Raw genomic sequence first — 57,671 nt, forward strand, 5'->3', positions numbered from 1 at the left:
AGCCGATAACGCCAGTCCCCAGATTTTTACCGGATACATCATTTTCACTCACCATACCCGCCTGCCAGGCAGCGCAGGAACATTAACCGGAGAAGCGTGTCGTCACGCCCCGGGCTGAGAGAATAACAGAAAAATTCACTCCCGGCCCGCCCGGATAACACATGGCTGAAAAGACAAAATTCAGGAGGTCACGCGCCTCTCAGCTCACTTCGTAGCCTGCACCACGAATAGCATTCTGCAAAGAAGACGTACCAGCGCGCTGCGGGTCATACTCAATAGTTACTTCACCATTTTCCTGCTTCACATCAACGCTCTGTACACCATCAATAGCTGTCAGTGCACGGCGGATAGACGACACGCATCCGTCACAGGTAATACCATCAACAATAAAACTGACTGTCGTCATAAAACTCTCTCCCTTAAGACGTAACATCATAGTACTATGAAAACATGCCTGTTTTTACAACATAAACAAAAGCAACCATGCAAGACTCCTTTTATCTGCCAGCTTCACAGCACGACATGACACCCTTGCCTGACCTGCTATGGCGCGACACAGGCCTGCACCGGCTTATGCTTTCAGCTCTCCTGTCCCGACTGAAAAATCAGCTGCTGCTTGAAAACAGTGCAACACAGACACTTGACGCCTGGTGCCGGCAACAAAAGCTGGCTTCTGCCCCGGCTATCAGGGCAGTGCGCGTAAACTCTGACACGCCTGCGCCCCCCTGCCCGCCAGAGCTGGCAGAACATCTGCAGCTCACATCCCAAAATGCATCTGAAACACTGCGCTATCGTCATGTGCGCCTGATATGCGGCGCTCTTACACTCTCTCATGCAGAAAACTGGTACAGACCAGACAGGCTGACAAAGGAGATGAATACAGCCTTAGAAACAACCGAAACTCCATTTGGCCTTGTCACAACGCCTCTTGGTTTTTCGCGCCGGACACTGGCAGAGCAGGATTTATGGGACCCTCTGCCCGACATAACGGCTGGCATGACTATTCCTGACGGAAACAACTGCCAGTTACATCTGCCCCGTTTTTTGTTTCGTCATCAGGCTATCCTGAAACGACATGACGCAGCCCCCTTTAGTGCAGTGATTGAAACCTACACCTCGGACCTGCTTCGCTTTACACCGCCGCACATAGCCTGAACAAAAAAAGGAGGCTGCAGCCCCCTTTTGTACAAACAACCTCTCTCAGGCATCTTCTCCCATTCGGGTCTGATCAACAAATTCCTCCGTTTTCTCATCCAGCGAACGGGACTTTCTGCCCCCTGGTCCGTGCACGTAAAGATCTTTACGATCAACTTTATCAACCACCTCTGGCTGAACAGGCATCAGGTAGCGCGGCTTACGCATATGATCAGCAAGCTGAAGCTTCGGATTAAAGACGGAATTGAACTTCCACAGCATTTTAACAAAATTGGTCTGCCCTTTCATCAGCAGACGGCCGGCAATACCTGCTGTGTCTTTGAGCGCCTGCCAGCCCATATGCTTGGTGTTAAGCACCTGCTGTGTTTTGACCAGCTCCTCATAAAACTCGGGCAAAGGCAGTTTAGTTGGCAATACAGCATGCTGAATATCAAACAGGCGATAGTCGCGGGTAATAAGGCGCCGGGATTCTTTGTGCCAGATTTCTGTTCCCGGATAAGGCGTTGTGACAGAAATATTCACAATTTCAGGAATTTCGAGACACCACTGACGCACAGCCTCAAAACGACTTCTGCCCCATGACGGGTCAGCAATAATATTAATAGCCACGATCAGCCCCAGAGAACGGGCATAGTCCAGAGCCTCGAAATTTTTGTCCAGTGAGACACGCTTACGAAACTGTTTCAGGCCTTCTTCATCAACGGCTTCCATACCAATAAAGATGTAGGAAAGACCGATCTCGCTCCAGACCTTAAAAACTTCTTTATTACGCAGCAGAACATCAGCCCGCGTTTCAAGATAATATTCTTTTTTAATCCCGCGCTTCTTAATTTCATTAGCAATGGCCATGCCATGCTCTTCATGCACAAACGCAACGTCATCGACAATAAAGATACCCGGCTCTTTAATATCCTCAAGCTCGTCAGCAATCGTCTGCGGGCTGGCTGTGCGGTACGAACGCCCGTAAAATGTCCAGGCAGAACAAAAAGTACAATCCCACGGGCAGCCACGGGCAAATTCAATAGAGGCAGCAGGATCGAGCGTGCCGATAAAATATTTATTACGGTGCCTTAACAGGTCCCGGGCAGGGCGGATATCATCAAGGGATTCCACAAAAACCGGTGGTGGCCCTTCACCATCAGGCGTAATCACACCCGGAACAGTCAGCAGGTCCTGTCCTTTTTCTATCGCGCTGAGCAGCAGGCCGACAGTTGCATCGCCCTCACCTTTGAGAATGCAGTTTACCGTGCCTTCTGAGAGGGAGAGGATATCCTGAGCGATGAAAGAGACCGAATGTCCGCCTATAAACTGAAACACTCCGGGAAAGCGCAGTCGGGTCGCACGGCACAGATCTATGATCTCGGGCACATTCGCCAGGTAATTACCCGAAAAACAAATAACATCAGGTTTAAAATGACTGACCAGCTTCCAGTAATCGTCATGCGTTTCAACCTGAAGATCAATCAGCTGCACATCATGTCCGGCATTACGTGCAGCGGCAGCGACCAGTTCCAGACCCAGAGGCTCAAGCCTGAGAAACACTTTTGTATACATCAGTGCACTCGGGTGTACTGCCAGAACTTTCATACCATTTTTTCCCGTCATCAAAGATCATGCTGACCGCAGAGCTACTGGCGATCATTCAGTGAAATAATTACTATACACGGCATGACGAATACCGCCCGGTAATTTGCCGGTATTTATTATAATACCAGCATTACAGCACAAAAGACTATCTTTTCAGAGCAAAACATTTTGCTCCGGCAATGCTGTGGAACCGGGGTTAAGATATCGGGATAAATGATAAAAACAATCCACCACAGATCAGAACAGACCTGCGCAGTCGTTCATGCTCACCCTATATATTTTTTGTTATACGCGGAGGAGAATCTGACTTTTGCAATGCAAACCCATATAAAAACAGGTTAATCTGCCAGATATAAAAATAATCGCACCCGGTTAAAAACCATGGACACGTAACTGATCAGTAATCACATTATAGTGTTATAAAAATTTTATCATGTTACAGGCCAGAGTATTTTCTGCCCCGGCCTGTAACAGTCAGCAGAAATCAGGGAAGGATTTCTGTTTCAGCAAAGAAGAAACGAATTTCGTTTGCTGCGTTTTCTGCGCTGTCAGAACCATGTACTGAGTTTGCTTCAATGCTTTCAGCAAAACGTGCACGAATGGTGTGTGCTTCAGCTTTTTTCGGGTCTGTTGCGCCCATAACGTCGCGGTTTTTTGCAACTGCGTTCTCGCCTTCGAGCACCTGCAGAACAACCGGACCAGAGATCATGAAGTCAACGAGGTCTTTGTAGAAAGGACGCTCTTTGTGAACAGCGTAGAAAGCACCAGCCTGAGCAGGTGTCAGCTGTACGCGTTTCTGAGCAACGATTTTCAGACCTGCTTCTTCAAAAACAGCGTTGATGTTGCCAGTCAGGTTACGACGTGTTGCATCTGGTTTAATAATGGACAGAGTGCGTTCTGTTGCCATGATATAATGACTCCCTGTTATATACAGCCCCGTATAATACGAGGCCTGTCAGCGTGTTCCTCTAGAACATATTCCGGCAGGCTGGTAGGTCTTTCGCTTCATTGTTCTTATTTGCATCCTTAACGAGAGTATCCCGGTGAGCCTTCTTATCATTTCCGACCTGACCCTTCGCATTGCAGGGCGTACCCTGCTTGACCAGGCCGATCTCTCTGTCGAACCAGGACGCAAAGTAGGGCTCATAGGCCGCAACGGGGCCGGTAAATCAACACTTCTGGCCGCGATTGCCGGTGACATTGCGCCTGACGGGGGGGATATCCGCCTCTCCTCACGGGCACGTATGGCCCGCGTTTTGCAGGAAGCACCGGCCACCGGCGCCTCGCTGATTGATACAGTGCTGGAGGGGGATGTCGAACGGTCCTCTCTGCTCGCAGAGGCAGAAACAGCGACTGACCCTGCCCGAATCGCAGCTATTCATGAACGCCTTCTTACTATCGGCGCTGACAGTGCTCCCTCACGCGCAGCCTCAGTCCTGGCAGGCCTGGGCTTTAATGCCGAGGCGCAGCTGCGCCCCATTACCGATTTTTCGGGCGGCTGGCGTATGCGCGTCTCCCTTGCAACAGCACTCTTTCTCGAACCCGATCTGCTGATTCTCGATGAGCCAACCAACCATCTTGATCTTGAAGCGACCCTCTGGCTTGAAAGCTGGTTAGCCCGCTTCTCCGGGGCTGCAATTATTGTAAGCCATGATCAGGGACTGCTTGATTCCTGCGTTGACGCCATAGCCCACCTCGACAAGGGCAAATTATCCCTCACGCCAGGCGGCTACCAGAATTTTGTACGAATCCGCACCGAGCAGGCTCTGCAACAGGCCCGGCAGGCTGAAAAAATTGCGGCACAACGCGCACATATGCAGTCATTTGTTGATCGCTTTCGGGCAAAAGCAACAAAGGCCCGTCAGGCACAGGCGCGCCTTAAAGCTCTTGAAAAGCTGCCTGTTATAGAAAGCGTTGTGGAGGACGCCCCCGCTCAGTTCAACTTTCCCGAACCTGAGCAACTCCCCCCGCCTATGCTGCTCATGCAGCGTGTGTGTGCCGGTTATAACGGCAAAGCCATTCTGAAAGACCTTTCACTCAGACTGGACATGGATGACCGTATCGCGCTGCTGGGTTCTAACGGCAATGGTAAGTCAACCTTCGCCAAACTGATTGCAGGCCGCCTCGAACCTCTTTCAGGTACGCTTGAACGCAACCCACGTATGAAGATTGGCTATTTTGCGCAGCACCAGACCGAAGAACTGATTGCTGAGCAGACACCGGTCGACCATATGAGCCGTGCTATGCCAAAAGCACCTCTGCCTGCTGTCAGGGCACAGCTGGCCCGCTTTGGCCTTGATGCGGCACGCGCTGAAACACCGGTGAAAGACCTGTCAGGCGGTGAAAAAGCCCGCCTGCTCCTGGCACTGGCCACGCGCGATGCCCCGCAGCTCCTCATCCTTGACGAACCAACAAACCACCTTGACCTTGATGCCCGCGATGCACTGGTACGCGCTCTTTCAGCCTTTGAAGGCGCTGTCTTACTTATCAGCCATGACCCGCACCTGACTGAACTGATTGCTGACCGGCTCTGGCTCGTTGCCGATGGTAATGTCACGCAGTTCGATGGCGACATGGCAGAATACCGCTCATGGCTTGCTGAACAGAGCCGTGCAGGTAAAGAGCAGGATAATGCATCGAAACAGCCCAGCCGCAAGGATGACCGCCGCGAACGGGCCGAGCTGCGCCAGGCACAGGCGCCTATACGCAAAACAATTAAAGATATCGAAGCAAAACTCGCAAAACTCGCAAAAGAACACGCAACGATCGAAAGTAAACTGGCCAGCCCCGAGCTCTATACTGACGGACAGGCCGCAGAAGTAACCCGCCTTAACACGCGCCTGGCCGCGATTACAAAAGAGCAGGAAACCCTGGAGGAAAAGTGGCTGGAAGCTGAATCTGCTCTTGAAAATTTTCAGTTTTCATAAAAACAATTATTTCAAAATGCGAATAAATATGTTTATTTTTCATTCACAGTATCAAAACCATTTCTTTAACTGGATCGGGCAATGCGCTTCAAGAAAAAAATAAAATCTCCATCCCGTTGAAATTAATATTTAATTTTATGAAAAATACGTTACATTAAAAGTTTACTCATGTTTCGCAGATTACAAAAACCATCAAATGGGGTCATAAGTCACGTTATGAGCTACTGTATCTTTCTCATGACAAGCAAAGAGCTTCGCCTGATATGACCTCTCCGTCTGCCCCCACAGAAAAAAAATCAGCTGTTGCAGAGCAAAGCGCCGAGGCTGAGTGGCTGGGCAGTATCACGAGTATTCTGCGTTTTGTCGTTATACTGGTTATAATCGCGGCAGCTGTCTGGCTGCTGAGCGATGTACTGACTATTACCTTTTCTGCGACATTATTTGCCGTCGTTCTTTCAGGACTGTCGCGCATCCTGGTTAAAAAGCTGCATCTCTCTTATGGATGGGCGCTGTGCGCAGTTGTTATTCTGCTGATTGCTGCTGTTGCCCTCCTGGTATGGGGCAGCGGCCCTGCGATCGTTGAAAATGCCCTGCGCCTGAAACAGGCCCTGCAACAGCAGGAAGTACTGTTGCGCAGTAACCTTGAAAATAACCAGGCCGGACAGTCTTTACTCAACTACCTGCCCTCCTCTCTCAGCGGGCAGCAGGGCAGAAGCAGCCTCGATTTTCTTGGCTCGCGCATTGCCGGGTCGATGACAGGTATTGTCGGCTCAGCTTTTGGTGCTGTTGGCACGGCTGTTGTCGCCCTGATTGCCGGTTTATATTTTGCCATATCCCCCTCATTATACGCTAATGGCGTTCTGAGGCTTGTGCCCGTAACACAGCGCCCCCGTGCACGCACTCTGATGCTGCGCACCGGTCACACTCTCTGGGCATGGGTCGCCGGACAATCGCTTGATATGCTGGTTGTCGGCGTTCTCTCCGGTGTTGGACTGTGGTTTATTGGTGTTCCGCTTGCCCTGGCACTTGGCGTTCTGGCCGCACTTTGTAATTTTATCCCCTATATCGGGGCTATTATGGGGGCTGTTCCGGCTATTTTGCTTGCACTTTCACTTGGGGTGCGCGAAGCAATTATGGTTGCAGCCCTTTATAGTGTGATACAGTTTTTTGAAGGCAACGTTATGGCTCCTCTTATCCAGCGTCACGCTGTTAAAATGCCACCTGCCATCACAATTCTTTCGCAGACGCTGTTCGGTGCCATTCTTGGATTTCCCGGGCTTATTCTGGCCTCTCCTCTCACTGCGGCGTTGCTATCAGTTTTTGACGGCCTTGCCCCGCCTTTGAAGGATGATGAACACATATGACATAGTCTTCAATACCTGCCTTCAGCAGGTATTACCTCCTCACCCTTAGTTTACACCGCTCTGCAATTATTGGTTTTTTCAGAATGCGCATTCTCCTTGTAGAAGACGACCCAACCGTTAAAAGCTTTATCGTCAGAGGCCTTAAAGAAGCTGGCCACTCTGTCGAATATGCTGACAATGGTAAAGATGGCCTGGCACTTGCCACCAATGTTCAGTTTGACATCATTATTCTTGACCGCATGCTGCCAAGTGATGTCGATGGTCTGCACATCGTTGAAGCCCTGCGTAAGAAGAACGATGCCACACCTGTGCTGCTTCTTTCCGCTTTGTCTGATGTCGATGAAAAAGTCGCAGGCCTCCAGGCCGGTGCGGATGATTATGTCACCAAACCATTTTCTTTCAGCGAGTTACAGGCACGTATTGACGCCCTTGTCAGACGCAACCGTAACGACCCGCAACTGCCTCTGACGCGCCTGGCTATTGGCGATCTGGAAATTGATCTGTTATCGCGCACAGCCAAACGTGCCGGGCAGAAAATTGATCTTCAGCCACGTGAATTCAGACTGCTTGAATTTCTGATGCGTAACGCCGGGCAGGTTGTTACACGTACCATGCTGCTTGAGAACGTGTGGGACTATCACTTCGACCCTCAGACAAACGTCATCGACGTTCATATTTCTCGCCTGCGCCAGAAAATTGATAAACCTTTTGGCCGCCCGCTTGTACATACGATCCGTAACGCCGGGTATATGCTTCAGGAATGAAGGTTTTTTCATTCCGTCGATTAACAGCGCTGACACGCATCAAGCTACGCTCTGTCAGCCTGCGTTTCGGCCTGGCCTATGCTGTTTTATTTATTGGGTCTGCTATGCTGTTCCTCTCCTTTATCTGGTGGGGAACAGTCGGCCTTATTGAGCGTCAGACTGAACAATCTATTACCTCTGATGCTCATCTGATATTTAATGCACTACAGCTACATAAAGATACCTCTCTCAGTACACTGATTAACGAGCGCCTTGAGCAGGATATTGATGACAATGCGCTTTATCTGCTTGTTAACAAAAATGGCAAACGCATAACCGGAAACCTCATCGAGTGGCCTTCGGTTATTAAAACGACACACTCCTGGTATACAATTCTGGTAAAACGCGTCGACATTGATAATGTCGCCAAGGTCAGAGCCTATGATATGCCCGGAGGAGAGCGCCTGCTGATCGGGCGTGATATGCGCGGCCTGACCGAGCTCTCACATATGCTCACAAAAGTTCTGCTGTGGGTCTGTGTCATGATTGCTCTGCTGGCTTTCAGTGGCGGCCTGCTGACACGCCGCCTGTTAAGGCGCATCATTTCTTCTATCAGCCGCACGACTTCAGCGATTACACAGGGCGATATGACCCGGCGCCTGCCTGTGCACGGGCAGGATAAGGAACTGGATGCTGTATCGGCAACAGTTAACGAAATGCTTGATCGCATTGCCCGTCTGATGGATGGCGTAAAACAGGTCTCTAACAGTATTGCCCATGATCTGCGCACTCCGCTGACCCGCGCGCGCAACCAGCTTGAAGAAGCCGTTATTCATGCAACGAATGAAGACGAGTTACGTGCAGTCATTAACCAGACCATTCGCGGCCTTGATCACCTGACAAATATCTGCTCCGCCCTTCTGCGTATCGCGCAGATTGAAGCCGGTGCCAGACGCTCCGCTTTTACCCAGTTTGATTTTGTAGCCATCCTCCAGGATATCATTGAATTTTACGAACCTGTTGCTGAAGAAGAAAACCTGAAACTGGCGCACTCATTCCCTGAAACACTGATGTTCTTCGGTGATCGGACCATGTTTCAGCAGGCCGTTGTTAATCTGGTTGATAATGCCATTAAATTTTCACCAGCCGGCGGCGTCATAACCCTGAGCCTGAAAGTTATCTCTCCTCAGCCCGATCAAAAAAGTTCTCACCCTCAGATGGAACTTATCGTTGAGGATCAGGGTACAGGAATGACCGAGGCTGACATGGCACGTGCTACAGAACGTTTTTTCAGAGCTGACCAGGCCCGCAATACACCGGGCTCAGGCCTGGGTCTCTCTCTTGTTCAGGCCATTGTTCAGCTGCATGGCGGAACGATTAGTTTGTCTTCGGCAAATCCGGGTCTGAGAGTCGTTATCACCGCCCCTCTGTCCCTTGCCTAAAAAATAAAAATCTTATAGCGTTTTAAGCATATGTTGGAATTTTCTTATAATTTGATTTTTTGTTTCTCAGCACCAGCCCTCAAAAACAGGGAACACAGCCACGCTAACGTCCTTAATTCATAAAGGTAAGGCATGAGACATTCTCTGCCCATCGCTATTATACTCATCGCTGCTAACATCGCGTTATCAACCACGATGGAGCGGGAGCAATGTGCTCCCCCGCCCTCTGACCTGATAGACTCCGGCGACCGTCGTATATTCTGCGCCCCAAAACCAACAGTTAAGCCTGTTGTTGTTACATCTGACAGTAAAGCCTTCTGCGCATCGCTTGTTAAAGCAATTGATGAATATAAGGAGCAGGCTTTATCTCCTATGATTAAACAAATGCGCGATAGTGGTGAGGATTTATGTAAGAAAGGCATGGTAAGGTCTGGCATAGTAAGGCTGAGGCGTGCGTTAATAAGCCTTAAAAAAACAGACGATATACCTTAATATTTATATAAAATATCAGTTTTCCGGGTTTAAACCCTGTAAGATATTCAGGGCTTTCATGTGCCTGTCCGGGCCAATCTTCTCTTGTCGGTAACAGGTCTGGTTTCTGCTGGCATTCAGGCGGAACAATTTATGCCACAAAGCAGAAATATTACTAAATACCTCAGGTCATAGCTCACGCTGCTGACCAGAATAAAACGGAGACATTTTATGAAACGTCACGTGATGTTAGTAGCCCTTGCGGCCACAATGATCGTTCCTGCAACAATAACTCAGGCAGCTGAGACATCAGCAGAAAACCAGAACACCACCAGACTCATTCTCTCTGGCAGTGGCACAGCTCAGGCTCAGCCTGACCAGCTGAAGGCACATTTCCGCATTGAAAGCCGCAACAGTACCGCAGCGGCAGCACAAAAAACTGTTAACACTCTGGTACATGACGCCATCGAGCAGGCTAAAAAAAATAAAGGCATTACCTACACTGTACAAAACTACGATGTTTCAGAGTGGCGTGATGATAAAATAAAAAATAAATCAACCTGGTCTGCCAGCCAGACGCTGACACTTGTCTCAGCAGACTCCGAGGCACTTTTACCCTTAACCGGGCAGCTTCAGAGCAATGGCCTGTTATTAGAAGGTCTGGAATGGTCTCTCTCACCAGAAAAGCAAAATACACTTCTTCTGGAAGCAAAAAAGAATGCCGTGACTGACCTGCAAAAGCAGAGTGACACCCTGGCGCAGGCTCTGAAAATGCATGTTGTGCGCTTTGAAAGAATTTCTCTTTCTGACACGCCCTTCCCTCGTCCGCTGATAATGGCAGCAATGGCAAGAAGTAAGATGGCAGAAGATGCGCCTGCTCCTTCTGCAACAGCAGAAACACAAACAGTGCATGCCACAGCATCAGCTACGGTGCTCTTAGCACCCTGATGTCATAATTTTTTAAAAGAAAATATGAGGTTCTTCCTCTGCCGGTTTGAGCGGCAGAGGAGTTGCATCCTGCTTCAGCGAGGAGCCAGAACCATAACCATCTGACGATTCTCAAGACGTGGAAGCTGCTCAACTTTAGCTTCTTCTTCCATTTCTGTACGAATACGCTCAAGAATTTTAATACCCAGCTCCTGATGCGCCATTTCACGGCCACGGAAACGCAGAGTAATTTTTACTTTATCGCCGTCGCCAAGGAAGCTTTTCACAGAGCGCATCTTAACCTGGTAGTCATTTTCGTCGATATTCGGACGAACCTTAACTTCCTTGATTTCAATAACTTTCTGCTTTTTACGCGCTTCGTTGCGTTTTTTCTGCTGCTCGTATTTAAACTTGCCGTAGTCAAGAATTTTAGCAACAGGCGGCTCAGCGTTTGGGCTGATCTCAAGAAGATCAAGTCCGACACCATAAGCGCGGGCAAGCGCATCACGGGTTGTAAATACACCCGCCATCTCGCCATTTTCGTCAATAAGACGAACCTGGGCTACACGAATTTCCTCATTAACACGTGGTCCCTCACGCGTAGGCGGCGCGGGAATAGGGGGTCTGGCTATGGTCAGCTCCTGTTAAATATTAAAGCATACGGGTGGAAATTTTTAAATGAAACTCCACCCGGCTGGTTAGCAATGTGCGCAATTTTGCGCTTTTTTTCAAGCAGCACAGCCCAGAAAAGCGCGAATCCTGCTCTCATTTTCTCACTCTTCTGTTACTCCTGATGCTCTCTTTAACGTTTTTTCTCCAAGCTTATATAAAATTACCCTTTTATTTGAATTTTTTTAGCCCCCCTCGGTAGTGTTGCCTCAGCCTTATCTTTTTTATCCCCCTCAAACAGCGCTTGTCGTGCTGCCTCAAATATTGCATCAGCCGTATCTTTTGCAGCTTTCTTACGCAGGTCTGGTGGTGTTGCCTCAGCCTTCAGTTGCTGAACAATCTCCTCTAAACCTGCCATTGTCTGATCCTGGCTGCCAAGACGACGCATCGCAACGGTACGCTGCTCAGCCTCACGACGGCCAACAACAAGAATCACCGGCACACGTGCAACACTATGCTCACGAATCTTGGCGTTAATTTTGTCGTTGCGTGTATCTGCCTCGACTGAAAGACCAGCCTCACGCAGCGCAGCCGCTACTTCCTCTGCATACGGGGCAGCATCACTGACAATAGATGCCACAACCACCTGCACAGGTGCCAGCCACAGAGGGAAACGCCCTGCATGCTGCTCGATCAGAATACCAAGGAAACGTTCGAACGAGCCCAGAATCGCACGGTGCAGCATAACCGGGCGATGACGGGCAGAATCCTCACCGATAAACGAAGCATCAAGACGATCTGGCAAAACCAGGTCGACCTGAAGCGTGCCGCACTGCCAGTCACGCCCAATGGCATCGCGCAGAACAAACTCAAGTTTAGGACCATAGAATGCCCCCTCACCCGGGTTATGCTCATATTCAACACCGGCTGTCAGGCAGGCCTCTTTCAAAGCGCTCTCTGCTTTATCCCATGTTTCGTCACTACCAGCCCGCTCTTCAGGGCGATCAGCAAATTTAACCCGAACATGTTCAAAGCCGAGATCCTGATAAACCTCATAAAGCATTTTTACGAACTTAACGGTTTCATCAGCAATCTGATCTTCCGTGCAGAAAATATGGGCGTCATCCTGCACAAAGCCGCGCACACGCATCAGACCATGCAGCGCACCTGATGGTTCATAACGGTGACATGACCCGAACTCGGCCATACGCAGGGGCAGCTCACGGTAAGAACGCAGGCCATGACGGAAAATCTGCACATGGCAAGGGCAGTTCATGGGTTTGAGTGCGAGAGTTTTGTCTTCGTCCTCAACCGTGGCAACAAACATGTGGTGGCGGTATTTATCCCAGTGGCCTGAAGCCTCCCACAAGCCACGGTCCACCAGCTGCGGGGTTTTAACTTCCTGATAACCATGGCGGGTTTGCGCACGACGCATGTAATCCTGCAGCGCAGTGTATAAACGCCAGCCTTTATGGTGCCAGAAAACCTGACCCACGGCTTCTTCCTGAAAATGAAAGAGGCTCATTTCACGGCCGATACGACGGTGGTCGCGACGCTCGGCTTCCTCCAGCTGGTGAAGGTGCGCATCAAGCTCTTTCTGGTCACGCCAGGCAGTACCATACACACGGGTCAGCATGGGGTTGCGATGATCACCACGCCAGTATGCACCGGCAACCTTCATCAGCTTAAATGCCGTACCGACATCTTTCGTGGTGCGCAGATGTGGCCCACGACACAGATCAAGCCACTCACCCTGACGATAGACAGAGATATCCTCACCTGCCGGCAGGTCACGGATCAGCTCAGCCTTAAAGCGCTCTCCTTTTTCTTCAAAAAAGGCAATGGCCTGATCACGTGGCCAGACTTCGCGCACAAAAGGTTCAGCCTCAGCCACAATCTCTTTCATACGCTGCTCGATGGCGGCAAAGTCTTCAGGCGTAAATGGCTGATTTCTGTAAAAATCATAGTAAAAGCCATTTTCGATAGAAGGGCCGATGGTGACCTGCGTACCAGAAAAAAGAGACTGCACAGCCTCAGCCAGCACATGGGCCGCATCGTGGCGAATCAGCTCAAGGGCTTCGGGGTCTTTACGGGTAACAAAGCGTACACCAGCATCAGCCACAATTTCACGGCTGATGTCACACAGCTTCCCATCGACCTCCATGGCAAGCGCAGCCCGGGCCAGCCCTGCGCCAATTGACTCAGCGACGGTTGTGCCTGTCACCGGCCCGTCAAAACTACGTACGGATCCGTCTGGCAGGGTAATGGCGGGCATAGGAAAACTCCGAAATATCAAAAAGGTTCAAAACTGTTTAATGACGACTCATGAGAGCCTCTGCAACCCTGCCAACACTCAGACGTGCCAGGTCGGGCTCAGAAAGCACCTGCACCTGCCCGTTTCTGCGCCCTAAGGGCATTGTCAGAGCAGGACTGCTGTGGGCTGAGTACAACACTATACACTCACACCCCATCATTGCTGCAAGATGTATCGGCCCTGTATCATTACCCACTGCGAGGCAGGCATGCTCTGCCAGCACAGCAAGTTCTGCCAGTGTCGTCCTGCCGGTATAATCCTCTGCCTGGGAGCACAGCGCACAAATCTCTGCCGCCAGCGCTTTATCTGCCCCGGCTCCGACAACGACAGGTGTAATTCCCGTCCTCACCAGATGCCGGGCCAGCTCACCATAAGACGCGGCAGGCCAGCGTTTTTCGGGCCTGTGGGGCGAAGCACCCGGTACAATCAGCGCATAAGGCGCCTGTCGTGCCGGGTCTTTCATGCCCTGAAGCCAGCTGATATCCGGCAATGGCACATCAGCTATGCCTGCCATACGCAGCTGATCACGCTGGCGCGGCACGGTATGCATATCATTACGCCAGGGGTTAGCATGAAAAAATGTCCCGGCGGGTACATGCCCTGACCAGTGACGTTGCCCTGCCAGATAGAAGTAACGTGCTGTACGCCCCGATGTCTGCAAATCATAAATACGGCCATAACCGCGCAGCTGGCGGCGCAGCTGCATCATACCTTTCAGATTACTCCAGCGTGGACGTTCGTCGGTCAGAACAGCATCAAACCAGGGAGCAGGACTCGCAAAAGCAACAAAAGGCTTTGTCGTAAGAAGCGTAATATGCGCCTGGGGATGTGCTTCACGGATAGCCTGAAACGGCCCGAAACTCTGCACAAAATCACCCAGAGCACCAAGCCGGATAATAAGAATATTGTCTTCTGCGGGAGCAGGCAGCCGATGAGTAACGTATTGCATCAGGGCATATCAGGGTCAGCAGCCTGCACGGCGAGGTCCTGCCGGGCCAGATCCGCATCATGTGTATCGGGAGCAAGCTCAATAACCTGCTGCCAGTCGCTGCGGGCCCCTGAGAAATCACCGGTCTGGCCGCGGATAATACCGCGTTCAAGCAACACAGCCGAATCCTGCGGTGCTATTTCAGCAGCACGGGCGATATGCAGTTGGGCCTGGGGCAACAGTCCATCCCTGCGTTCAGCAGAAGCCAGAAGCATATAGATCTCAGCACTTACCTGAGGCGTACGGGCAACCAGCGCACCCAGATCACGCGCCACAACGTCAAAATGCCCCATCATCAGCTGGGCTCTGGCTCTGAGCAGCATAAGGGTCATGTCTGCGCCCTGCAGGGAAAGGCCATAATCAGCGATCGTCACCGCCTCTGACGGCTGAGAAGCCGCAAGCCAGGCCTGTGCCGCCTCTGAGGCAATAACCGCTCTCTGCCCGTCAGAACTGTCCGGGCCGGAGAATGGTCCATTACGTGCAAGGTCGTTTAAAATTTTTGCCGCCGCCACTTCTTCTCCCACAGACATCTGAGCCAGAGCAAAGCAATGCAGCGCAGGTCTGCCGCCATTATGTTTCAGCCAGTCCTGGGCGTAATCACGTGCACCATAGGGATCATCCCCCGTCATCACATCACACTTTGCAGGCGACCATACCGCCTCAGAGAGGGCTTTACTTTTCTCTGTCAGCTGATGCGAAGGTGCCACAGAGTTACCCCCTTCAGCTGCGGCAGCACGGGCGCTGTCAGTCACCTGAAAAGTTAACAAAAATACAGGAAAAGCCAGAAAAAAACCTGAGGCGAAAGAACGTTGCATCATGACCCTTTAAAATATTGCAAACAAAATTGCCTCACAGACAAAACATAAAAGGCAGGAAGTAACCGCTGTAACAGTAGGTTATTTGAGAAAAACCATGCTAACAGAATCGTATGAGCGATCAAAAGCCCCCGCCTGTTATCCTGCAGATCCTGCCAGCCCTGAACCAGGGTGGTATAGAGCGGGGAACTCTGGAAATAGCCTCTGCTATCCAGCAGGCCGGCGCGAAGGCTGTTGTTGTCAGCGAAGGTGGTCAGCTGGTGCCGGCACTCACCCACTCGGGGGCAACTCATATTGTCCTTCCTCACTGCGGCAAAAAATCACCCGTTTCGGTTTTGCATAACGCGCGTATTCTTGCCCGGATTATTAAAGAACACAAAGTCAGCCTGGTGCATGCCCGCTCGCGCATCCCTGCATGGACAGCCTGGCTTGCCTGCCGGCGTACCCAAACCCCGTTTGTCACAACATGGCACGGCGTGCATAACTCTGACTTTCCTGGCAAACATCGTTACAATGCTGTGCTTGCACGCGGTGACAGAGTTATAGCGATCAGTCGGCATATTGGTCAAAAATTAACCTCTGAATATAACCTTACACCCGATCAGCTTCGTATTATTCCCCGCGGTGCTGATATCAGACAGTTCACCCCTGAAGCCGTCTCCGGACTGCGGGTACACAGCCTGAGCGAGCAGTGGAATATACCGCCTGATAAACATATTATCCTCCTCCCCGGTCGTCTGACCGAATGGAAAGGTCAGGCTTTTCTGCTCCAGGCCTTGTGCCACCTCAGAAAACAGGCCCCTCACCTGCAATGGTGCTGCCTTTTTACAGGAACAGGTTCACCTGAGAATAAATTTGAAAAAAAACTACTGGGCCTGATAAAAAAATCCGGCCTGACTGACGATGTCTTTTTTACGGGGCACTGCAGCGATATGCCCGCTGCTTTTGCTATGGCCACTGTGGTGGTTGTGCCCTCTCTGCGCCCCGAACCCTTTGGCCGCGTTGTCGTTGAGGCACAGGCTATGTGCTGCCCTGTGATTGTTACAGCCCACGGAGCCGCCCTCGAAACCGTCAGAAACGGCCTGACAGGCCTTGCTATCCCCCCCGGCGATGATGTCGCACTTGCAGATGCGCTCCGGATTGTTCTCGAAGCTTCTCCCGAAGGGCGTGCCTCTATGGGGCAGACTGCACGAAATGACGTGCTGCTTAACTATACAACTCTGAACATGCAGCATGCCACACTTGGCGCGTATGATGAGCTCCTTGGGACCCATCTGGCAGAAACATTCTCACACACGATGGCAGACACAGCCCGGCAACAGGCCGAACAGGGAGAACTTTCTGTGAAAAATTACTTTTCACAGCTGGCGCACCCTGGGCAACACACAGCACATGTGTCAGAGAATACGTCTTTCCATCCCTCCGACGCAGAGTTCTGACATGACCTTCCTTACGCCTGCCATGCCGACACCGGCTCTGCGTCCTGTTCCTGAGCGCATTGCCTTTATGGCTGCCCCGACTGATAACGCCAGCCAGACCCGTGACCTCCTGGCGCAGCATTATGGTAACGTCTCTCTCGAACAGGCTGATATTATTGTCTGCCTGGGGGGAGACGGCTTCATGCTCGAAACGCTGCATAAAGTACTCGATGCTGATTTATCGACCCCCGTTTATGGTATGAACTGTGGCTCTGTCGGCTTTCTGATGAACCCTTTGCAGCAGGACAATCTGCCTGAACGGCTGGCCCGCACGCAGGCGGCTGAACTCAACCCCCTGTATATGACGGCAGTCTCCGACACCGGAGAAGTCACTCATGCACTCGCCCTGAATGATGTCTTTTTGTTTCGTCAGACACGACAGGCAGCAAAGCTCCGTATCGACGTTGATGAACATGTGCGCCTGCATGAGCTGATCTGTGACGGAGCGCTGATTTCTACCCCGGCCGGTTCAACAGCCTATAATCTGTCCGCCCACGGTCCTATTGTGCCTCTGTCAGGCAATCTTTTGCCTCTCACACCTATATGCCCTTTCCGTCCGCGACGCTGGCGCGGGGCACTTCTGCCATCAACTGCCCATGTGCGCTTTAGTGTGCTGGAGCATGAGAAACGTCCTGTTGCAGCCGTTGCTGATTCACTGGAAATCAGAAATGTTGTCGCTGTTGATGTTCATGAAGACAGAAGTCAAAAAGTCACCGTGCTGTTTGACCCCGGACAAACGCTCTCTGAGCGCATAGTTGCTGAACAGTTTTCGTCATGATGCCACATATTTGACATCTGATGTGATAGTATGGCGCTCTGATACCACCGTTATAGTTTTTCCGGGTCGATATATTCCTGATGCGTAATCCTTTTTCTTTCTCTGTCCTGCCTGCACTCTGCGCTGCTTTTGCGCTGCCGGCTGCCTCGGCCTATGCTCAGGTCACGACGAATACCGAGATTCTCGACACACTCCAGACACAGGCACAGCACAGCACGCCCCCTTCGCGGCATGCACCGCCTGCCAGGCGCACGCAAAAACCTGCGGCGGCGCCGGCGCAGGCAACCGGAGGTAATAGTTCTTCAGCGACAGGCTCAGCCGTACCGGCAACATCTAAGCCCGCAGTCAAAACAACAATACCCGATATTCCTCAGGCCCCCCCACCTGACCCGCAGCTGACAACACCCCCCAATATTGAGCTGCACCCCTTTCCTATTCCGCCACAGCCGGTTGTTCAGCTTAAAGCTGCAGGTAAAGTCACTGAGATTAAAAACGGGATACGGGTTACATTTGCTCCCAAATCAGCAGATCTGAACCCGATAACACACCAGGCCATTCTGACTTTCGGGCAGAAACTGGCAGAAAACCCCTATAAGCAGGCGCTGATCAACGCATATAGTTCAGGCGCGACTGATGACCCCTCACTGCCACGCCGCATGGCTTTCTCACGCGGTCTGGCAGCGCGCAGTGTGTTAATGAATGCTGGTATACCCTCAACGCGTATTTACCTGCGGGTTATTGGCATTCCCCACGACAGCGAAGGAAACCAGGCCGGCACCCAGGATTTTATTGAGATTTCACAATCCGGGAATGACCCTTCCTGACCCTTTATTAAACCAGACAGGATTTTTGCAGGATGTCCCGCCCGTCACGTTATTGCCTCAGAATGGCTTTGTTTCTTGCCTGTGTGGTTGCCGGGGCAGCCATACTGTGGGAACCGCTTTACAAAGCTTTTTTCTATAACCCTCTGTTAAATGGCCTGATTGCAGCTATTCTGCTGACTGGTGTTATATGGAACATCGTTCAGACCCTGCGCCTGTCAGCTGAGGTCAGATGGGTTGAAGCCCGTAAGCAAACCCGCACCAGCCTCGTAAACACCAAACCACCTCCGCTGCTGACACCGCTGGCAACAGCTTTCAGACTGAACGAATACCATAACGGACAGCACACAAAACTACCTGCCCTGACCGTACAGGCTTTACTTGATTCGGTTTCAGGGCGACTGGATGAAGGACGTGAAATATCACGCTACCTGACAAGCCTGCTTATTTTTCTGGGTCTGCTGGGCACTTTTTACGGTCTTTTGCTAACCGTTGCGTCAATTGCTGATGTTATTTCGGGCATGTCAGTCAATGGTAATGCCCTTGACGCCATGTTCGAGCAGCTCAAAACCAACCTGGCAAAACCACTGCATGGTATGAGCACGGCATTTTCAGGCTCACTTTTCGGGCTGGCCAGTGCACTGATTGTTGGGTTTCTCGACCTCACAGCCGGACAGGCCAATAACCGATTTTTTAACGAGCTGGAAGAATGGCTGACCGAGCAGACAATATATACAAACACAACACCGGCTGCTGCAGCCACCACTACTGTAGCTGCCGACCCTGCCCCCGCTTACACGCAGGCACTGCTCGAACAGACGGCTGAAAATCTCACAGCGCTGCAGCAAATCATACGTGCCAGCGAGGCAAAGCGTGAATATGAAATGACGCAGCTGGTCAGGCTGACGGAACAAATGTCACGGTCTGCCGGGCAGGCAGATATTCTGCGCAGCATAGAGCAGCGGCTTGAGCAGATCATACAAAACAATCATAACGGGCGCGTTCAGATGACAAATGAGCTCAAAGACAGCCTGCGTGTTCTGGCCCGGATAAAAAGCACTGACGGTATAACCTCAGACCAGGAAAAACACTGACCATGGCCCGCCGCCGCAGAAAACCCTATACCGGGCCAGACGCATGGCCAGGTTATGTTGATGCGCTTTCTACCCTGCTGATGGTCGTTATTTTTGTTCTGCTCATTTTTGTCGTGGGGCAGACACTGCTCTCAGCCGCACTCAGCAGAAGACAGCATGCACTTGAAGGGCTGGAGGGGCGCACAACGGCCCTCGCTCAGCAGGTGCAGTCTGAGCATATGCTTAACGATACCCTCAGCACCACGGTCTCTGCCCTGCAAAGCCAGCATGATGCAGATGCCGCAGCACTTGCTGCCCTCAGAATCGCAGATCAGAACCAGATCAGCAGCCTGGATGATGAAGTCAGTGAGCTCAACACGCATCTTGTAGCAGCCGGACAGGCTGCCTCAGAAAACGATACTCAGATTTCTGACCTTACGAAAAAACTCAACGACGCTCTGGGTACAAAAGCACAGGGGATCAGTCACTACCGCTCAGAGTTTTTCGACCGTCTTCAGAGTGTACTGCACAACCAGAAGGGCGTGCACATAACCGGCGATCGCTTTATTTTTCAAAGCGAACTTCTCTTTCCCCCTGGCAGTGCTGATATATCAGAGGCAGGCCGGAAAGAAATCATAACTCTTGCCCGGACCCTCAGGGAAGTAACGGCACATATTCCGGCCAGTGTGCCATGGATTTTGCGCGTGGACGGCCATGCCGACCGCCAGCCTGTGCACACAGCCTTCCCTGGCAACTGGGAACTTTCCAGTGCCCGCGCCATCACGGTGGTTAAGCTTCTGGTCGCGCAGGGTGTAAGCCCGGCACATCTGGCAGCTACTGGTTTTTCTGAATATCAGCCTGTCGACAACAACGACACGCCAGAAGCCTATGCCCGTAACCGGCGCATTGAGTTTCGTCTGACCGAGCGATAAAAAAAGACGTCTTCTTTATGAAGACGTCATCGCGTTTTCTATCTCAATACGTCCCTGTGTCGCCAGTTCATCAACACGCTCATTTTCAGGCACACCCGAGTGCCCCTTAACCCAGTGCCATGACACATCGTGAGGTTTGGCCGCAGCCAGCAGCTCACGCCACAAATCCATATTAGCAACAGGGTCGCCCGCTGCGTTACGCCAGTTACGACGCACCCAGCCGGTGTGCCAGCGTGTAATGCCATTGCGCACATACTCGCTGTCTGTGTGCAGTCTGACAATACAGGGGCGTTTAAGAGCCTCAAGCGCTCTGGTCGCTGCTGTCAGCTCCATGCGATTATTGGTGGTTTCTGCCTCACCACCTGAAAGCTCTTTTTCTTTGCCTTTAAAGCGCAGCAAAACACCCCATCCGCCAGGACCAGGGTTCGGGCGGCAGCCGCCATCCGTCCAGATTTCAACAACATCCTGCTCAGGAGCAGAACCCGTCTCAGAGTCCGTATCCATCAAGTGTCTCCCTTGCCAGATGAAAGCGCAGACGCTTCAGATAATCGAGCGGATCTTTCCGTGTGACCAGGGCGTCTGCCGGTGTATTGATCCAGTCATACAGCCTTGTAAGTAAAAAACGCATCGCCGCACCACGTGCAAGCACAGGCAAAGCTTTTTTCTCGGCCACGGCCAGAGGTCTGACTTCTTCATAGCCACGAAGAATACCCTGAGCAAAGCGGGCATTAAACCGGCCCTCAGCGTCAAAACACCAGGCGTTGAGACAAATTGCAATATCATAAGCCAGCAGGTCAGAGCAGGCGAAATAGAAGTCAATTACCCCTGACAGCTCACCCTCAAGGAAGAAAACATTGTCAGGAAACAGGTCCGCATGAATTTGCCCGCGCGGCAGATCAGGCTGCCCGTCAGCACCTGGCCAGAATGGCAGAATACGTGCCAGGGCGGCTTCAATCTCATCTGTCAGGCCAGGCAGCACATCGTCAGCCGCGGTGCCACAGCTTGCCAGTAAGGGCCGCCAGGCCTGCGGCCCAAGGCCGTTAACCCGAAGCGGTGCATAGCTCTGCCCGGCCAGATGCAGGCGGGCGAGCACCTGCCCGAGCGGACGACAGTGAGACTGATGGATAACTTTCGGCCAGGCACCCGATAAAAAAGTGGTAATTGCTGCCGGGCGCCCTGCAAGAACTTTCAGCATCTGCCCGGCCTTATCAGCAACCGGCTGCGGGCAGGCAACGCCCTGCGTGGCCAGATGCTGCATCAGCTCTAAAAACCAGGGAAGCTCCTGCTCATTAACGCGCTTTTCATACAACGTCAGAATGAACTGGCCCTGGGTGGTGCGCAAAAGGAAGTTGCTGTTTTCAACCCCTTCTGCGATGCCACGGCACTCGGTCAGGTCTCCGAGTGCATAGTCTGCGAGGAAAGCGGTCAGAGCTTCATCACTGACATCCGTATAAACAGCCATCTGCGCCTTAACCGAGTGGTGCCGGCAGACGGAAGATAACGCTTTCTTCTTTTACAATGCGCTCATCAATCTGAAGGGTATAGCGTTTAGCAAGCTCCGCCACCATTTCCTGAACCAGAGCCTCAGGCGCAGAAGCACCTGCGGTAATACCCAGGGTGTTCACCCCTTCAAGCACTGTCCAGTCAAGGTCGCACTGGCGCGGCACGAGCAGAGCACGACGTGCACCTGAACGCTCAGCCACTTCGCGCAGGCGCTGCGAGTTGGAAGAATTGGGCGAGCCAATAACAATCACCAGATCACATTCAGCCGCAATCGCTTTTACAGCTTCCTGACGGTTGGTTGTGGCATAGCAGATATCCTCACGCTTAGGCCCCTCGATCAGCGGGAAGCGCTCGCGCAGAATTTCGACAATCTCAGCCGTATCATCAACTGAGAGCGTGGTCTGCGTAATAAAGGCCAGACGTGCCGGGTCAGCAGGCTGAACCGTGCGGGCTTCCTCAGCATCGTTAATCAGCGTGACAGCACCAGCAGGCAGCTGCCCCATTGTGCCAACCACTTCAGGGTGGCCGGCATGGCCAATCATCAGAATGTGGCGGCTGTCAGGGCCACCACCGGCAAAGTGACGCTCGGCCTCGCGGTGAACCTTAGACACCAGCGGGCAGGTCGCATCGAGATACAAAAGATTACGGCGCTCAGCTTCGGCAGGCACGGTTTTAGGCACACCATGAGCTGAAAAGACAACATGGCCATCAGCCGGAACTTCATCAAGTTCCTCAACAAAAATGGCACCCTGTGCTTCGAGCTCTTCAACAACAGTGCGGTTATGTACGATTTCATGCCGGACATAAACAGGGGCACCATAGCGGCGGATGGCTTCCTCCACTACACGAATGGCACGATCTACGCCGGCACAGAAACCACGTGGCCCGGCAAGAAGGACCTTAAGGGTTCTGGTATGAGCGGCGTTATCTGCCTGTGCTAAGGTAATGGTCTGAGTTTCCTCGGGCATGGTATTCCCCAAACTGACAGCGGACGGTATAGAAGAAGCTGAGTATGATAAAGGCTGTTATAAAACGATGCTACACCCGAACTTTACAAAGCACGGCTATTGCAGGCATGGCCTACGCAAAGCACAGGGCATATGCAAGCCGTTTTCGACACTCTCATACCATATCAAAGTCTTTTAGCGTTCTTTTTAACACTCATTCACTACGTTTTCACTTCCAGACTGACAGATCCGGATTCACATATGCTGCACATGCTCACCCGCTCACGCCGTTTCTCTCCTCATCTGGTGCTGGCCGGTTTTATGGCGCTGACTTTGCTATCTGGCTGCGCAGAAGAAGAAGATAAATCACTGGCATTTGCTCCGGCCTGCCCTGTGACACAAATTCCGCCTGAAGCAGCCGATTACTATCTGTATGACGGAAAAACCCCCAGTTTCACTAACCTGGTGACACGCGCAAGCATTCTGACCCTGCGCGGTGACTGCATTGCAGCCGGCCCGAAAGAGCTGACAACCCGTATTGCACTGCGTTTTGGTATCACCAAAGGGGCAGCCCTGCGCGACAGCACGATAACCCTGCCATGGTTTATCGTTGTGCTACACGGTGACAAAATCGTGAATAAACATATTTTTAAACATACTTTTACCGTGCCGGCTAACCTTGCCAACTTCACGACAGATACGAAGGTCGTTACGGTCTCTTTGCCGATTGCGCCCAAAAATATCGCGTCTGATTACCAGTTTCAGGTGGGTTTCCAGCTGAATAAACAACAGCTGGAATATAACAAAAACCATAAAACCGGTTCTGATTTTCGCTCTTACTAAGCGAAAAGCCCTGTGCCTGCGGTTTAAACCGCAGGTGCTTCAGGAAAGCGTGCAGCCTCAATTGCCGCAGCCTGACGCGCCGCAAGCTGCTGCTCGTTATACTCGCCCACAACTTCGCGAAACAGCTCGCTCCAGTTCATCTTCACTTTAAGACGTAAAAAGACTGACCCAAGACCAACAGCTGAGCGGTCAACCAGCACAAACTCACGCGGCAGGCTGACACCGCCGGTACGCTGCAGCCCCTCATGCACACGGCTCAGAATCTCACGGCTCTGATCAGGATTATTCTCATCCTGAATATAACGTTCCTGATCGTCCATAAGCGGGCCAAAGAGGAAACCAGCCCACTCGTTGAGCACATCCACTTTCTCTGAGCTGAGGTCTTTAAAGCCCCAGGCTTCATAAGCTGCGGCAGCCCGGTCTTTATCCTTTGTGCGCAATGCCTCAAACAGCTCGATATTCCCGCTGATAAAAGATGGTTTGAAAATACGAATCGCACCAAAATCAAACAGGTTCAGGCCAAAATCGTCACGCAGTGTGAAGTTGCCCATATGCGGGTCACCATGCACCACACCATAGCGATAAAGCGGCAGATACCAGGCACGAAACAATGCACGGGCAATCTTCTTCTTCTCATCTTCTGACAACCCGGCATCAATCGCTTTACTCAGGCTGCGCCCCTGCACCCAGTCCATCGTCAGCAGGCGGCGGGTACTTAATTCATCAACCGGTTCTGGCACAGTCACTTCAGGGCAGTCCGCCAGAATGGTACGATAGAGGCGGATATTGGCTGCCTCACGCGTGTAGTCGAGCTCTTCGCGCAAACGCTCGCTCAGCTCTTCCACAACGTTATCCTGACGGATGGCGTTATCAAGTTTGTGATATACACCTATCGCCATACGAAACTGCCGCAGGTCAGACTCCACGGCGGCTTTCATATCAGGATACTGCAGTTTACAGGCCACACGACGCCCGTCATTTAATATGGCCTGATGCACCTGCCCCAGGCTGGCTGCAGCCGAGGCCTCGCGACCAAAGGCCTTAAAGTTTTTCTCCCAGGCCGGACCAAGCTCTGCTGCCATACGGCGGCGCACAAAGCTCCACCCCATAGGTGGCGCATTTGACTGAAGCTCTGCCAGTTCTTTCGCATACTCCTCAGGCAAAGCCCCCGGAATACTGGACAGAAGCTGAGCGGCCTTCATCAGTGGCCCTTTAAGGCCACCAAGAACACCCTTCAGGTCTTCTGCATAAGAACTACCAGAAGAACGCAGGCCCATTTTATGACCTGCATAGCGTGCCGCAATGCCCCCGACTGTGCCGGTGGTCTGCATCATACGACGCAGCTCACCAAACATGCCGGTATTATCAAGATCACGTTCTGCCATTGGCTCAGACCTGTTCCAGCTGGTCAATAAAACCAGAAATCACATCAAGACCCTTACGCCAGAAATGCGGGTCAGAGGCATCAAGACCAAAAGGAGCCAGCAGCTCTTTATGCCTCAGGGTGCCACCGGCTTCGAGCATGGTCACATATTTATCAGCAAAACCGGGTGCGCCTTCACTGAACACACCGTACAGCGCATTAACCAGACAGTCACCGAACGCATAGGCATATACATAGAACGGTGAATGGATGAAGTGCGGGATATAAGCCCAGAACACATCATACTCAGAGCTGAAATTAAAGGCCGGGCCCAGGCTCTCAGTCTGCACCTGACGCCAGATTTCACCAATCTGTTCAGGCAGCAGCTCACCCTGTTTACGGGCATCATGCAGGCGGGTCTCAAACTCGTAAAACGCGATCTGCCGCACGACCGTATTGAGCATATCCTCCACTTTTCCTGCCAGCAAAGTGCGTTTACGGGCGGGATCTTTTTCTGCATCAAGCAGCGACTGGAAGGTCAGCATCTCGCCAAACACGCTGGCCGTTTCAGCAAGTGTCAGCGGTGTGCTGGACTGATAATAGCCCTGACGCGCGGCCAGAACCTGATGCACACCATGACCCAGCTCATGCGCAAGTGTCATAACATCGCGGGTACGACCATGATAGTTGAGCAAAATATAGGGGTGCGCTGACGGCACCGTCGGGTGAGCAAAAGCACCGGGGCTTTTACCCTCAGCTGGAGGCACATCAATCCATGGATTTGTCAGGAAGGTTGTAATCACCTCACCCAGGCGCGGGTCGAAATCGCTATAGGCTTTCTGTACGATGTCTTTAGCTTCATCCCACGAAATTTTGCGGTCCTGCGTGCCAGGCAGAGGAGCATTACGGTCCCAGTGCTCAAGCTTATCAAGGCCCATCCACTTTGCTTTAAGCCCGTAATAACGATGAGCCAGCCGCGGGTAATCGGCCCGCACAGCGGAAACCAGTGCGTCAACCACTTCGTCTTCAACCATGTTGCTCAGGTTACGTGACGAGGTGGGACGGGCATAATGGCGCAGAGAATCGGTAATGGCTTTATCTTTTGCCAGCGTATTCGTAATCAGCGCAAACAGACGAATATTATCAGAGAAAACCTGACCAACGGCCTTACCTGCCTGCTCACGCACAGCACGGTTCTCATCTGACAGACGGTTAAGTGCATCGCCTACAGTAATGGTTTTACCATCGAGGGTGACGCGCAGCCCTGCAATTGTTTCATCAAACAGACGAGACCAGGCCTGTGCTCCTGCTACGGATTTTTCGAGCAGAACTTTCTCGACTTCATCACTCAGCTGGTGCGGGCGAAACAGGCGCGTGTCACGCAAAAACGGCTCCCAGCGCGCCAGCGCAGGCTCTTTAAGCTTTGCCTCAAGCGCAGCATCATCAAGCTTATTAATCTCAAGGGTGAAGAAGAGCAGGTCACCTGCAATATCTGTCAGGCGCTCGTTAACTGACTGACCAAAGCGGGCAATAGCCGCATCAGAAGAATTGGCGGCAAATAACAAAGAGGCATAAGAGCCGGCTTTGCCTAAAATCTCGTCAATTTCTTCACTGGCCGCAATTGCCTCAGCCAGCTCTGCGCCCGATAACCCGCCGAGCTTACCCTGATAGCGGGCAGCAAAAGCCCTGGCACGGGTATGAGCATCGGTCAGATCCTGCTCAAGCTGCGGGTCTTCCATACTGTTATAAAGAGCAGAAAGATCCCAGCGCGGCAGGGCAGATGTTTCTGCTCCCTGCGTGGTCTCTGCTTTGCGAGCTGTATCAGCTTCCGCAGCTGCGGCTGGAAACCGGGACAGATGAGAAAAATGCGCTATATGTTCCATTCCCTCACCCTACACTGCATTTGTGCAGGGTGCGAGAGGATGAAAAAACAACTCTGCCAAAACAAGAGCAGGATTATCCCCTGCCCCTGCTTTTATGACAGTTTCAGGCGCTTTTTTTTACGGCTTCACTCTCACAGGTAAAACCGATGATACGTGCGTAGTCACGCGGCACGATCTGCCAGAAAGAAGGCAGAACCTCATCCCATTTATGCAAAAGCATAGTGGCATAGGGTGAGCCGGTTTCTTCAACATGACGCGTTACGAGCGCATGCAGTTTCTCCTGCCATTCAGGCTGCGTGACACGGGTCCAGAGCAGTGAGTCAGCATTAATTTTGTCTTCAAAGTTATTTTTCTCATCAAAGACAAAGGCCATCCCGCCGGTAAAGCCTGCGCCGAAATTGTCACCCGTCTGCCCGAGAATAACAACCGTACCACCGGTCATATATTCGCATGCATTAGAGCCACAGCCTTCGACTACAGCCGTCGCACCGGAGTTACGCACCGCAAAACGCTCACCGGCCTGACCTGCAGCAAACAGCTCACCTGCTGTCGCACCATAAAGCACCGTGTTGCCAATAATCGCATTCTGGTTCCAGACCAGACGTGATGACGGAGACGGACGGACGGTAATGGTCGCACCCGACAGTCCTTTGCCGACATAATCGTTGGCATCACCCAGCACTTCAAGCTTCAGCCCCTGCACGGCAAAAGCCCCCAGTGACTGACCGGCAGAACCGCGCAGACGCACAGTCAGATGACCAGGCACCAGAGTTTTCATGCCAAACTGACGCACAATAAGTGAAGAGATACGGGTGCCAATAGCACGCTGTGTGTTCTGCACATTGTACTGAAGCTGCATTTTCTCACCATGTGAGAAGAGCGGCTTTGCGTCATTAATCATCTGAGCGTCAAGGGTATCCGGCACCTCGTTACGCCCTTCAAGCGTGCAGTAACGGGCATACGGGCCGGGGTCGGCCTGAACCAGCAGAGAGTTCAGATCGAGGTCATCCAGATAGTCTGCACCACGTGACACCTGATGCAGCAGATCTGTGCGGCCAATGATCTCATTCAGGCTGCGGAAACCAAGTTCAGCCAGAATATTTCTGACATCTTCCGCAATGAAAGAGAACAGGTTGATAACCTTCTCCGGTGTGCCTTCAAACTTTTTACGCAGCTCTTCATCCTGCGAGCACACACCAACCGGGCAGGTATTAGAATGGCACTGACGCACCATGATGCAGCCCATAGCCACGAGACTTGCTGTGCCAATACCAAACTCTTCAGCACCCAGCATCGCGGCAATCACGACATCACGACCGGTTTTGATACCACCATCTGCACGCAGTTTAACGCGGTGACGCAGGCGGTTAAGCATAAGCACCTGATGTGCTTCTGCTAGGCCCATCTCCCACGGCAGACCAGCATATTTAACCGATGTCAGCGGGCTTGCCCCTGTGCCACCTGAATGGCCGGAGATCAGGATGGCATCAGCCTTCGCTTTTGCAACACCGGCTGCAATCGTACCAATACCTGAACGGGCTACCAGTTTAACTGTTACAGTTGCATCAGGGTTGATCTGCTTCAGGTCATAAATCAGCTGAGCCAGATCTTCGATCGAGTAAATATCGTGATGCGGCGGCGGTGAAATAAGCGTAACACCCGGGGTCGCATGACGCAGCTTAGCGATCAGCTGTGTCACTTTAAAGCCGGGCAGCTGACCACCTTCACCTGGTTTTGCACCCTGAGCCATTTTAATTTCCAGCTCACGGCAGTCGTTCAGATACTGTGCCGTAACACCGAAACGACCAGAGGCAACCTGCTTAATAGCAGATGAGGCATTGTCACCATTGGGGCGTGGCTTTGCACGAGCAGGGTCTTCACCCCCCTCACCCGAGTCAGAGCGGGCACCAATACGGTTCATCGCGATGGAGAGAGTCTCATGCGCCTCAGGGCTGAGCGCTCCCAGAGAAATAGCCGGGGCAATCAGGCGGCGACGCAGCTGGGTAATGCTTTCAACCTCCTCAACCGGGATAGGTGTCCGGCCAGGGCGGAAGTCAAGCAGATCGCGCAGAGCCACAGGGGGCTGTGCCTTCACTGCCTCGGCATAGCGCATGTAAAGCGAGAAGCTGTCGGTCGAAACTGCGGTTTGCAGCAAATGGATCACGTTGCCATCAAACGCGTGCTGCTCCCCTTTACGACGCAGCTTATATAGCCCGCCAACCGGCAGAGGCAGGCTGCCTGAGTGCCAGGCCTCTTTATGGAAATCGAGCACATTGCGCTCAATACCAGACAGACCAATGCCTGAAATGCGTGAAGGCATGCCAGGGAAAAACTCAGCCGTCAGCGCACGTGAGAGGCCAACAGCCTCAAAGTTACAGCCACCACGGTAAGAGGCGATGATAGAAATGCCCATTTTGGACATAATCTTCAGCAGGCCTTTATCAACCGCCTTACGGTAACGCTCAACACACTCACGCAGCGTCAGCTTGCCGAACAGACCACGACGATGACGATCAGCAATACATTCCTGTGCCAGGTAAGGGTTTACCGTGGTTGCACCCACCCCGATGGTCACTGCAATAGCATGCACATCAAGGGCTGTCGCTGTGCGCACGTTAAGCGAAATAAACGTACGCAGGGAGTGACGCACCAGATGCGTGTGCACCGCAGCTGTTGCCAGAATCATCGGAATATAAGCGCGGGTGGCAGACTGCTTCTCATCACTGAGGAAGACATGCGTACACCCTTCGCGCACAGCTTCTTCTGCTTCACGACGAATACGCTCAATAGCCTCGCGCAACCCGCCCTCACCCGCTGATGCAGGGAATGTGCAGTCAATAACGGCCGTTGAGTTGCCACAAAATGCGATCAGCGCCTCATACTCACCCGAGGTCAGAACCGGGCTGGGCAGCTGGAGCATTTTGCACTGATCAGCTGACTGGTCGAGGATATTGCCAAGGTTACCCAGACGTGTGGTCAGGCTCATCACCCGGCTTTCACGCAGAGAATCGATTGGCGGATTTGTCACCTGGCTGAAAGCCTGACGGAAATAATGCGACAGACCACGATAGCGCGAAGACAGCACGGCCAGAGGTGTATCATCACCCATTGAGCCGACAGCCTCAGCAGCATTTTCGACCATCGGGTGCAAAATAGCTTCAAGCTCTTCGAGGGTTGCACCGGCAGCAAGCTGACGACGACGCAGCACTTCGCCCTCATACAGGACAGGCTCAGTCACATCAGAGCGGACAACCGCACCGATTTTTTGTGTACCGGCAACCCATGAGGAGAACTTATGACGGGCAGCCAGAATATCGAGCAGCTCTTCATTGCCAAACAGTTTTGCCTCGTGGAGATCAACGCCAATGATCTCGCCTGGCCCAAGGCGGCCACGTGCGACCACTTCGCTTTCAGGCACACGCACCATACCGGTTTCTGACCCGATAATCAGCAGGTCGTTCTCAGTCACCGTATAACGCAGCGGGCGCAGACCAGAACGGTCAAGACCAGCGATTACCCAGCGGCCATCAGTAGCACACAGAGCAGCCGGGCCGTCCCACGGTTCCATGACAGAGTTGCAATACATGAACATGTCACGATGGCTCTCCTTCATGCAGGAGTGACCACCCACACTGGCCGGAATCATCAGCGCTTTAACCGCAGGGGCATCACGACCGGCAAAAGTAAGCAGCTCAAACACGTTATCGAGCACAGCCGTGTCAGACCCGCCGGCCTGAACAAGCGGCTTAATGTCGTTCATCCAGGGATCAAGGTCAGGGTGAGACAGACGTGTCTCGTGACTTTTCATCCAGTTGATATTGCCTGAAATCGTGTTGATTTCACCGTTATGCGCCAGCCTGCGGAAAGGCTGGGCAAGCTTCCATGTCGGGAAGGTGTTGGTTGAATATCTCTGATGATAGATAGCAAAGCGGCTGACAAAACGCTCATCCAGAAGGTCAGGATAAAACTCGGTCAGATGCTCAGCAAGGAACATGCCTTTATAAATAATAGAACGACATGAGAGTGAGCAGATATACAGATCAACCTGTGCAGCAATCGCAGCTTTTTCAATTTTGCGACGAATAACATACAGGTCACGCTCAAGCGCATCCTCTGACTTGCCTGGCAGATTACGAATCATAATCTGCTCAATTTCAGGGCGGGTTGCGTTGGCTTTTTCACCAATACAGGCGGTGTCAATCGGCACCTGACGCCAGCCGTAAATCGTGTAACCAAAAGCCAGAATTTCGGTTTCAATAATCTGACGGCACAGTTCCTGAGCGACCATGTCTGTTTTGGGCAGGAAAACCTGACCAACAGCGATGATGCTGCCGTCCTGATAGTCACCGGCTTTTGCAATCGCATCCGCAAAGAAAGCCTGCGGAATTTCAACGTGAATACCTGCACCGTCACCGGTTTTACCGTCAGCATCAACCGCACCACGATGCCAGATGGCACTCAGCGCAGCGATACCAGCCTCAACCACATCACGGCGGCGCTTACCATCAATAGCCGCAATCAGGCCAACGCCACAGGAATCGCGCTCATCCGCGGGGTCATACAACCCCTCCAGAGCGTGAACATTGGCGTCCCACTCTTTAAGAAAAGTCTCTGCATTTTCCAGCGAGTCTGCGTTATGGAGCTTGTTCATGTCACTCATCCCTGCACCGCTGCTACGCTGGCTGGTGCGTTTTCCTCAATCCACTTATCGATACAATCAGCTGCATCACGACCATCACGAATGGCCCACACAACCAGGCTGGCACCGCGCACAATATCACCTGCGGCAAAAACACCAGGCAGGCTGGTCATGAAAGTATCAGACTTAACAGCAAGAGTGCCCCAGCGTGACACTGACAAAGCAGGCTGCGCCCATAATTTTGGCAGTGGTTCAGGGTCAAAACCCAGCGCCTTAATGACAAGGTCTGCTTCGATGGTGAAAGAGCTGCCATCAACAGCTTCAATCGCCTGACGACCTGAAGCATCGTTCTGCCCCAGGCGCATACGCACAGCGCGAACACCTGTGACTGTCTCATCACCCAGAAACGCCTCTGGTGCGGCGAGCCATACGAAATCAACACCTTCTTCTTCAGCGTTTTTCACTTCGCGGGCTGAACCAGGCATATTGGCTTTATCACGGCGGTAAAGACACTTAACTGACTTCGCACCCTGACGAATAGCTGTACGCACACAGTCCATCGCGGTGTCACCACCGCCGATAACCACGACATTACGCCCCGCAGCATCAAGGCCTTTTGCCTCGTCTGTCAGCGTATCACCAAGAGAGCGACGATTAGATGCTGTCAGGTAATCAAGAGCTTTCTCGATACCTTTCAGGCCGGCACCCGGGCCACCCAGGTCACGCGATTTGTAAACACCGGTTGCAACCAGAACAGCCGTATGACGTTTACGCAGCTCAGCGAAAGAGAGCTCGCCTTCAGCCTCACCAATACCCTGCCCCATGTGGAAGATGACGCCACCATCCTCAAGCAGTTTATGACGGCGGGCTACGATATCTTTTTCAAGCTTAAAGCCCGGAATACCATAAACCAGCAGGCCACCCACGCGGTCATACCGGTCATAGATATGAACCTGATAGCCTTTGCTTCTCAGGCGGTCAGCTGCGGCAAGACCTGCAGGACCAGCCCCGACAATACCGACTGACTCACTACGCTCGGTTACGGGAGAAACAGGTTTAACCCAGCCTTTTTCGAAAGCTGTATCGGTTACATAACGCTCGACCGCACCAATAGTTACGCTCTCAAAGCCTGGTTCGATAACGCAGCTGCCTTCGCACAGACGGTCCTGGGGGCAGATACGGCCACAAATTTCAGGAAATGTGTTTGTCGCTGAGGAAATTTCATAGGCTTCTTCAAGACGGTTATTGGCCGTCAGCATAAGCCAGTCAGGAATGTTATTTCCAAGCGGGCAGCCAACCGAACAAAAAGGCACACCACACTGCGAGCAGCGGCTCGCCTGAGTTGTTGCCTCCTGCGGTTTGAAATCTTCATAAATTTCATTGAAGTCGGCTTTACGGGCCGGGGCTGTACGCTTTTCGGGCTGCTGCTGCGCAACAGAAACAAACTTGAGCATTGATTCGGTCATGGGGGCGCCTTCCCGATTAAAACGGCGCAGCAGACACACTACGCCCAAAACAGGTTAGCCTGAGGTAAACTCTTCCCCCTTTTGTGAAAAGACAGCAAAGCTGACCTTTCTCTGTTTTTCACAAAACCGAAACGTCGTAATATGTAAATTTGTTCATAAACATAGGACTCAAAAGAGTCCTATTGCGTTATAATGTCCTGTTTTGAAACAACAATACCTGAACGGCCACCACCCGGACGAAAGCGCTCCATATAAAAAGGTACACAACGCTCAATGCTGTTTGGCTCCATGTCCAGCTCGGCAAAACCAGGCTCACCCGGGGGCAGAACATTATCCTGCGAGAGCATACGGAGCTGATCACGCGTGAGAATCTGACCTGGCAGACGCTCAAAAAACGCAGCCTGGAGAGTGGCGATCCAGCCAGGCACTCTGACCAGCAGGTTTTCACGCTTCGTCTGTGCCAGAATCCAGCGATAAATTTCACGCATTGTCAGGATATCCGGCCCGCCCAGAGACCAGGTCTTGCCGGCCTCAGCAAGCTCAGGCGTCAGAATAATACGGGCGATACTCTCAGCCACATCACCCACAAAAACAGGCTGAAGACGGGCAGAGGCACCATAAACCGGCATAACCGGCAGAAAACGCGCCAGAGAAGCAAGGCGGTTAAAGAAATGATCATCCGGCCCGAAAATAACGGACGGGCGAATAATCGACGCTGTGGGGATATATTGCTTCACAGCCTCCTCCCCCGCAGCGCGGCTGCGCCCGTAGGCTGAAGGGGCATCAGAGGCGGCACCAAGCGCTGAGACCTGCACAAAGGTCTCCACACCCTCGGCGGCAGACAGGCGCGCAACACGCTTTGCACCCTCGACATTTACACTTTCAAGCCCCCGCCCGCCCAGCACGGCAACCAGGTTCACAACAACAGAGGCGCCTTTAACAACACAGGCAACAGCCTCTTCATCCTGCACGGGGGCATAGAACGGGGCGATCTGACCGACATCACCAAGCGGGCGCAGCAGAGAAGCAAGGTCGGGCCGGCGCCCGGCAACACGCACAAGATACCCTGCACGCGCCAGGTGCTGAACCACATACTGCCCTACAAAACCGTTCCCACCAAAAACGGTGGCTATTCTGCCTGCGCTCATCTGTCCCTCTCCTGCCTGATCTGCTCACATGCAAAAAACAGGCTCTGTTCTGTCAGCTATCTGAAGACATAGTAGCATACCCATTACCAAAAGGCCGCAACAACCCTGACATCACAACACCGTATAAATGACCCCCCACAGACTAAGAGACTGTAATTTTATGAAGTTATACAAAATGGTAATGAAAAAAAACTTCATAAAAATGAAAAAAATCATTTTACCCGATTGACGCACCTAGCCTGTCGCGATAAACACCCGTTCACCGACCTGATGCAAACAAACTTCAGGTAGTCATTTAAGCCCAGATGGCGGAATTGGTAGACGCGCAGGTTTCAGGTACCTGTGGCCGAAAGGTCGTGGAAGTTCGAGTCTTCTTCTGGGCACCAATGTGATGGAAATCATCGTATTGTGACAATCAAAGCAGGGCACTACCAGGCCCGCTTTAAAAATACCCCTTAATGAAAATTCAGCCTTTATCTTAAAAGAGTTTTTTTAAGCGGCTCTCTGCATCTGCCACAGATATCCTGACATGCAGCAAATTCTTTAAGATTACATAAAATTCACTCTTCGCATCATCCTCTTCTTCTGCGAATGTCTGCGTGCAGAGAATTCATCTCTGCTTTCACACTCAGCAGGAGAGAATTCGTGAAAGCTGCAGTTGTTACCAAAGACCATAAAGTCAAAATTACAAATAAAACGCTGCGCCCGCTTAAACATGGCGAAGCACTGCTTAAAATGGTGTGCTGCGGCGTATGCCACACAGACCTGCACGTTAAAAATGCTGATTTTGGAGATAAAACCGGCGTAACACTTGGCCATGAAGGCGTTGGTATTGTCAGCGAAGTCGGGCCAGGCGTGACATCGCTCAAACCAGGAGACCGCGCCAGCGTGGCATGGTTTTTTAAAGGGTGTGGCCATTGCGAATATTGTACAACAGGTCATGAAACCCTGTGTCGCAGTGTAGAAAATGCCGGTTTCAGTGTTGATGGCGGCATGGCCGAAGAATGTATTGTCGTTGCTGATTATGCCGTAAAAGTGCCAGACTCTCTCGACTCAGCCGCTGCCAGCAGCATAACCTGTGCCGGCGTAACCACCTACAAAGCAATCAAAATGACCCGCACAACGCCGGGCCAGTGGATTGTTATTTATGGCCTTGGCGGCCTGGGCAACCTCGCCCTGCAATATGCTAAAAACGTCTTTAACGCCAAAGTAGTCGCTGTTGATGTAAACGACTCACAGCTACGCCTGGCAACAGAGATGGGGGCTGACCTTGTCGTTAACCCGCGAAAAGAAGACGCCACCAGCGTTATTCAGGAAAAAACCGGCGGATGCCATGCGGCAGTCGTAACCGCCGTCGCTAAAGATGCCTTTAACTCAGCAGTTGGCGCCGTGCGTGCAGGTGGACGGGTCATCGCCGTTGGTCTGCCCCCCGAAGCCATGAGCCTGGATATTCCCCGCCTGGTGCTGGATGGAATCGAAGTTGTGGGCTCTCTGGTTGGCACACGTCAGGATTTAGCTGAAGCGTTTCAGTTTGCTGCCGAAGGCAAAGTTACGCCAAAGGTAACGTTACGCGCCATTGAAGATATCAACGATATTTTTCAGGAAATGGAAGACGGCAAGATTTGCGGCCGCATGGTCATTGACCTGCAACGCCGTACCTGATCAGCCTGACCTATGGGGTGCCTTAACGGCGCCCCAGCAGGAACAGGGCCTGCTCGCCAAACAGATTAGCCAGCCTTACAGAGCGCCGCCAGGGGGCGCGGCTGCCATCTTCGTCAACGGCCATCCACTGCAGCACGGTGTACCCCTCCTCCTCACACAATGCCAGGAAGTCGCGAATGGTACATGGATGCACATTTGGCGTCTCATACCAGGGGGTGCTCCATACCGATGTCATCGGCATACGCCCTGTCAGCAGCAGCTGGAGGCGCAGCCGCCAGTGCCCGAAATTGGGAAAAGAGACAATAGCATGGCGGCCAATGCGCAGCATCTGCCGCAGCACCTCACGCGGGCGTTCAACCGCCTGTAAGGTGCGCTGCAACACCACATAGTCAAACGCGCCATCAGGATAATGCACCAGGTCATTATCTGCATCTCCGTGCACAACCGGCAAACCATGCGCGACAGAGCGGGTCACCTCACGCATATTGATCTCAATACCACGCGCATCACACTGACGCTCGCGGAAGAGATGACCAATCAGCGCTCCGTCTCCGCTGCCAACATCGAGAACGCGCGTTCCCGGCTTTACCATTTCAGCAATAAGGCGCTGGTCAAGTCGCATCAGGCAAGCCCCGCATGTTCAGCAACACCGCACAGAAAACCCCTGACTGTGCGGTCAAAATCCGGCTCATCGAGCAAAAAGGCATCATGCCCTTTGTCGCTCTCTATTTCTACAAAAGAGACATTGGCTGCCACCCGGTTCAGTGCATTCACCAGCTGGCGTGACACCGAGGTAGGAAAAAGCCAGTCAGAAGAAAAAGACACAACGCAAAAACGTACCGGAGTACCCGCAAAAGCGGCTGATAAATCACCTTCATGCTCAGCCGCCAGGTCAAACCAGTCCATCGCGCGGGTGATCGTCAGATAAGAGTTTGCGTCAAAGCGGTTCACAAAAGAAGAGCCCTGATAACGCAGATACGACTCCACCTCAAAGATATCACTGAACATCGACAAAGACGTTTCAGGCGCCTGCGACGCCAGCTGCTCCCTGCGCACACGCCTGCCAAATTTGCGGGTCAGCGCCTCTTCCGACAGATAGGTAATATGCGCCATCATACGCGCAACAGCGAGACCTCGCGCTGGCACTTTGCCATATTCCCAGTAACGCCCGCCATGCCAGTCAGGGTCAGCAAAAACTGACTGACGCCCCACCTCGTTAAAGGCAATATTCTGCGCGGAATGAAACGGTGACGTTGCCAGAGGGAGAACGGCCAGCATCATATGCGGGTAGGTAACTGCCCACTCAAGCGCCTGCATCCCCCCCATTGACCCGCCAACAACGGCAAAAAGGCGTTCTATTCCAAGATGCTTTACGAGACTGTGCTGGGCACGCACCATGTCACGCACCGTAATGGGCGGAAAGTCAGTACCCCAGCACTCTGAGCCGTTTCCCTTACCATCGCTGCGGACAGAGCGCGGGCCGGTGCTGCCCATGCAGCCCCCCAGCACATTGGGGCAGATCACAAAAAAGCGGTCTGTATCAATCGGGCAGCCAGGCCCGACCATGCGTGCCCACCAGCCGGGCTTACCGGTAAGCGGGTGCGATTCAGCAACGTACTGATCACCTGTGAGCGCGTGACAGATAACAATCGCATTATCGCGTTTTTCAGACAATGTACCGTATGTGCGGTAAGCAACCTCAAGCGGAGCAAGATGAACACCACATTCGAGGTCCAGACCCTCCGGGAACGTAACACTGGTGTGTTTTCCGGGATCAAAAGAAGCCGTGCTGTTCATAACCGTCCTCTGACACTCCAGCAACATAGCAACATAAACAAACTTTTTGTCAGGCTGCTTTTCGCACCTGATACCAGCAAGGACATACCGGCACCAGGCACATAAAAACTATTTTCGCTTTAGCCATCCATTTTCAAAGCAGCAAGGAACGCGCTTTGCGGAATTTCAACCTTACCAAACTGACGCATGCGTTTTTTCCCTTCTTTCTGCTTTTCAAGCAGCTTTCTTTTACGGGAAATATCACCACCATAGCACTTTGCCGTTACGTCTTTTGACAATGCACCAATGGTCTCACGCGCAATAACCTTGCTGCCAATAGCCGCCTGAATGGCAATTTTAAACAGCTGCCGGGGAATCAGGTCTTTAAGACGTGCACATATTGCCCGCCCGCGGGTTTCAGAGGCTGAGCGGTGCGCAATGAAAGACAGAGCGTCAACAGGTTCCTGATTCACAAGGATGGAGATACGTACGAGATCACTCTCTTCATACCCATCCATCTGATAATCAAAACTGGCATAACCACGTGTCAGTGATTTCAGGCGGTCATAGAAGTCAAAAACCACTTCGTTAAGCGGCAGGCGATATACAGCCATGGCACGGGTGCCAACATAAGTAAGGTCAGCCTGCACACCACGACGCTCGCTGCACAACGTCAGCACCGCACCCAGATATTCATCCGGCACCATGATGGTTGCTTTGATCCATGGCTCTTCAATATGGTCGATCTGCGAGAGATCAGGCATATCAGCCGGGTTATGCAAAACTTCCTTCGTGCCATTGGTCATGGTGATGTTGTAAACAACCGACGGCGCTGTTGCGATCAGGTCAAGGTCGAACTCGCGTGAGAGACGCTCCTGAATAATCTCAAGGTGCAAAAGCCCCAGGAAGCCACAACGGAAACCAAAACCAAGTGCAGCTGATGTCTCGGCCTCGTAATGGAAGGAGGCATCGTTAAGACGCAGCTTGGCAAGGCTGTCACGCAGCTTTTCAAAGTCGTCCGCCACAACAGGGAAGAGACCACACCATACCACCGGGATAGATGGCTTAAACCCGGCAAGAGCTTTTTCGGCCGGACGACGGTCATCCGTGATGGTGTCACCCACGTTACAGTCAGCAACAGTTTTAATAGCCGCATTAATATAGCCCATCTCGCCCGGGCCAATGCTGTCAATTGGTGTCATACGCGGAGAGAACACACCAACCTGGTCGATCTGATGCACCGCACCACTCGACATCATGCGCATTTTTATACCTCTGCGCAGACGACCTTCCTTCACACGCACCAGCACGATAACTCCGAGATAGGGGTCGTACCAGCTGTCGATCAGCATTGCCTGAAGTGGTTTTTCAGCATCACCCTGCGGCGGGGGAAGACGGGTTACAACAGCCTCAAGAACGCCCTCGATATTCAGGCCGGTCTTAGCAGAAATCTCGACCGCATCATCAGCAGGAATACCAATCACCTCTTCGATCTGCGCCTTAACACGTTCGGGCTCAGCCGCTGGCAGATCAACCTTATTGAGGATCGGAACAATTTCATGGTTGGCATCAATAGCCTGATACACGTTAGCCAGCGTCTGCGCTTCAACCCCCTGAGAGGCATCAACCACCAGAAGAGACCCCTCGCAGGCAGCAAGCGAACGGCTGACCTCATAGGCGAAGTCAACATGTCCGGGCGTGTCCATCAGGTTCAGGACATAAGTCTGCCCGTCTTTTGCCGGGTAAAGCAGCCTGACGGTCTGTGCTTTAATGGTGATGCCACGTTCGCGCTCCAGGTCCATATTATCAAGAACCTGGTTGGTCATCTCACGTGCGGTCAGTGCACCACAGGCCTGGATCATACGATCAGCGAGGGTCGATTTCCCATGATCAATATGAGCAATGATCGAGAAATTGCGGATAAGCGAAAGAGGTGTATCGGTCATGATGCTCCCTTTAAGGGATAGGAAAGAAAAAGTCAGCCATTTCCGTCTGAGTTCGCACGGCTTTTATCATAATTTTTTATATTCTCTTCGCCTCACCTGCTCAGAGCAAAGCGCAGAGCCATATTTTTCTCAGAAGGTCACGGTAATAATACGGTGCACCCATATCTCTGCCCCGCCCGATACCGCAGGTAATTCATCCGACTCCTGCTCTGACTGTCCGGCAAAAAAAGGCAGTACTGCACCAGGGGCGCCAGGCGACCACAGCCCCGCGACTGAGGGCTGCCCGGTCTGACTGCACAAAACACGGTCATGCCGGCGCGGTGGCAGGTCAGGCACAACCACAATCAGGCTCTCCTCACGCATCACGGGTTCATACATATCGGTATCGACCCGGACAACGTAGGCAGAGGGGGCAAATACGCCAGGAAGGACCACACTCTCCCACATGATCGTCCGGGGAAGGCCCGTATGATCAAAAACCCCCTCTTCATGCAGCCGGGACAAAGGCAGAGCTGGCAAAAACACCCCTCCCTCCACCGGTACTGGCCGGGCCACCTGCCTTTTATCAAAGGCATCAGCAAACTCTGAAAGAGACAGACGCAAAACAGATAAGGCCGAGAAAAGGCTGCTCAGAGACGGCCAGCGATAATCCCCCTGTGCGTTACGACGCCGGGAAGGATTAAAAGTTGTCGGATCAAGCCCCGCTGCTCTGGCAAGGCCGGAAGGGGTAAAGCCGTGCTCTGACGCCAGCCCGTCGAGCGTATGCCACAGACGCCCGGCCTCAGACAGGTCAGCGACCACCGCGATACCGTTTCATGCCAAGCACTTCCTGCCTGTAGCGGGCATATCCGGCATCAGTGGCTAAAAAACGCCCCTGAGGTGAACGCTGCACGAATCCCATCTTCTGCATACGCTCAAGGCAGGGATCATCACGCAGACCTGAGGGCCGGCCTGAAGCCCCCGTCAGGCATAATCTGTGCAGAGAAGAGCGACAGCATGTTTCAAGATAAGGCTGGTTCCATACCTTCTTCATAATGTCTCTCCTGTGATATCAGTCATATGCACATCAGTTATACAGCTTTTACGTGTCTGAAAATAAAAAACGCCTGCACGGGCCAGCCGTCAGGCGCTTTCTTCGTCAGCAATACAGAACGATCAGGCGGGCCTGAAACGTTGTGTAATCTTAGTGGTGTTCGCCACTGAGTTTTTCGGCCGAATCCTGGCTGAAGCCAACCAGACAATAAGCAGCCATGAGAACAGACGGAATGATAAATGCCACAACGAAGCCAATGAAGCTTACTTCAGTTGCTGCAACAGCAAAAATATCCAGACCGCAGATAATAAATGCCACGAACATAAACAGACCCATTTTTCCGACCTTTCGTCATTGGGATAACTGACAGAGCACGCCCCTCCTGCCAGTCTGCTCCGGACTATGAAAGACCTGGAAACCGAAGACCATTTAAAAGGCAGAACGGTACTTCCTGCATATTCAGGTGCCACGCTACCTTTTTTTTTACGCAAGTCAATTTATTATTCTGCATTGCTCTTAAGCACATACTCTATGGCTTTATCACACATAAAGGTGCAGAAATTACCGCCTGGCGGGTTTACCCCTCTCAGGCATAAAAACAGGCGAAAAACCCTGCTCACATCACTGCGCTGTCATTACCGGCATGTCGTTCAGCCAGGCAAAACAAATTTTCACAAAAGCGTGAGAATATATAAAAATAGCAGCTTCTGCCTTTGATAATAATATCTTATAGGCCCATGATTAGAGGGCTACCTGCCCTGCCTCTGGCAGGGTTTGATTGAACAGGCTCAGTTGTATTATCATACCGACTGACACAACAAACAGGATATATTACCATGGCATGGACAGCTCCTCAGGTTACCGAAATCCCGCTGGGCGCAGAAATTAACAGCTACGTTTGCGGCCAGAAAAAATAAGATACGCTCCCATGCGCCTGCTTAGGCTCAGCTGAGCTGTAAGAGCGCCTGGCTGGCGCGTGGGTGCTTTCTTAGTCGTTAATGCTCGACATTATTGTTCTTGGCGCTGCTGCCGGAGGAGGATTCCCCCAGTGGAATTCCGGTGCACCCGCCTGTAAGCGCGCCCGTGCGGGTGACCCCACAGCGCAGTCATGCACTCAGGCCTCACTTGCCGTCAGCGGTGATGGTATTCACTGGTACGTGCTCAATGCTTCGCCTGACCTGCGCACTCAGATCAACCAGACTCCGGCCCTGCACCCCCGGACCGGCCTGCGCTCAACCCCCATCAGCGGCGTTGTTCTGACCAGCGGCGAAATTGACGCTATAACCGGGCTGCTGACAATGCGTGAGAAGCAGGCCTTCTCTCTCTACGCCACGGCACCCGTACTTGAGCAGCTTGCTGCCAACCCTGTTTTCAACGCGCTTGACCGCACTCTCGTGCCCAGACACGAAATGCACTCCGGCCAGCCCGTTGCCCTGACACCTGCTGGTTTTTCCATCACGCCGTTTGCCGTGCCCGGCAAAGTACCTCTTTACGCTGAGCAGGGCGAAAACCCGGCTGAAATTAAAACAGACGGTGAATTTATCGGCCTCGATATCTCAGACGGCAAACAGCATGTTCTGTTTATTCCCGGCTGCGCCATGATGACTGATGCCCTGCGTGAACGCCTTAAAACAGCCGATGTCGTCTTTTTTGACGGCACATTATGGACTGATGATGAGATGGTCCGCATGGGGCTGGGGCAAAAAACCGGCAGGCGCATGGGGCATATGTCTGTGGCTGACACGCCCGATGGCACCATTGCCACCTTTGCGAACCTGAACATTCCCCATAAAATTCTTATTCATATCAATAACTCTAATCCGATCCTTCTGGCTGATTCGCCCGAGCGTAAACAGGCGAAAGAAGCCGGATGGGATATTGCTTATGACGGTATGAGGCTCACTCTATGACCACACTGCTCACCCCTGATGAACTTGAGGCAGCCCTTCGTACTATCGGTGCAGAGCGCTACCACAACCTGCACCCCTTTCATAAGGCGTTGCATGGCGGCAGGCTCACCAGAGGGCAAATTCAGGCATGGGCCTTAAACCGCTATTACTACCAGGCCAGTATTCCTGCCAAAGATGCCACGCTGCTGGCCCGCCTGCCCACCCCCGAACTGCGCCGCGAATGGCGCCGCCGGCTGATTGACCATGACGGCACAGAGCCCGGCACCGGCGGAGTGGCCCGCTGGCTTAAACTGACTGAGGGGCTGGGCCTCGATACAGCATATGTTCAGTCACTCGACGGGCTTTTACCCGGAACGCGCTTTGCAGTTGATGCCTATGTGCACTTCGTACGCGATAAATCAGTTCTCGAAGCCATTGCCTCCTCTCTGACAGAGCTGTTTTCACCCACCATCATCAGTGAACGCGTGTCAGGCATGCTGCGCAACTATAGTTTTATCACTGAAGAAACACTGGCTTATTTTGCACCGCGCCTGACCCAGGCACCGCAGGATTCAGCTTTTGCTCTGGCTTATGTCAAAGAACATGCCCGCACTGTCGAACAGCAGCAGGCTGTGATCAATGCCCTTAAGTTTAAATGTGGCGTGCTGTGGTCAATGCTTGATGAGCTTGATTATGCCTATGTTGCCCCCGGGCATATTCCTCCGGGCTCGTTCCGCCCGCAGGACGACCGATGACACAGGCTGACGGCACTTTTTCAGCCTGCACGGTGCTGCGTTTTGCGCGCGGCACCCGCCTGCAGTTCGACCGCGTGCGTGAGCGGTGGTTCATTCAGGCGCCGGAGCGTGTTTTTCTGGTTGATAACATTGCCGCCGAAATTTTGCAGCTGGCTGATGGTGAGCGCTCTCTGGGCGATATCAGCACGATACTGCATGAAAAATTTACAGCCCCGTATGATGTTATTCTGGCTGATGTGCTGCGTATGACCCGTGACCTGGCTGAAAAACAGGTATTACAAACCGTATGACAGCCACTCCCCCACCTCCAATGAGCCTGCTGGCTGAGCTGACCCATCGCTGCCCGCTGCAATGCCCCTATTGCGCTAACCCGGTTGAACTCGAAACCCGCGCCCGCGAGCTGGACATAGCAACCTGGATCCGCGTGTTTGAAGAAGCCGCCGCAATGGGCGTGTTACAGGTTCATTTTTCCGGTGGGGAGCCCATGGCTTTTCAGGGGCTGCCAGAGCTTGTGCAGGCCGCGTCACGCCTTGGGCTTTATACAAACCTGATTACCTCAGGCGTTTTACTAACCGCTGAAACGCTTAAGCCGCTGTATGATGCGGGTCTGGACCACGTGCAGCTCTCTTTTCAGGATGCTGACCCGAACGAAGCCGAGCGTATTGGCGGCATGGCCGGAGCTCAGGCAAAAAAACTTGAAGCCGCACGCCTGGTCACTGAGGCAGGTCTGCCCCTTACTCTTAACTTTGTTATTCACCGGCAAAACATCAGCAATGTCCCTGCTATGCTGAACATGGCCGAACAGCTCAAAGCCCGCCGCGTTGAAGTTGCTCACACACAATATTATGGCTGGGGCCTGAAAAACCGCGATGCCCTGCTTCCCTCCCGTGCACAGCTTGAAGAAACTGAAGAGGCTGTCGCACAGGCGCGCCTGCGTTTTGGCTCACGCATTACCGTTGATTTTGTAACCCCTGATTATTATGCCGACCAGCCCAAACCCTGCATGGGCGGATGGGGACAAAAGTTTATCAATATTTCACCCGCGGGTGCTGTTCTGCCATGTCACGCTGCTGAAAGTATTCCCGGGCTGACTTTTCCTTCCGTCAAAGATTCTTCACTCGAAGAGATCTGGTATCGTTCCCCGCTGTTCACTTTATACCGTGGCACAGACTGGATGCCCGCCCCCTGTCGCTCATGCAGTCAGAAAGAAATTGACTGGGGTGGCTGCCGCTGCCAGGCTCTGGCTCTGACCGGCGATGCAGGCAACACCGACCCTGTTTGTAAACAGGCACCCGGCCATTCGGCCATACAACAGGCCATTGCAGACAGACCTGAAACACCTCCCCCTCTGATTTACCGGCGATATGGCAATATAAAAACTACCGGGTAATAAAGTCTGTATTACCCGACCTGCCTGAGCACAAAATACGAACACCTTAATTAATAATAAATAATTTTTAATAAAAATTTGATATATCAACAAAACTCTTCTCTGTTTTGTCATGAACAATATTTTCACATGCTGTAAAATGTAACTAAAAAATAAAAAAACTCCCTTTATATATACATAATATTATCTCAATATCTTCCCCGCACGCTCAGTGTTATGTTAAGAATAAAATAGCGTATGAGTAATATGTGGCCTCTGACTTTCATTGTGACAGCCATGCCAGCCTGTAAGCGGAAAGATTCGAGATGAGATGCATTAAGAAAATAGCACTATGCAGCAGTATTCTTTTTCTGAGCGGGTGCTATAATCTGGGCTCTCACAGGCTCGGCAGAGATGTTGAGCAATACTCAGATTCGATGATTGAATCGAACAAACAACAAACTCTGCTCAACCTCGTACGCCTGCGCTATGCTGACGCCCCCGGCATGCTGAATACAACGCAGGTTATCTCAGGCTATCAGCTACAACAAAGCTCGTTCCTGGGGGTTGCCTCTGATACTTTCCCCATCCGGCCTAATGGCGGGATAGCAGGACAGTTTCAGGAAACACCGACCTTCACCTTCCAGCCTGTTACGGGTGATGCCTACGCATACAGCTTCCTTCGCCCGCTTCCCCCTGCAACCCTGCTCCCGCTGGCTATGGGCGGGCTGCCCATTGATATTCTGCTGCGTCTGTCAGTTCAGTCTGTCAATATGATGAGCAATAACAGGCCATTTTCTAAAAATTCTGATGACCTGACAGCGGCAGCTAATACACAGACCACCGAGTTCCTTGAGCTGATTCACGACCTTCGTGTGCTGCAGGCAGCCGGGCTGCTCAGTATTCAGCTTGAACAGGATAAAGCATCCGCCACTGACAAAACACCACCTCACAGCCGCGTTTACCTCAGCCTCACTGCAACAGATGACGCCCATCTGCTGGCGATCGAGCAAAAGGTAAAAAAGCTTCTCCATTTCTCCTCCCGCTCTTCCCGCGTCGAGATTGTTTATGGTGTGGGAGAGGCTCAGCCCGGTGAGGTCAGACTGCTAACCCGCAGCATGCTCAGCATTCTGGGGCAGGTTGCCTATCAGATCCAGATTCCCGATGACGAGATCTCTTCAGGCAGCACACGCAGAAATAATACTTCACAGAATGAAGAGGACCAATCTCTTATTAAAGTTTACTCATCGCACAAACGACCACATCATGACTTCGTCTCTGTGCATTATGACGACTATTACTACTGGATTGATAAAAGAGACTTTGACAGCAAACTGGCATTTACCATGATGCAAATGCTGTCTGAGCTTTCCAAAACAACTCAGAACCCGGGTTCTGTCGTCACTATTCCGGTCAACAGATAGCCTTTTCTAAACAGCCCCAGCAGAACGTAATGCCGTAACTCTGCAGGGTCAGCTCTTTTTTGCGGCTGAATAAGGATCGTTCTCATGACATCGAACTCTGCCTCTGATCATTCTCTGATCAGCACATCACTGGCAACGCCAGCTCTGCGCTCTGACAACTGGCTGAATGTTCTGTACCTTGCACGGAACTGGGCTGAAGCCTCTTCAAAAACAGACAGCATCAAAAAAGATCTGAGTGCTGCCCTGACAAAACTTGAAGAAATTGACCTGTTCTTTGCCTATCCTGGCACAGCCCTGCTGGCCCGCCTGAAACAATGGCTGGAGGAAGATGATGCCAAGGCATTCCTGCGCCTGGCACAGCGTATTTCGACAACCATCGTGTCACAGAAATACCACCGCGATGTCAGCGCATGGAACCTTGAAGAGCTTGAGGATGAACCCGTTAACCGCCTGCCTCAGGCCCTGACACATATTAAGAACAAACCTTATTTTGAAGTTCTGAGCGTGGTGCCTCATGCACAGTCACGCTGGCAGCATATTCAGGAAGAAGCACGTGGTGTGCGCCGCCCTGAAGACGAGTTTATTTATCAGACAGTCATTGTGGGTAACGCCCCTGATGCTCTGACAGCTATTCTGATTAACCCTGATATCAGCGCCGTTGTTCTTTACGAAGGGTTTGCTGCTCATGCTGCAAACGAAAACCCGCTGCTTGATGTGTTCAACACCGTTATTGACCTCTCCGCCTCTGACGATGAAATTCTGACACTGCGCCTTGCCCAGGCCATTAAAAAAATTCGCCCTGAGCTTGATATCTACCTGCTGAGTGACAGAAATATTGAAGCGCTGGCCGGCAAACCGGAATGCCATTTTATCAACCGCATCTTCTATCAGATGGAAGAGCCGCTTGAGCTGCATCTTTCCATTCTTGAAGGTATCCGCAACCGTTATAAAACGCCTTTCTTTGACAATCTGAAACGGTATGCACAGCGGCCAATAGCCACATTCCATGCTTTGCCGATTGCCCGGGGTAAGTCTGTCTTTACCTCCAACTGGATCAGTGACATGGGCGAGTTTTATGGCCCTAACCTCTTCCTGGCAGAAAGCTCAGCCACAACCGGCGGGCTCGACAGCCTGCTGGAACCCACAGGTAACATCAAAGAAGCTCAGGCCCTGGCCGCAAAAGCCTTTGGTGCCGATCACTCTTTCTTTGTCACGAATGGCACCTCGACCAGTAACAAGATGGTCCTTCAGGCTCTTCTTGCCCCGGGCGATATCGTTATTCTCGACCGCAACTGTCACAAATCACACCATTATGGCTGTGTGCTGGCAGGGGCTCAGCCTTACTATGTTGAGGCCTTCCCCCTGGCACAATACTCTATGTATGGCGCTGTGCCTCTGCGCACCATCAAGACAGCCTTGCTTAAACTCAAAGCACAGGGCGAGCTCGACCGTGTTAAGATGGTTGATCTGACCAACTGCACTTTCGATGGCCATGTGTATGACACCCGCCGGGTCATGGAAGAATGTCTGGCTATCAAACCAGACCTCGTCTTCCTGTGGGATGAAGCCTGGTTTGGTTTTGCACACTGGTCACCTCTGCTGCGCCAGCGCACAGCCATGGGTGCTGCCGCTGTCCTGACCGAAAGCCTCAAACAACCAGCCGCCCTGAAAGCATGGGAAGATCAGCAGAAAAAACTGGGGAACGCACCAGATGATAAAACCCTGCTGAACACCCGCCTGGTGCCAGACCCGCGGGCTGTGCGCCTGCGCGTGTATCAGACCAACTCTGTGCATAAATCTATGTCTGCCCTGCGTCAGGGTTCGATCGTTCTGGTCAGGGATGTTGACTTCGAACATGTCGAGGCCCAGTTCCACGAGGCCGTGTTTACCCATGCCTCAACCAGCCCGAACCTTCAGATCATTGCCTCACTCGACGTGGCCCGCCGCCAGATGCAGCTGGAAGGATATGGCCTGGTCAGCAACGCTGTGCAGATTTCGCTTGAAATCAGAAAGCAGGTTAACAGCCACCCCGTCATCTCCAGATATTTCAAGGTGCTCGACAGCTCTGAGATGATTCCTTCTGCTTACCGTCCTTCAGGCATTACCTGCTACAACAGCCATGATATCAGCTGGGACAAAGCAGCGCAGGCCATTAAAGAAGACGAGTTTATGCTTGACCCGACCCGTATGACACTCTTCTGTGGTCATGCCGGGTTTGACGGCACCACTTTCAAAAATATCCTGGCTGATAAATTTAACATTCAGCTTAACAAAACATCGCGTAACAGCGTTCTTCTTCAGTCCAACATCAACAATACACGCAGTGACATAGCGCTGCTCATTCGTGTTCTGGTTGAAATTGCTCTTGATCTCGATAACAAAATTACCGAGAACGCCAACGACTATAAAAAAGCTTTCAGACTGAAAGTGCGTGAACTGGTTGAAGACCTGCCAGAACTGCCTGATTTCAGCCGCTTTGATGATCGTTATCGCGAAAAACCTAAAGCTGACACCCTGCATGGCGACATCCGCCGCGCGTTCTATGATGCCTATAAAGAGAGCGAGTGCGAATACATTCCGCTTGATGACCCCGAAATTGATAAACGCCTTAAATCAGGGCCAGTGCTGGTTTCAGCCAACTTTGTTATTCCCTACCCTCCTGGCTTCCCCATCATGGTGCCCGGGCAGGTCATTACTCAGGGCATTGTTGATTTTATGCGTAAGCTTGATGTCAAAGAAATTCATGGCTTCAACAAAAACCTGGGCCTGAAACTGCTTAAACGCACAGCAGGCAAAGACAAAAAGAAATAAAATTCATGCGCTGGCTATACCTCCCCCGGATAACACCGGGGGAGGTATATTTTTGTGCTCCTCAACGCAGGCCATCTTACAGGTAAAAGGAGAGCCTACAGATGATCTTACACTGGATTGCTGAAACGCTTCGTTCAGCTCCGGAGCTGGCAATTTTTCTGACACTTGCTATCGGGTTTTGGGTAGGTTCACTCAAATTTTCAAGTTTCAGCCTGGGTGCTGTTACGGGCACTCTGCTCGTTGGTGTTCTGATCGGTCAGCTCGGCATTACCATTTCCCCTCAGGTAAAATCTGTTTTCTTCATTCTGTTTTTGTTTGCTGTCGGGTTCGGTGTGGGGCCACAGTTTGTCAGAGGCATTGCCAATGACGGCCTGCCTCAGGCTTTATTTGCTGTCGTTATTTCTCTGCTGTGCCTGGGCTCTGTCTATCTGGCAGCCGTAATGTCAGGCTATGGCCCTGGCATGGCCGAAGGCCTGCTTGCCGGGTCACAGACCATCTCAGCTTCGATCGGCCTTGCGACAGATGCCATAAACCGTACAAACCTGTCTCCTGAGCATATTCAGTCAGAGCTTAATGCCATTCCGGTTGCCTATGCCGTGACCTACCTGTTTGGCACTGTAGGCACCGGCTGGATGCTGGCTTTTCTTGGCCCGAAGCTGCTCGGCATCAATCTGACGCAGGAATGTCAGCGTTATGAACGCGAAATGAGCATTAAGCCTGATGATGACCATGCTGAAACCGCCTGGCACGAATATATTGTACGTGCCTACAAGCTGGAAACAGCAGGGCTTATTGCAGGCAAAACCGTAGCTGAGGCTGAGCAGGAGAGTGAAGAACGTCTCTTTCTTGAAAACCTTCGCCGTAACGGCAAAATCATCACGTTTGATAATAACACCGTTTTACAGCAGGGTGATATTGTTGCCGTCTCTGGCTCTCATGAGGCTCTGGTCTACTGGTCAAACCACGCTGAAGAAGTGGCTGACCGCGAGCTGATTGATATACCGGTTGAAACCGTCAATGTCATTGTTACCAGCAAACAGATTAACAGCAGCAAGCTTATTGACCTGGCACGCGCACCATATGCCCACGGTATCTATATTAACTCGATCCGCCGTGGCTCTATGAGCGTTGAAATCCCTGCTCTGCCTCAGACCGTTATTAACCGCGGAGATATTATCTCCGTGACAGGCACACGCCGTAATGTCGATACGCTGATTAATGCTGTTGGCTATGCTGACCGCCCGACCAACGTCACAAGCATGGTCATGGTGGGAGCTGGCATTTTTGTCGGCGGCCTGCTTGGTTCCATAGTCCTGCCCGTTGCTGGTATCCCCATCACGCTCTCAGCCTCAGGCGGTGCACTGATTGCCGGCCTTATTCTGGGATGGCTGCGCAGTGTTACACCTAAACTGGGTAACATTCCCGCTGCTTCTGTCTGGTTTATGAACACGGTCGGGCTCAACATTTTTATTGCTGTTGTGGGCATTTCTGCTGGCCCAACCTTCATTACAGGATTAAAGGAAGCAGGCCTGAGTGTCTTTTTCTGGGGTGTTTTTGCCACCGCCTTTCCGATGCTTCTGGCACCACTCATTGGCAAGTATATTTTCCGCTTTGACCCGGCCATCAACCTTGGCTGCTGTGGTGGTGCACGTACCAGCACAGCCTCTGTTGCGATGATTGCTGACGTCGCTAAAAGTAATGTGCCAATGCTTGGCTATACTGTGCCTTATGCTGTCAGCAACACATTACTGACGATGTGGGGGCTTGTGATTGTACTCCTGCTGACGTAGTAACAACACGCAAAGTATACACAAAGTTCATGCCGGCAACCGTAACATTGATTGCCGGCAAAATTTATATTATGTTTTCTTACGATACAAAAGACAATTTTTTCCTAACATAAAACGGCAGACTGTTTATATAAAATTATTAATCTGCTTTAGAGAAATTTATTGGAATAGCCTCTGTTTTATGGTTTGATAAAGTGAACAAAATCAATCAGATTACTAAAATAATCTCACAAAAGGTAACTTTAAAATCCATGCTTCTGGTGCCTTTTCTTTCCCTTCTGAAAAAGAAATTCACGCACAGATATTCCTTCACGGCCAGTAATATAGCCCCTGCGCTGATACCGTTTTTTCTGAGCGGATGTGGTTTTAATGTTGCTCCCTCCTTTCCGATTGTCGGGGCTTATTTCCCGTCATGGATGCTCTGCGCCCTGATCGGGGTTTGCTCTGCCCTTTGTCTTCGTATCCTTTTTCTTCTCATTGGCATTGATGCCTGGCTCAGCTTTCGTTTGTTTACTTACGTATCGCTTGGCACCATCATCGCCCTTGTCTTCTGGCTGGTTGTTTTTGGCCCATGAATACTGAATCTCCCTCGCAGAGCCCGCTAAAAAAATATACGGGTGTCTTTGTTGCTCTCATCTCCATTGCTGCAGCAACCGCTGTCACCCTGTATGTTGCCAGTCGCGATGATAACTATCCAACCAGTGACAGCGCTGCAATTGCTGCTGAAGTCGTGCATGTGGCCGCGGTTGTAGGCGGGCGCATGACAGAACTGCATGTGGTCATCAACCAGCATGTCAATAAGGGTGACCTGCTCTATGTCATTGACCCTGAGCCCTATCAGCTGGCTGTACGTCAGGCTGAAGCCAGTGTTGCCCTTTCAAAAGCCAGCCTCGCTGACCAGCAGCGTATGCTGGCTGTCAGACAGGCGCAGGCTGCCATAGCCCATGACCAGCTGAACAGAGCCGAGAAAAATAACGCACTGGCTGACCGCACGACCGCGCGCCTTGAACCTCTGGCGAAACGTGCCTTCATCCCCTGGCAGCAATATGACCAGGCCCGTGTGACACAAAATGACACCAATATTTCTGTCATTCAGGCCCGCAAGCAGTCAGAAGCATCAGACGTTGCTATTGGCAACCTTGATACCCCGACAGCTGCTGTTGCTGTCAACGAAGCGGCACTGGCGCAGGCCCGCTATCAGCTCCGTCAGACACGTATTTACGCACCTGAAAGCGGCTATATTACCAGCCTGACCGTTAAGGCCGGCGAGGTGCTGGCACCCTCCCAGGTATTATTTACGCTGATCGTTGATGACCAGTGGTATGCCATCGCCAACATACGCGAGCTTTACCTGCGGGCTATCAAACCGGGAGACTGTGCAACCGTTTATTCTATGATCGACCGCAGCGTACCTCTTGAAGGGCGGGTCGCAAGTATTGGCTGGGGCGTCATGTCAGGAGATGGCATCGATCTCAGCCGGTCTTTACCTTACATACCGCGCCAGATGGACTGGGTCCATGTTGCGCAGCGTTTCCCCGTTCGTATTAAGCTTGTGAACCCACCCTCTCTGCTTATTCGTATGGGGGCAACTGCCTCGGTCGAGATTCGCCATGGCTCCTCCTGTCATTAAAATTTTTTCCCCGCCACTTACAGCCAGAAGCGTGTGGCAACTGATATGTGACCCCGCACCTGGCAGACTGGGTTATGCACTGCGTATGGCAGCAGGGTGTACGGCATCCACCCTGGCTGGCGAGATATGGCAGGTACCAGACCTGGGGGTGACAGCTCTTGTCACCATGGCCATATGGCAAAAAGACCGGGTAACAAACATCATTGTTGCCATACTGGTTAATATTCTGGTCGGGCTGCTGCTTTGCCTGATTTTTGTAATGGTCACATTTACCCTTGATGGCCCGGTCGTTTTTGTTTCGTGTATTTCTGTTCTGTCTTTTTGTTTTTTCTTTCTGTCCTCGGCAAGCAAGCTCAAACCAGTAGCCTACCTTCTCGGGCTGATTACAGTATTCGGGCTGGTTGTTCTTGAGAACATCCCTATTGGCGAACTGATTACACGTGCGCTGCTCTATACGTATTTATTTACCCTGGTTCCGGGAGCTGTTCTGATCATCCTGGGCATGCTGATCTGCCCCTCACCGCACCATTTTTTAACGCTGGAAATTGCCGCACGTATACGCCTGAGCATTAAACTGCTTAGCGAACACCCGGATAAAAATACCCTGGCACATGCAACCTCTCTGCTGCGCAAGGGTGCGGCTCCCATGCTTAAAATGGCAAAACTGTCAGGGCTGGAGCGCATGTGGGACAAGCATGAGCTGGCCTGCCTGTCACAGGCTGCACGCTGTTCTGTTACAATTCTTGCTATTGCCAGAGCAGAATCCTGCCGCGCAGAGCGACCTGCCCTGCCGGCAGAGCTGATTAAAACAATGACTCAGATGGCAGAAATTCTTGAAAAAGAAAAATGCCCTTCATGCCGTGATGTCTCAGTTACAGACAACGAGTATGCGGCCTATCAGTCTCTGTCTGAGCTACTGTCGGTTTTTACACAGCCTGACACCACACCTGCGGCCAGCAAACCTAAAGCCAAAAAAGAAAAAACCGGTTTCTTTAGCGCTGATGCTTTTACCAATCCTGAACATGTCCGGTTTTCTCTCAAAGGTACGGCTGCAGTTATGTGCAGTTATGTGCTCTTTCGGTCGGTGACCTGGCCAGGCATTCATACCTGCATTATCACCTGCTTCATTGTTGCGCAGCCAACAATGGGGGCCATGATCTCCAAACTTACACTGCGTATTATTGGTGCCACAATAGGCGGGGCGATAGGTATTTTATCAATTATTTATCTTTTACCACATATGAACGGAATAACGGCATTCCTTATCATGGTATTTGTGGTCTCTCTGCTTGCAGCATGGATCAAAAGCGGTGATGAGCGCATTGCCTATGCCGGCTTTCAGATAGCACTGGCCTTTGACCTGAGTGACCTCAGCTCATTTGGGCCGACAAGCAACATGACAACCGCCCGTGACCGTGTAATTGGTGTTCTTATTGGTAATTTTCTGACTTATGCCATGTACACCAGTTTCTGGCCCACAAGTGCCTATAAAAGCATTGCAGGGCAGCTTGATAAGGTTACCGGTATCCTTAAAAAACTTCAGGCCGCACCAGACCTGAAAACACAGACAGATTGCCTCATGACTTTACAGCCAGCTATTGCCGAAGGCGAAATCTCCGTAGAATTTGCTGAAGCTGAACCAGCCAATATACGGGCAGGAATGACAAATCTGCATGCTTTTAAGGCGGCCTTTCATGATGCAGACCTGATGTCTACGGAAATTATAGAAGGACACAACCCGCCAGGCATCTCACACCGTATCGAGACTATGGAAAGCCTGACACCATGAAATCCCGCTGCTCTCTGCGTGTTCTGACCGCCATGGCTCTGACACTGACAGGCTGTGCCACATCTGAACTCTCAACCGCACCAGCACGCTATAACAGTCCCTGGTCGCCCAGTGTTGCCTCCGACGGTGCTGTTGTGGCAGCAGGCAGACAGCATAAAAAAGGGCTTACACTCCCTGCTGGTTATGTTCTGCCCTCTGACTTTAAAGCGCTCGCTGCCGGCACTTCATCCGTTCTGCCACCGCGAACCGGCAAACCTTACTCGCTGCCCGACCTGATTGATGTGGCCCAGTCCGCCAATCCTGATACCAAAAAATCGTGGGAAGCCGCTCGTAACGCAGCTCTTGCTGTGGGCATTATCAAGAGCACATATCTGCCTTACCTCTCTGCAGCTGTTGTCGGCGGCTGGTCACGGAGCAGAAGTGACAAAACTAACGCGTCACTTACCGGAGATGGCTATGAACTCAATGCTGACGGCACACCAGGCCGGCAAAGCCATGGCGCAGGAGAAGTACAGACACTGAGCATGAAGTGGCTTTTATTTGACTTTGGCCGCCGTGAAGCTCTCGTACGTTCAGCCCGTGAGTTACAGCTTGCTTCTAACGTGATTTTCACCGCGGCGCACCAGAAGGTCATGTATGGCGTTACAATTGCCTTTTATACACACGCGGCAGCCGCTTCACGCATTAAACTGCTCCGCATAGCACTCGAAAATGCCCGCCATATACAACAGGCCGCTGAAGCCCGGCTAAGACATGGTCAGGGCACTATTGTTGATGTCACACAGGCACAGCAGGCTACAGCTCAGGTTGAGCTGCGCCTGGTACAGGCTGAAGGTGAAAGTGAAAACACCTATGTCAGCCTGCTGACAGCCGCTGGTGTTTCAGCTGACTCTCATATTACATTTGAAGATGTCTCAGGCCGCCCACTTTCACTCGATGATGTGCGCATGAGCGATAATATGGTGAAAGCTGCAGTCGCACGCCGCCCTGATGTTCTGGCCGCCTATGCAGCAGCCCGTGCAGCCCGCCACCAGGTAACCGCAGCGCGCGATGCTTTTCTGCCAAGTATTTTTACAACAGGTAATATATCATATTCTACCGGGCATATGGCGCTGAGCTCTGTCCCTGGTGCTGGTAATGATGCGACACTCAACCTGTCAGGCAGCCGGTTCAGCTCACTGATACTGGGGGGGGTCAGCATCCCCATTTTTGATGGTGGTCTTAAAGCTGCTCTGCTTAAACGTGCGCATAACCAGGAAGAAAGTGCTAATGCCACCCTGAAACAGACCGTTAATGAGTCGATCAAACAAATTGTCACGGCAGAAAACGCTCTGCACACAAGTCTGAGTGCTTACAATGCAGCGGGCAGGCTGTACACCGCCTCACAAACAAGCTTTGATGCCTCATTTACGGCCTATACGCATGGTGCAGGCTCTGTCACACAGGCCGAAATGGCCCGGAATGGTCTGCTCGATTCAACCATCAGCCGTTCAGATGCTTATTATGCAGCACTGATTGCCGCAGCAAGCCTTGCCTTCAGCACAGGTTCTCTTGGGTAAAATTACCTACAAACTGTCATTTAACGCGTTACCTGCATGAGGGCAGACTGGCACTTTCACTCTGTCTCCCTCAGAGGACAAAAGAAAGCTGATCTGATGACAAAACCACATGCTCTGCTGACCTGCCTGGTCACACTGTCAGTCACCTCTTATGCATTTTTGAGCCAGCCCCACGCAGCCTCGGCCCGCGAGGCGTCGCCTCCTGCACATACCCTCACTATTCAGCAGGCTGTTGACCGGGCCTATACCCGCTATAAAGCGGTATCAGACGGTGCAAATGCCTCATATATCCCCTATCTGGCCAAAGCAGACACAAAATTATATGGCATTGCGGTGGTCACCACTGACGGTAAAATCTTTAAAGCCGGTGATGCCGATTATCTCTTCCCGGTTGAATCAATCGCTAAGGTCTTCACTCTGGCTCATGTGCTCAAAGCACAGGGGACAGACGTTATTCAAAAAAAGATCGGGGTCAATGCGACCGGCCTGCCTTTTAACTCTGCTCTGGCTGTTGAACTCAATAACGACAAACTCACAGGCAGCCCTCCGCCCGGCAACCCGCTGGTAAATGCCGGCGCCATTGCCACAGCCAGCCTTGTTGAAGGTCATTCACCCGAAGCGAAATGGGAGAGTGTGCTCAGTACAGCCTCTGCCTTTGCCGGGCGTCAGCTGGCGTTAAACAAAGACGTATACACCTCTGAAATGGCTGATAATCAGCATAATCTGGCAATAGCCATTCTGCTGCAAAGCTATAACTACCTCTATGCTGACCCGACTGAGACAATCGACCTGTATACGCGCGAATGCTCCTATAATGTCTCAGCACAGGACCTAGCCGTTATGGGAGCCACACTGGCCAGCGGTGGCACCAACCCTGTGACTCATAAAAAAGTTACTGATGCCACAACCAGCGCGCGTGTTCTGGCAGTTATGGCGACGGCCGGCCTTTATAATACCTCGGGCGAGTGGCTTTATAATGTTGGCCTGCCAGCAAAAAGTGGTGTCGGCGGCGGTATTGTAGCGGTTGTGCCGGGCAAAATGGCTATCGCAGTTTACTCTTCAGCTCTTGATACAGCGGGTAACAGCGTACGTGGCCAGCTGGCTATTCAGTCTGTTGCACATGATCTGAAGGTGAGTATATTCCAGATAAACACAAATTAATCTTTCACCAGAAACGCATTGGTTCTCTTATGCAGGAAACGCTCTTAGCCCTTTCTCTCATCGCCATTACGGGGCTCACCGGAGTGACTGCACGCATGCTCAGACTGCGTGTACCAATGCCTTTGATCCAGATTACTGTAGGTGCCGGCGCCAGCCTTGCCGGGCTCAATGTCGGCCTCGACAGTGAACTGTTTTTACTTTTGTTCATTTCGCCACTTTTGTTTGCTGACGCCTACTGCATTCCCATGCGTGAGTTTGGTGAACTGCGAAACACCATTTTTGCTATGGCCATCGGTCTGGTGATTGTCAGCACAGCAGGTGGCGGCATGATTCTGCACTGGCTGATGCCTGCCATACCCCTGGCAGCAGCATTTGCGCTGGCGGGTGCGCTCTCTCCCACTGATGCTATTTCCGTCTCAGGTATTCTGCGCGGCGGGAGCGTGCCTCCCCGCCTGTTAAATCTGTTGCAGGGAGAAGCCCTTCTTAACGATGCCTCTGGTCTGGTGTGTTTTAAGTTTGCCGTTGCAGCAACAACAACCGGGCTGTTCTCACTCAAAACAGCTTCTGCCAATTTTGTATGGGTTGCTGCAGGCGGTATTGTCACTGGCATTGTCATTGGTTTCCTGCTGAGCCGGCTTGAAGCGTTTCTCCTCAGGGCCGGCCTGAACGACCCCTCAAGCTACACACTGCAAACTCTGATGGCACCATTCGCCATCTATCTTATTGCTGAACACATCGAAACATCGGGTATTCTGGCCGTTGTTAGTGCCGGCATGACCATGCGTATGAGCGGGATTATGAACAAAACCCGTATTGAAACCAGGCTACAGACAACAGCGGTCTGGGAGATTGCAGGTTTCA

At 52.0% G+C, this 57,671-nt stretch carries 49 protein-coding genes, 1 tRNA gene and 1 pseudogene (2 of these 51 running past the window's edge); 29 read left to right on the forward strand and 22 right to left on the reverse strand.

Annotation, left to right across the window (positions count from 1 at the left end):
• Both HK11_RS00565 and HK11_RS00570 read right to left on the reverse strand, forming a co-directional pair.
• Window positions 1-42 carry the beginning of a hypothetical protein gene (locus HK11_RS00565; protein ID WP_086553479.1) on the reverse strand. It extends 252 nt beyond the left edge of the window, so only the first 42 of its 294 coding nucleotides appear in the window; the start codon lies at window positions 40-42; its stop codon lies beyond the left edge, outside the window.
• Between the two features lie 157 nt (window positions 43-199).
• Entirely contained in the window at window positions 200-406 is a 207-nt protein-coding gene (locus HK11_RS00570) for a heavy-metal-associated domain-containing protein (protein WP_086553480.1), read from the reverse strand.
• Between the two features lie 77 nt (window positions 407-483).
• Here HK11_RS00570 and HK11_RS00575 point away from each other — a divergent pair, with 77 nt between their 5' ends.
• Complete coding sequence (locus HK11_RS00575) at window positions 484-1,155, forward strand: hypothetical protein (RefSeq protein ID WP_086553393.1); 672 nt, start codon at window positions 484-486, stop codon at window positions 1,153-1,155.
• Window positions 1,156-1,200: 45 nt separating this feature from the next.
• On the opposite strand, the gene hpnR is transcribed toward HK11_RS00575, so the two are convergent.
• On the reverse strand, window positions 1,201-2,742 hold the full coding sequence (gene hpnR, locus HK11_RS00580) for a hopanoid C-3 methylase HpnR (RefSeq protein WP_086553481.1): 1,542 nt from the start codon (window positions 2,740-2,742) through the stop codon (window positions 1,201-1,203).
• A gap of 484 nt (window positions 2,743-3,226) precedes the next feature.
• Window positions 3,227-3,649 carry a nucleoside-diphosphate kinase gene (gene ndk, locus HK11_RS00585; RefSeq protein ID WP_086553394.1) on the reverse strand — a complete coding sequence of 141 codons (423 nt, stop codon included), beginning with the start codon at window positions 3,647-3,649 and terminating at the stop codon, window positions 3,227-3,229.
• Between the two features lie 136 nt (window positions 3,650-3,785).
• Between ndk and HK11_RS00590 the strand changes: the two genes are divergently transcribed.
• From HK11_RS00590 to HK11_RS00615, 6 genes are all read left to right on the forward strand, one after another.
• Window positions 3,786-5,669, forward strand: coding sequence for an ABC-F family ATP-binding cassette domain-containing protein (locus HK11_RS00590; protein ID WP_086553395.1), 1,884 nt, complete (start codon window positions 3,786-3,788; stop codon window positions 5,667-5,669).
• Between the two features lie 263 nt (window positions 5,670-5,932).
• Window positions 5,933-7,033: an AI-2E family transporter gene (locus HK11_RS00595; protein WP_086553396.1), complete on the forward strand. Its 1,101-nt coding sequence runs from the start codon at window positions 5,933-5,935 to the stop codon at window positions 7,031-7,033.
• A gap of 83 nt (window positions 7,034-7,116) precedes the next feature.
• Window positions 7,117-7,797 (forward strand): response regulator transcription factor, encoded by a 681-nt coding sequence (locus HK11_RS00600; RefSeq protein WP_086553397.1) that lies wholly within the window; start codon window positions 7,117-7,119, stop codon window positions 7,795-7,797.
• Window positions 7,794-9,218: a HAMP domain-containing sensor histidine kinase gene (locus tag HK11_RS00605; protein WP_086553398.1), complete on the forward strand. Its 1,425-nt coding sequence runs from the start codon at window positions 7,794-7,796 to the stop codon at window positions 9,216-9,218. The genes HK11_RS00600 and HK11_RS00605 overlap by 4 nt, the downstream gene beginning before the upstream one ends.
• Before the next feature lie 132 nt (window positions 9,219-9,350).
• Window positions 9,351-9,710, forward strand: coding sequence for a hypothetical protein (locus HK11_RS00610; RefSeq protein WP_086553399.1), 360 nt, complete (start codon window positions 9,351-9,353; stop codon window positions 9,708-9,710).
• A gap of 210 nt (window positions 9,711-9,920) precedes the next feature.
• Entirely contained in the window at window positions 9,921-10,637 is a 717-nt protein-coding gene (locus HK11_RS00615) for an SIMPL domain-containing protein (RefSeq protein WP_086553400.1), read from the forward strand.
• 74 nt (window positions 10,638-10,711) lie between these two features.
• Here HK11_RS00615 and infC read toward each other — a convergent pair whose 3' ends face one another.
• From infC to HK11_RS00635, 4 genes and pseudogenes are all read right to left on the reverse strand, one after another.
• Window positions 10,712-11,233 carry a translation initiation factor IF-3 gene (gene infC, locus HK11_RS00620; protein ID WP_086553401.1) on the reverse strand — a complete coding sequence of 174 codons (522 nt, stop codon included), beginning with the start codon at window positions 11,231-11,233 and terminating at the stop codon, window positions 10,712-10,714.
• Window positions 11,234-11,577: 344 nt separating this feature from the next.
• Window positions 11,578-13,500: pseudogene (gene thrS, locus HK11_RS00625) on the reverse strand (threonine--tRNA ligase); the annotation flags it as partial.
• A 37-nt stretch (window positions 13,501-13,537) separates the two neighbouring features.
• On the reverse strand, window positions 13,538-14,488 hold the full coding sequence (locus tag HK11_RS00630; RefSeq protein WP_086553402.1) for a glycosyltransferase family 9 protein: 951 nt from the start codon (window positions 14,486-14,488) through the stop codon (window positions 13,538-13,540).
• On the reverse strand, window positions 14,488-15,345 hold the full coding sequence (locus tag HK11_RS00635) for a lipopolysaccharide assembly protein LapB (protein WP_233133239.1): 858 nt from the start codon (window positions 15,343-15,345) through the stop codon (window positions 14,488-14,490). The genes HK11_RS00630 and HK11_RS00635 overlap by 1 nt, the downstream gene beginning before the upstream one ends.
• 110 nt (window positions 15,346-15,455) lie before the next feature.
• Here HK11_RS00635 and HK11_RS00640 point away from each other — a divergent pair, with 110 nt between their 5' ends.
• The 5 genes from HK11_RS00640 to HK11_RS00660 all read left to right on the forward strand — a co-directional run bounded on the left by HK11_RS00640 (window position 15,456) and on the right by HK11_RS00660 (window position 20,424).
• Window positions 15,456-16,781 (forward strand): glycosyltransferase family 4 protein, encoded by a 1,326-nt coding sequence (locus tag HK11_RS00640; protein WP_086553403.1) that lies wholly within the window; start codon window positions 15,456-15,458, stop codon window positions 16,779-16,781.
• 1 nt (window position 16,782) lies between these two features.
• Window positions 16,783-17,598 (forward strand): NAD kinase, encoded by an 816-nt coding sequence (locus HK11_RS00645; protein ID WP_086553404.1) that lies wholly within the window; start codon window positions 16,783-16,785, stop codon window positions 17,596-17,598.
• Between the two features lie 80 nt (window positions 17,599-17,678).
• Complete coding sequence (locus HK11_RS00650) at window positions 17,679-18,422, forward strand: hypothetical protein (RefSeq protein WP_086553405.1); 744 nt, start codon at window positions 17,679-17,681, stop codon at window positions 18,420-18,422.
• A 32-nt stretch (window positions 18,423-18,454) separates the two neighbouring features.
• Entirely contained in the window at window positions 18,455-19,513 is a 1,059-nt protein-coding gene (locus tag HK11_RS00655; protein WP_086553406.1) for a flagellar motor protein MotA, read from the forward strand.
• A 2-nt stretch (window positions 19,514-19,515) separates the two neighbouring features.
• A complete protein-coding gene (locus HK11_RS00660) occupies window positions 19,516-20,424 on the forward strand; it encodes a peptidoglycan-binding protein (RefSeq protein WP_086553407.1) in 909 nt (302 codons plus the stop codon).
• 15 nt (window positions 20,425-20,439) lie between these two features.
• Here HK11_RS00660 and rnhA read toward each other — a convergent pair whose 3' ends face one another.
• From rnhA to ispH, 3 genes are read right to left on the reverse strand one after another with little or no spacing between them, the layout of a single operon-like run.
• Complete coding sequence (rnhA, locus tag HK11_RS00665) at window positions 20,440-20,928, reverse strand: ribonuclease HI (RefSeq protein WP_086553408.1); 489 nt, start codon at window positions 20,926-20,928, stop codon at window positions 20,440-20,442.
• Window positions 20,912-21,886 (reverse strand): homoserine kinase, encoded by a 975-nt coding sequence (locus HK11_RS00670; RefSeq protein WP_086553409.1) that lies wholly within the window; start codon window positions 21,884-21,886, stop codon window positions 20,912-20,914. Before HK11_RS00670 ends, rnhA begins: the two co-directional genes overlap by 17 nt.
• Window positions 21,887-21,893: 7 nt before the next feature.
• On the reverse strand, window positions 21,894-22,895 hold the full coding sequence (gene ispH / locus HK11_RS00675; RefSeq protein WP_086553410.1) for a 4-hydroxy-3-methylbut-2-enyl diphosphate reductase: 1,002 nt from the start codon (window positions 22,893-22,895) through the stop codon (window positions 21,894-21,896).
• A gap of 240 nt (window positions 22,896-23,135) precedes the next feature.
• Between ispH and HK11_RS00680 the strand changes: the two genes are divergently transcribed.
• Window positions 23,136-23,717 carry a hypothetical protein gene (locus HK11_RS00680; RefSeq protein ID WP_086553411.1) on the forward strand — a complete coding sequence of 194 codons (582 nt, stop codon included), beginning with the start codon at window positions 23,136-23,138 and terminating at the stop codon, window positions 23,715-23,717.
• 23 nt (window positions 23,718-23,740) lie between these two features.
• Here the strand turns inward: HK11_RS00680 and HK11_RS00685 are convergent, their stop codons facing one another.
• The 5 genes from HK11_RS00685 to HK11_RS00705 all read right to left on the reverse strand — a co-directional run bounded on the left by HK11_RS00685 (window position 23,741) and on the right by HK11_RS00705 (window position 34,216).
• The gene (locus tag HK11_RS00685; RefSeq protein ID WP_086553412.1) at window positions 23,741-25,102 is read right to left on the reverse strand and encodes an AarF/ABC1/UbiB kinase family protein; all 1,362 of its coding nucleotides are present in this window, start codon (window positions 25,100-25,102) and stop codon (window positions 23,741-23,743) included.
• 4 nt (window positions 25,103-25,106) lie between these two features.
• On the reverse strand, window positions 25,107-26,963 hold the full coding sequence (locus tag HK11_RS00690; protein ID WP_086553413.1) for a M3 family oligoendopeptidase: 1,857 nt from the start codon (window positions 26,961-26,963) through the stop codon (window positions 25,107-25,109).
• A gap of 103 nt (window positions 26,964-27,066) precedes the next feature.
• Complete coding sequence (gene gltB, locus HK11_RS00695; protein WP_086553483.1) at window positions 27,067-31,614, reverse strand: glutamate synthase large subunit; 4,548 nt, start codon at window positions 31,612-31,614, stop codon at window positions 27,067-27,069.
• Between the two features lie 5 nt (window positions 31,615-31,619).
• Window positions 31,620-33,068: an NAD(P)-dependent oxidoreductase gene (locus tag HK11_RS00700; RefSeq protein ID WP_086553484.1), complete on the reverse strand. Its 1,449-nt coding sequence runs from the start codon at window positions 33,066-33,068 to the stop codon at window positions 31,620-31,622.
• Between the two features lie 179 nt (window positions 33,069-33,247).
• Window positions 33,248-34,216, reverse strand: coding sequence for a complex I NDUFA9 subunit family protein (locus HK11_RS00705; protein ID WP_086553414.1), 969 nt, complete (start codon window positions 34,214-34,216; stop codon window positions 33,248-33,250).
• Between the two features lie 299 nt (window positions 34,217-34,515).
• Here HK11_RS00705 and HK11_RS00710 point away from each other — a divergent pair.
• Together HK11_RS00710 and adhP are read left to right on the forward strand one after the other, a co-directional pair.
• Window positions 34,516-34,602 (forward strand) — tRNA-Leu (locus HK11_RS00710).
• A 259-nt stretch (window positions 34,603-34,861) separates the two neighbouring features.
• On the forward strand, window positions 34,862-35,878 hold the full coding sequence (adhP, locus tag HK11_RS00715) for an alcohol dehydrogenase AdhP (RefSeq protein WP_086553415.1): 1,017 nt from the start codon (window positions 34,862-34,864) through the stop codon (window positions 35,876-35,878).
• 22 nt (window positions 35,879-35,900) lie between these two features.
• Here the strand turns inward: adhP and metW are convergent, their stop codons facing one another.
• The 6 genes from metW to HK11_RS00745 all read right to left on the reverse strand — a co-directional run bounded on the left by metW (window position 35,901) and on the right by HK11_RS00745 (window position 40,957).
• Window positions 35,901-36,500, reverse strand: a complete 600-nt coding sequence (metW, locus tag HK11_RS00720) for a methionine biosynthesis protein MetW (protein ID WP_086553416.1) — start codon at window positions 36,498-36,500, stop codon at window positions 35,901-35,903.
• Window positions 36,500-37,675: a homoserine O-acetyltransferase gene (locus tag HK11_RS00725; protein ID WP_086553417.1), complete on the reverse strand. Its 1,176-nt coding sequence runs from the start codon at window positions 37,673-37,675 to the stop codon at window positions 36,500-36,502. Before HK11_RS00725 ends, metW begins: the two co-directional genes overlap by 1 nt.
• Before the next feature lie 119 nt (window positions 37,676-37,794).
• Window positions 37,795-39,600 carry a translation elongation factor 4 gene (lepA, locus tag HK11_RS00730; protein WP_086553418.1) on the reverse strand — a complete coding sequence of 602 codons (1,806 nt, stop codon included), beginning with the start codon at window positions 39,598-39,600 and terminating at the stop codon, window positions 37,795-37,797.
• Window positions 39,601-39,729: 129 nt separating this feature from the next.
• Window positions 39,730-40,401, reverse strand: a complete 672-nt coding sequence (locus HK11_RS00735; protein WP_086553419.1) for a hypothetical protein — start codon at window positions 40,399-40,401, stop codon at window positions 39,730-39,732.
• Window positions 40,391-40,633, reverse strand: a complete 243-nt coding sequence (locus tag HK11_RS00740; RefSeq protein WP_086553420.1) for a hypothetical protein — start codon at window positions 40,631-40,633, stop codon at window positions 40,391-40,393. Before HK11_RS00740 ends, HK11_RS00735 begins: the two co-directional genes overlap by 11 nt.
• Window positions 40,634-40,783: 150 nt before the next feature.
• Window positions 40,784-40,957 (reverse strand): hypothetical protein, encoded by a 174-nt coding sequence (locus tag HK11_RS00745; RefSeq protein ID WP_158092769.1) that lies wholly within the window; start codon window positions 40,955-40,957, stop codon window positions 40,784-40,786.
• Between the two features lie 512 nt (window positions 40,958-41,469).
• Here HK11_RS00745 and pqqA point away from each other — a divergent pair.
• The 14 genes from pqqA to HK11_RS00820 all read left to right on the forward strand — a co-directional run.
• Window positions 41,470-41,550 carry a pyrroloquinoline quinone precursor peptide PqqA gene (pqqA, locus tag HK11_RS00755; RefSeq protein WP_086553423.1) on the forward strand — a complete coding sequence of 27 codons (81 nt, stop codon included), beginning with the start codon at window positions 41,470-41,472 and terminating at the stop codon, window positions 41,548-41,550.
• A gap of 81 nt (window positions 41,551-41,631) precedes the next feature.
• Window positions 41,632-42,543: a pyrroloquinoline quinone biosynthesis protein PqqB gene (gene pqqB / locus HK11_RS00760; RefSeq protein WP_086553424.1), complete on the forward strand. Its 912-nt coding sequence runs from the start codon at window positions 41,632-41,634 to the stop codon at window positions 42,541-42,543.
• Window positions 42,540-43,277 (forward strand): pyrroloquinoline-quinone synthase PqqC, encoded by a 738-nt coding sequence (pqqC, locus tag HK11_RS00765; protein ID WP_086553425.1) that lies wholly within the window; start codon window positions 42,540-42,542, stop codon window positions 43,275-43,277. The genes pqqB and pqqC overlap by 4 nt, the downstream gene beginning before the upstream one ends.
• Entirely contained in the window at window positions 43,274-43,567 is a 294-nt protein-coding gene (pqqD, locus tag HK11_RS00770) for a pyrroloquinoline quinone biosynthesis peptide chaperone PqqD (RefSeq protein ID WP_086553426.1), read from the forward strand. Before pqqC ends, pqqD begins: the two co-directional genes overlap by 4 nt.
• Window positions 43,564-44,667 carry a pyrroloquinoline quinone biosynthesis protein PqqE gene (gene pqqE, locus HK11_RS00775; protein WP_086553427.1) on the forward strand — a complete coding sequence of 368 codons (1,104 nt, stop codon included), beginning with the start codon at window positions 43,564-43,566 and terminating at the stop codon, window positions 44,665-44,667. Before pqqD ends, pqqE begins: the two co-directional genes overlap by 4 nt.
• Before the next feature lie 416 nt (window positions 44,668-45,083).
• Window positions 45,084-46,070, forward strand: a complete 987-nt coding sequence (locus HK11_RS00780) for a hypothetical protein (RefSeq protein ID WP_233133240.1) — start codon at window positions 45,084-45,086, stop codon at window positions 46,068-46,070.
• Window positions 46,071-46,154: 84 nt separating this feature from the next.
• A complete protein-coding gene (locus HK11_RS00785) occupies window positions 46,155-48,881 on the forward strand; it encodes a decarboxylase (protein WP_086553429.1) in 2,727 nt (908 codons plus the stop codon).
• A gap of 101 nt (window positions 48,882-48,982) precedes the next feature.
• Window positions 48,983-50,671, forward strand: coding sequence for an aspartate-alanine antiporter (aspT, locus tag HK11_RS00790; protein WP_086553430.1), 1,689 nt, complete (start codon window positions 48,983-48,985; stop codon window positions 50,669-50,671).
• A gap of 251 nt (window positions 50,672-50,922) precedes the next feature.
• Complete coding sequence (locus tag HK11_RS00795) at window positions 50,923-51,246, forward strand: YtcA family lipoprotein (RefSeq protein ID WP_086553431.1); 324 nt, start codon at window positions 50,923-50,925, stop codon at window positions 51,244-51,246.
• Window positions 51,243-52,301 (forward strand): multidrug transporter subunit MdtN, encoded by a 1,059-nt coding sequence (gene mdtN, locus HK11_RS00800; RefSeq protein ID WP_086553432.1) that lies wholly within the window; start codon window positions 51,243-51,245, stop codon window positions 52,299-52,301. The genes HK11_RS00795 and mdtN overlap by 4 nt, the downstream gene beginning before the upstream one ends.
• Complete coding sequence (locus HK11_RS00805) at window positions 52,282-54,090, forward strand: FUSC family protein (RefSeq protein ID WP_233133241.1); 1,809 nt, start codon at window positions 52,282-52,284, stop codon at window positions 54,088-54,090. Before mdtN ends, HK11_RS00805 begins: the two co-directional genes overlap by 20 nt.
• On the forward strand, window positions 54,087-55,649 hold the full coding sequence (locus HK11_RS00810) for a TolC family protein (protein WP_086553433.1): 1,563 nt from the start codon (window positions 54,087-54,089) through the stop codon (window positions 55,647-55,649). Before HK11_RS00805 ends, HK11_RS00810 begins: the two co-directional genes overlap by 4 nt.
• Window positions 55,650-55,745: 96 nt before the next feature.
• Window positions 55,746-56,810, forward strand: a complete 1,065-nt coding sequence (gene glsA / locus HK11_RS00815) for a glutaminase A (protein ID WP_086553434.1) — start codon at window positions 55,746-55,748, stop codon at window positions 56,808-56,810.
• 29 nt (window positions 56,811-56,839) lie between these two features.
• Window positions 56,840-57,671, forward strand: the 5' end (the start) of a protein-coding gene (locus tag HK11_RS00820; RefSeq protein ID WP_086553435.1) for a Na+/H+ antiporter. 854 nt of this gene lie beyond the right edge of the window; 832 of the gene's 1,686 nt are visible here — the first part of the coding sequence; the start codon lies at window positions 56,840-56,842; its stop codon lies off the right edge, out of view.

This window comes from Acetobacter sp. DmW_043 (assembly GCF_002153485.1).
Classification (GTDB): Bacteria; Pseudomonadota; Alphaproteobacteria; order Acetobacterales; family Acetobacteraceae; genus Acetobacter; species Acetobacter thailandicus.

Excerpts from the sequence above, each read along its gene's own strand:
- HK11_RS00570 (WP_086553480.1), bottom strand. The coding sequence starts at position 406 with ATGACGACAGTCAGTTTTATTGTTGATGGTATTACCTGTGACGGATGC.
- HK11_RS00575 (WP_086553393.1), top strand. The coding sequence starts at position 484 with ATGCAAGACTCCTTTTATCTGCCAGCTTCACAGCACGACATGACACCC.
- hpnR (WP_086553481.1), bottom strand. The coding sequence starts at position 2,742 with ATGAAAGTTCTGGCAGTACACCCGAGTGCACTGATGTATACAAAAGTG.
- ndk (WP_086553394.1), bottom strand. The coding sequence starts at position 3,649 with ATGGCAACAGAACGCACTCTGTCCATTATTAAACCAGATGCAACACGT.
- HK11_RS00595 (WP_086553396.1), top strand. The coding sequence starts at position 5,933 with ATGACCTCTCCGTCTGCCCCCACAGAAAAAAAATCAGCTGTTGCAGAG.
- HK11_RS00600 (WP_086553397.1), top strand. The coding sequence starts at position 7,117 with ATGCGCATTCTCCTTGTAGAAGACGACCCAACCGTTAAAAGCTTTATC.
- HK11_RS00605 (WP_086553398.1), top strand. The coding sequence starts at position 7,794 with ATGAAGGTTTTTTCATTCCGTCGATTAACAGCGCTGACACGCATCAAG.
- HK11_RS00610 (WP_086553399.1), top strand. The coding sequence starts at position 9,351 with ATGAGACATTCTCTGCCCATCGCTATTATACTCATCGCTGCTAACATC.
- HK11_RS00615 (WP_086553400.1), top strand. The coding sequence starts at position 9,921 with ATGAAACGTCACGTGATGTTAGTAGCCCTTGCGGCCACAATGATCGTT.
- HK11_RS00630 (WP_086553402.1), bottom strand. The coding sequence starts at position 14,488 with ATGCAATACGTTACTCATCGGCTGCCTGCTCCCGCAGAAGACAATATT.
- HK11_RS00635 (WP_233133239.1), bottom strand. The coding sequence starts at position 15,345 with ATGATGCAACGTTCTTTCGCCTCAGGTTTTTTTCTGGCTTTTCCTGTA.
- HK11_RS00640 (WP_086553403.1), top strand. The coding sequence starts at position 15,456 with ATGAGCGATCAAAAGCCCCCGCCTGTTATCCTGCAGATCCTGCCAGCC.
- HK11_RS00645 (WP_086553404.1), top strand. The coding sequence starts at position 16,783 with ATGACCTTCCTTACGCCTGCCATGCCGACACCGGCTCTGCGTCCTGTT.
- HK11_RS00650 (WP_086553405.1), top strand. The coding sequence starts at position 17,679 with ATGCGTAATCCTTTTTCTTTCTCTGTCCTGCCTGCACTCTGCGCTGCT.
- HK11_RS00655 (WP_086553406.1), top strand. The coding sequence starts at position 18,455 with ATGTCCCGCCCGTCACGTTATTGCCTCAGAATGGCTTTGTTTCTTGCC.
- HK11_RS00660 (WP_086553407.1), top strand. The coding sequence starts at position 19,516 with ATGGCCCGCCGCCGCAGAAAACCCTATACCGGGCCAGACGCATGGCCA.
- rnhA (WP_086553408.1), bottom strand. The coding sequence starts at position 20,928 with ATGGATACGGACTCTGAGACGGGTTCTGCTCCTGAGCAGGATGTTGTT.
- HK11_RS00670 (WP_086553409.1), bottom strand. The coding sequence starts at position 21,886 with ATGGCTGTTTATACGGATGTCAGTGATGAAGCTCTGACCGCTTTCCTC.
- ispH (WP_086553410.1), bottom strand. The coding sequence starts at position 22,895 with ATGCCCGAGGAAACTCAGACCATTACCTTAGCACAGGCAGATAACGCC.
- HK11_RS00680 (WP_086553411.1), top strand. The coding sequence starts at position 23,136 with ATGCTGCACATGCTCACCCGCTCACGCCGTTTCTCTCCTCATCTGGTG.
- HK11_RS00685 (WP_086553412.1), bottom strand. The coding sequence starts at position 25,102 with ATGGCAGAACGTGATCTTGATAATACCGGCATGTTTGGTGAGCTGCGT.
- HK11_RS00690 (WP_086553413.1), bottom strand. The coding sequence starts at position 26,963 with ATGGAACATATAGCGCATTTTTCTCATCTGTCCCGGTTTCCAGCCGCA.
- gltB (WP_086553483.1), bottom strand. The coding sequence starts at position 31,614 with ATGAACAAGCTCCATAACGCAGACTCGCTGGAAAATGCAGAGACTTTT.
- HK11_RS00700 (WP_086553484.1), bottom strand. The coding sequence starts at position 33,068 with ATGACCGAATCAATGCTCAAGTTTGTTTCTGTTGCGCAGCAGCAGCCC.
- HK11_RS00705 (WP_086553414.1), bottom strand. The coding sequence starts at position 34,216 with ATGAGCGCAGGCAGAATAGCCACCGTTTTTGGTGGGAACGGTTTTGTA.
- metW (WP_086553416.1), bottom strand. The coding sequence starts at position 36,500 with ATGCGACTTGACCAGCGCCTTATTGCTGAAATGGTAAAGCCGGGAACG.
- HK11_RS00725 (WP_086553417.1), bottom strand. The coding sequence starts at position 37,675 with ATGAACAGCACGGCTTCTTTTGATCCCGGAAAACACACCAGTGTTACG.
- lepA (WP_086553418.1), bottom strand. The coding sequence starts at position 39,600 with ATGACCGATACACCTCTTTCGCTTATCCGCAATTTCTCGATCATTGCT.
- HK11_RS00740 (WP_086553420.1), bottom strand. The coding sequence starts at position 40,633 with ATGAAGAAGGTATGGAACCAGCCTTATCTTGAAACATGCTGTCGCTCT.
- HK11_RS00745 (WP_158092769.1), bottom strand. The coding sequence starts at position 40,957 with ATGTTCGTGGCATTTATTATCTGCGGTCTGGATATTTTTGCTGTTGCA.
- pqqA (WP_086553423.1), top strand. The coding sequence starts at position 41,470 with ATGGCATGGACAGCTCCTCAGGTTACCGAAATCCCGCTGGGCGCAGAA.
- pqqB (WP_086553424.1), top strand. The coding sequence starts at position 41,632 with ATGCTCGACATTATTGTTCTTGGCGCTGCTGCCGGAGGAGGATTCCCC.
- pqqC (WP_086553425.1), top strand. The coding sequence starts at position 42,540 with ATGACCACACTGCTCACCCCTGATGAACTTGAGGCAGCCCTTCGTACT.
- pqqD (WP_086553426.1), top strand. The coding sequence starts at position 43,274 with ATGACACAGGCTGACGGCACTTTTTCAGCCTGCACGGTGCTGCGTTTT.
- pqqE (WP_086553427.1), top strand. The coding sequence starts at position 43,564 with ATGACAGCCACTCCCCCACCTCCAATGAGCCTGCTGGCTGAGCTGACC.
- HK11_RS00780 (WP_233133240.1), top strand. The coding sequence starts at position 45,084 with ATGATTGAATCGAACAAACAACAAACTCTGCTCAACCTCGTACGCCTG.
- HK11_RS00785 (WP_086553429.1), top strand. The coding sequence starts at position 46,155 with ATGACATCGAACTCTGCCTCTGATCATTCTCTGATCAGCACATCACTG.
- aspT (WP_086553430.1), top strand. The coding sequence starts at position 48,983 with ATGATCTTACACTGGATTGCTGAAACGCTTCGTTCAGCTCCGGAGCTG.
- HK11_RS00795 (WP_086553431.1), top strand. The coding sequence starts at position 50,923 with ATGCTTCTGGTGCCTTTTCTTTCCCTTCTGAAAAAGAAATTCACGCAC.
- mdtN (WP_086553432.1), top strand. The coding sequence starts at position 51,243 with ATGAATACTGAATCTCCCTCGCAGAGCCCGCTAAAAAAATATACGGGT.
- HK11_RS00805 (WP_233133241.1), top strand. The coding sequence starts at position 52,282 with ATGGCTCCTCCTGTCATTAAAATTTTTTCCCCGCCACTTACAGCCAGA.
- HK11_RS00810 (WP_086553433.1), top strand. The coding sequence starts at position 54,087 with ATGAAATCCCGCTGCTCTCTGCGTGTTCTGACCGCCATGGCTCTGACA.
- glsA (WP_086553434.1), top strand. The coding sequence starts at position 55,746 with ATGACAAAACCACATGCTCTGCTGACCTGCCTGGTCACACTGTCAGTC.